Annotated in this window: 59 protein-coding genes and 1 tRNA gene (1 of these 60 only partly in view); 40 read left to right on the top strand and 20 right to left on the bottom strand. The window is 68.5% G+C overall.

Annotation, left to right across the window (positions count from 1 at the left end; all coding sequences use genetic code 11):
* The 4 genes in view from A5757_RS06850 to A5757_RS06835 are tightly spaced (at most 42 nt apart) and all read left to right on the top strand, a layout consistent with a single transcriptional unit that may run on beyond the window.
* Positions 1-505, top strand: the 3' portion of a protein-coding gene (locus A5757_RS06850) for a hypothetical protein (RefSeq protein ID WP_066830602.1). It extends 89 nt beyond the left edge of the window; the window shows 505 of its 594 coding nt (coding positions 90-594); its start codon lies beyond the left edge, outside the window; its stop codon occupies positions 503-505.
* Between the two features lie 16 nt (positions 506-521).
* Positions 522-2,138 (top strand): amidohydrolase, encoded by a 1,617-nt coding sequence (locus tag A5757_RS06845; RefSeq protein ID WP_066830601.1) that lies wholly within the window; start codon positions 522-524, stop codon positions 2,136-2,138.
* Positions 2,139-2,180: 42 nt separating this feature from the next.
* Positions 2,181-3,773 (top strand): long-chain-fatty-acid--CoA ligase, encoded by a 1,593-nt coding sequence (locus tag A5757_RS06840; protein ID WP_066830598.1) that lies wholly within the window; start codon positions 2,181-2,183, stop codon positions 3,771-3,773.
* Entirely contained in the window at positions 3,757-4,731 is a 975-nt protein-coding gene (locus tag A5757_RS06835; protein WP_082929353.1) for an o-succinylbenzoate synthase, read from the top strand. Before A5757_RS06840 ends, A5757_RS06835 begins: the two co-directional genes overlap by 17 nt.
* Before the next feature lie 31 nt (positions 4,732-4,762).
* On the opposite strand, the gene A5757_RS06830 is transcribed toward A5757_RS06835, so the two are convergent.
* The gene (locus A5757_RS06830; RefSeq protein WP_066830592.1) at positions 4,763-4,996 is read right to left on the bottom strand and encodes a hypothetical protein; all 234 of its coding nucleotides are present in this window, start codon (positions 4,994-4,996) and stop codon (positions 4,763-4,765) included.
* 141 nt (positions 4,997-5,137) lie between these two features.
* Here A5757_RS06830 and A5757_RS06825 point away from each other — a divergent pair, with 141 nt between their 5' ends.
* From A5757_RS06825 to A5757_RS06790, 8 genes are all read left to right on the top strand, one after another.
* On the top strand, positions 5,138-6,106 hold the full coding sequence (locus A5757_RS06825; RefSeq protein ID WP_066830589.1) for a GlxA family transcriptional regulator: 969 nt from the start codon (positions 5,138-5,140) through the stop codon (positions 6,104-6,106).
* A 15-nt stretch (positions 6,107-6,121) separates the two neighbouring features.
* A complete protein-coding gene (locus A5757_RS06820; RefSeq protein ID WP_066830586.1) occupies positions 6,122-6,871 on the top strand; it encodes a DJ-1/PfpI family protein in 750 nt (249 codons plus the stop codon).
* A gap of 10 nt (positions 6,872-6,881) precedes the next feature.
* Positions 6,882-7,379, top strand: coding sequence for a nitroreductase/quinone reductase family protein (locus A5757_RS06815; RefSeq protein ID WP_066830584.1), 498 nt, complete (start codon positions 6,882-6,884; stop codon positions 7,377-7,379).
* A 70-nt stretch (positions 7,380-7,449) separates the two neighbouring features.
* Positions 7,450-8,232 (top strand): alpha/beta fold hydrolase, encoded by a 783-nt coding sequence (locus A5757_RS06810; protein ID WP_066830582.1) that lies wholly within the window; start codon positions 7,450-7,452, stop codon positions 8,230-8,232.
* 2 nt (positions 8,233-8,234) lie between these two features.
* On the top strand, positions 8,235-9,884 hold the full coding sequence (gene menD / locus A5757_RS06805) for a 2-succinyl-5-enolpyruvyl-6-hydroxy-3-cyclohexene-1-carboxylic-acid synthase (protein WP_066830579.1): 1,650 nt from the start codon (positions 8,235-8,237) through the stop codon (positions 9,882-9,884).
* A complete protein-coding gene (locus A5757_RS06800; RefSeq protein ID WP_066830576.1) occupies positions 9,881-10,402 on the top strand; it encodes a DUF3592 domain-containing protein in 522 nt (173 codons plus the stop codon). The genes menD and A5757_RS06800 overlap by 4 nt, the downstream gene beginning before the upstream one ends.
* A gap of 54 nt (positions 10,403-10,456) precedes the next feature.
* Positions 10,457-10,990, top strand: coding sequence for a hypothetical protein (locus A5757_RS06795; protein ID WP_066830573.1), 534 nt, complete (start codon positions 10,457-10,459; stop codon positions 10,988-10,990).
* Between the two features lie 12 nt (positions 10,991-11,002).
* On the top strand, positions 11,003-12,169 hold the full coding sequence (locus A5757_RS06790; protein ID WP_066830570.1) for a zinc-dependent alcohol dehydrogenase: 1,167 nt from the start codon (positions 11,003-11,005) through the stop codon (positions 12,167-12,169).
* A 7-nt stretch (positions 12,170-12,176) separates the two neighbouring features.
* On the opposite strand, the gene A5757_RS06785 is transcribed toward A5757_RS06790, so the two are convergent.
* The gene (locus A5757_RS06785; RefSeq protein ID WP_066830567.1) at positions 12,177-12,839 is read right to left on the bottom strand and encodes a thioredoxin domain-containing protein; all 663 of its coding nucleotides are present in this window, start codon (positions 12,837-12,839) and stop codon (positions 12,177-12,179) included.
* Between the two features lie 85 nt (positions 12,840-12,924).
* On the opposite strand from A5757_RS06785, the gene A5757_RS06780 reads away from it, so the two are divergent.
* Positions 12,925-14,073: a glycosyltransferase family 1 protein gene (locus A5757_RS06780; RefSeq protein ID WP_066830564.1), complete on the top strand. Its 1,149-nt coding sequence runs from the start codon at positions 12,925-12,927 to the stop codon at positions 14,071-14,073.
* Positions 14,074-14,107: 34 nt separating this feature from the next.
* Here the strand turns inward: A5757_RS06780 and A5757_RS06775 are convergent, their stop codons facing one another.
* Positions 14,108-14,932: an SDR family oxidoreductase gene (locus tag A5757_RS06775; RefSeq protein ID WP_066830854.1), complete on the bottom strand. Its 825-nt coding sequence runs from the start codon at positions 14,930-14,932 to the stop codon at positions 14,108-14,110.
* 70 nt (positions 14,933-15,002) lie between these two features.
* On the opposite strand from A5757_RS06775, the gene A5757_RS06770 reads away from it, so the two are divergent.
* On the top strand, positions 15,003-15,689 hold the full coding sequence (locus tag A5757_RS06770; RefSeq protein WP_066830562.1) for a demethylmenaquinone methyltransferase: 687 nt from the start codon (positions 15,003-15,005) through the stop codon (positions 15,687-15,689).
* On the opposite strand, the gene A5757_RS06765 is transcribed toward A5757_RS06770, so the two are convergent.
* A complete protein-coding gene (locus A5757_RS06765) occupies positions 15,679-16,122 on the bottom strand; it encodes a hypothetical protein (protein ID WP_066830559.1) in 444 nt (147 codons plus the stop codon). The two genes, A5757_RS06770 and A5757_RS06765, sit on opposite strands and share 11 nt — an antisense overlap.
* Before the next feature lie 20 nt (positions 16,123-16,142).
* Here A5757_RS06765 and A5757_RS06760 point away from each other — a divergent pair, with 20 nt between their 5' ends.
* Positions 16,143-16,361: a hypothetical protein gene (locus tag A5757_RS06760; protein ID WP_066830555.1), complete on the top strand. Its 219-nt coding sequence runs from the start codon at positions 16,143-16,145 to the stop codon at positions 16,359-16,361.
* Here A5757_RS06760 and menJ read toward each other — a convergent pair.
* Positions 16,354-17,568 (bottom strand): menaquinone reductase, encoded by a 1,215-nt coding sequence (gene menJ, locus A5757_RS06755; protein ID WP_066830552.1) that lies wholly within the window; start codon positions 17,566-17,568, stop codon positions 16,354-16,356. The two genes, A5757_RS06760 and menJ, sit on opposite strands and share 8 nt — an antisense overlap.
* Positions 17,569-17,631: 63 nt before the next feature.
* Here menJ and grcC1 point away from each other — a divergent pair, with 63 nt between their 5' ends.
* The 4 genes from grcC1 (at position 17,632) to A5757_RS06735 (ending at position 21,483) form a co-directional block, all read left to right on the top strand.
* Positions 17,632-18,639, top strand: coding sequence for a nonaprenyl/(2E,6E)-farnesyl/geranylgeranyl diphosphat synthase (gene grcC1 / locus A5757_RS06750; protein ID WP_197497282.1), 1,008 nt, complete (start codon positions 17,632-17,634; stop codon positions 18,637-18,639).
* Positions 18,640-18,718: 79 nt separating this feature from the next.
* Positions 18,719-19,594, top strand: coding sequence for a zinc metalloprotease HtpX (gene htpX / locus A5757_RS06745; protein WP_066830546.1), 876 nt, complete (start codon positions 18,719-18,721; stop codon positions 19,592-19,594).
* 69 nt (positions 19,595-19,663) lie between these two features.
* Positions 19,664-20,182: a hypothetical protein gene (locus tag A5757_RS06740; RefSeq protein ID WP_066830543.1), complete on the top strand. Its 519-nt coding sequence runs from the start codon at positions 19,664-19,666 to the stop codon at positions 20,180-20,182.
* A 53-nt stretch (positions 20,183-20,235) separates the two neighbouring features.
* A complete protein-coding gene (locus A5757_RS06735; protein ID WP_066830541.1) occupies positions 20,236-21,483 on the top strand; it encodes an EAL domain-containing protein in 1,248 nt (415 codons plus the stop codon).
* Here A5757_RS06735 and A5757_RS06730 read toward each other — a convergent pair.
* Together A5757_RS06730 and A5757_RS06725 are read right to left on the bottom strand one after the other, a co-directional pair.
* Entirely contained in the window at positions 21,480-22,505 is a 1,026-nt protein-coding gene (locus A5757_RS06730) for an NAD(P)H-dependent glycerol-3-phosphate dehydrogenase (protein WP_066830539.1), read from the bottom strand. The genes A5757_RS06735 and A5757_RS06730 overlap by 4 nt on opposite strands.
* A gap of 90 nt (positions 22,506-22,595) precedes the next feature.
* Positions 22,596-23,087, bottom strand: coding sequence for a YajQ family cyclic di-GMP-binding protein (locus A5757_RS06725; RefSeq protein WP_066830536.1), 492 nt, complete (start codon positions 23,085-23,087; stop codon positions 22,596-22,598).
* A gap of 115 nt (positions 23,088-23,202) precedes the next feature.
* On the opposite strand from A5757_RS06725, the gene A5757_RS06720 reads away from it, so the two are divergent.
* Positions 23,203-23,285 (top strand) — tRNA-Tyr (locus tag A5757_RS06720).
* A 37-nt stretch (positions 23,286-23,322) separates the two neighbouring features.
* Here the strand turns inward: A5757_RS06720 and A5757_RS06715 are convergent.
* On the bottom strand, positions 23,323-24,309 hold the full coding sequence (locus A5757_RS06715) for a LacI family DNA-binding transcriptional regulator (RefSeq protein WP_066830533.1): 987 nt from the start codon (positions 24,307-24,309) through the stop codon (positions 23,323-23,325).
* Between the two features lie 243 nt (positions 24,310-24,552).
* Between A5757_RS06715 and hisD the strand changes: the two genes are divergently transcribed.
* The gene (hisD, locus tag A5757_RS06710) at positions 24,553-25,899 is read left to right on the top strand and encodes a histidinol dehydrogenase (RefSeq protein WP_066830530.1); all 1,347 of its coding nucleotides are present in this window, start codon (positions 24,553-24,555) and stop codon (positions 25,897-25,899) included.
* A gap of 47 nt (positions 25,900-25,946) precedes the next feature.
* Positions 25,947-27,317, top strand: a complete 1,371-nt coding sequence (locus tag A5757_RS06705; protein ID WP_066830524.1) for an MFS transporter — start codon at positions 25,947-25,949, stop codon at positions 27,315-27,317.
* A gap of 522 nt (positions 27,318-27,839) precedes the next feature.
* Here A5757_RS06705 and A5757_RS06700 read toward each other — a convergent pair.
* From A5757_RS06700 to A5757_RS06690, 3 genes are all read right to left on the bottom strand, one after another.
* Positions 27,840-28,145, bottom strand: coding sequence for a hypothetical protein (locus tag A5757_RS06700; RefSeq protein ID WP_066830515.1), 306 nt, complete (start codon positions 28,143-28,145; stop codon positions 27,840-27,842).
* A gap of 73 nt (positions 28,146-28,218) precedes the next feature.
* Complete coding sequence (locus A5757_RS06695) at positions 28,219-30,957, bottom strand: LuxR family transcriptional regulator (RefSeq protein WP_066830511.1); 2,739 nt, start codon at positions 30,955-30,957, stop codon at positions 28,219-28,221.
* A gap of 145 nt (positions 30,958-31,102) precedes the next feature.
* A complete protein-coding gene (locus tag A5757_RS06690; protein WP_066830508.1) occupies positions 31,103-31,633 on the bottom strand; it encodes a MarR family winged helix-turn-helix transcriptional regulator in 531 nt (176 codons plus the stop codon).
* A gap of 322 nt (positions 31,634-31,955) precedes the next feature.
* On the opposite strand from A5757_RS06690, the gene A5757_RS06685 reads away from it, so the two are divergent.
* Genes A5757_RS06685 through A5757_RS06675 form a run of 3 tightly spaced genes read left to right on the top strand, consistent with a single transcriptional unit; the run spans position 31,956 to position 35,937 of the window.
* A complete protein-coding gene (locus A5757_RS06685) occupies positions 31,956-33,773 on the top strand; it encodes a bifunctional serine/threonine-protein kinase/transporter substrate-binding domain-containing protein (protein WP_066830505.1) in 1,818 nt (605 codons plus the stop codon).
* A gap of 12 nt (positions 33,774-33,785) precedes the next feature.
* A complete protein-coding gene (locus A5757_RS06680; RefSeq protein ID WP_066830502.1) occupies positions 33,786-34,994 on the top strand; it encodes a KasA/KasB family beta-ketoacyl-ACP synthase in 1,209 nt (402 codons plus the stop codon).
* Positions 34,995-35,022: 28 nt separating this feature from the next.
* A complete protein-coding gene (locus A5757_RS06675; RefSeq protein ID WP_066830499.1) occupies positions 35,023-35,937 on the top strand; it encodes an NAD(P)-dependent oxidoreductase in 915 nt (304 codons plus the stop codon).
* Here A5757_RS06675 and A5757_RS06670 read toward each other — a convergent pair.
* The 5 genes from A5757_RS06670 to A5757_RS23875 all read right to left on the bottom strand — a co-directional run bounded on the left by A5757_RS06670 (position 35,930) and on the right by A5757_RS23875 (position 39,826).
* Positions 35,930-36,829 carry a cyclopropane mycolic acid synthase family methyltransferase gene (locus A5757_RS06670; protein ID WP_066830497.1) on the bottom strand — a complete coding sequence of 300 codons (900 nt, stop codon included), beginning with the start codon at positions 36,827-36,829 and terminating at the stop codon, positions 35,930-35,932. The genes A5757_RS06675 and A5757_RS06670 overlap by 8 nt on opposite strands.
* A gap of 59 nt (positions 36,830-36,888) precedes the next feature.
* Complete coding sequence (locus tag A5757_RS06665; RefSeq protein ID WP_066830494.1) at positions 36,889-37,821, bottom strand: cyclopropane mycolic acid synthase family methyltransferase; 933 nt, start codon at positions 37,819-37,821, stop codon at positions 36,889-36,891.
* Between the two features lie 111 nt (positions 37,822-37,932).
* Entirely contained in the window at positions 37,933-38,400 is a 468-nt protein-coding gene (locus A5757_RS06660) for a hypothetical protein (protein WP_066830852.1), read from the bottom strand.
* Positions 38,401-38,410: 10 nt separating this feature from the next.
* Positions 38,411-39,643, bottom strand: a complete 1,233-nt coding sequence (locus A5757_RS06655; RefSeq protein WP_066830491.1) for an oxygenase MpaB family protein — start codon at positions 39,641-39,643, stop codon at positions 38,411-38,413.
* A gap of 48 nt (positions 39,644-39,691) precedes the next feature.
* Entirely contained in the window at positions 39,692-39,826 is a 135-nt protein-coding gene (locus A5757_RS23875; protein ID WP_255360351.1) for a hypothetical protein, read from the bottom strand.
* Positions 39,827-40,056: 230 nt separating this feature from the next.
* Here A5757_RS23875 and A5757_RS06650 point away from each other — a divergent pair, with 230 nt between their 5' ends.
* Complete coding sequence (locus tag A5757_RS06650; RefSeq protein WP_066830488.1) at positions 40,057-40,254, top strand: hypothetical protein; 198 nt, start codon at positions 40,057-40,059, stop codon at positions 40,252-40,254.
* On the opposite strand, the gene A5757_RS06645 is transcribed toward A5757_RS06650, so the two are convergent.
* Positions 40,255-40,764, bottom strand: a complete 510-nt coding sequence (locus A5757_RS06645) for a DUF5994 family protein (RefSeq protein WP_066830485.1) — start codon at positions 40,762-40,764, stop codon at positions 40,255-40,257.
* A 361-nt stretch (positions 40,765-41,125) separates the two neighbouring features.
* On the opposite strand from A5757_RS06645, the gene A5757_RS06640 reads away from it, so the two are divergent.
* Positions 41,126-41,530, top strand: a complete 405-nt coding sequence (locus tag A5757_RS06640) for a DUF5994 family protein (RefSeq protein WP_369815917.1) — start codon at positions 41,126-41,128, stop codon at positions 41,528-41,530.
* A gap of 14 nt (positions 41,531-41,544) precedes the next feature.
* Positions 41,545-42,948, top strand: coding sequence for a wax ester/triacylglycerol synthase domain-containing protein (locus tag A5757_RS06635; RefSeq protein ID WP_066830479.1), 1,404 nt, complete (start codon positions 41,545-41,547; stop codon positions 42,946-42,948).
* A gap of 10 nt (positions 42,949-42,958) precedes the next feature.
* On the opposite strand, the gene A5757_RS06630 is transcribed toward A5757_RS06635, so the two are convergent.
* Together A5757_RS06630 and A5757_RS06625 are read right to left on the bottom strand one after the other, a co-directional pair.
* The gene (locus A5757_RS06630; RefSeq protein WP_066830476.1) at positions 42,959-43,225 is read right to left on the bottom strand and encodes a hypothetical protein; all 267 of its coding nucleotides are present in this window, start codon (positions 43,223-43,225) and stop codon (positions 42,959-42,961) included.
* Positions 43,222-43,467: a hypothetical protein gene (locus tag A5757_RS06625; protein ID WP_066830473.1), complete on the bottom strand. Its 246-nt coding sequence runs from the start codon at positions 43,465-43,467 to the stop codon at positions 43,222-43,224. Before A5757_RS06625 ends, A5757_RS06630 begins: the two co-directional genes overlap by 4 nt.
* 105 nt (positions 43,468-43,572) lie before the next feature.
* Here A5757_RS06625 and A5757_RS23400 point away from each other — a divergent pair, with 105 nt between their 5' ends.
* From A5757_RS23400 to A5757_RS06590, 8 genes are all read left to right on the top strand, one after another.
* Positions 43,573-43,731 carry a DUF6307 family protein gene (locus tag A5757_RS23400; RefSeq protein ID WP_197497281.1) on the top strand — a complete coding sequence of 53 codons (159 nt, stop codon included), beginning with the start codon at positions 43,573-43,575 and terminating at the stop codon, positions 43,729-43,731.
* A 253-nt stretch (positions 43,732-43,984) separates the two neighbouring features.
* A complete protein-coding gene (locus A5757_RS06620; protein WP_369815916.1) occupies positions 43,985-45,085 on the top strand; it encodes a glycosyltransferase in 1,101 nt (366 codons plus the stop codon).
* On the top strand, positions 45,082-46,095 hold the full coding sequence (locus A5757_RS06615) for a glycosyltransferase (protein ID WP_066830469.1): 1,014 nt from the start codon (positions 45,082-45,084) through the stop codon (positions 46,093-46,095). The genes A5757_RS06620 and A5757_RS06615 overlap by 4 nt, the downstream gene beginning before the upstream one ends.
* Positions 46,095-47,573, top strand: a complete 1,479-nt coding sequence (locus tag A5757_RS06610) for a glycoside hydrolase family 130 protein (protein ID WP_066830466.1) — start codon at positions 46,095-46,097, stop codon at positions 47,571-47,573. Before A5757_RS06615 ends, A5757_RS06610 begins: the two co-directional genes overlap by 1 nt.
* Before the next feature lie 61 nt (positions 47,574-47,634).
* A complete protein-coding gene (locus A5757_RS06605) occupies positions 47,635-47,865 on the top strand; it encodes a hypothetical protein (RefSeq protein ID WP_066830463.1) in 231 nt (76 codons plus the stop codon).
* Between the two features lie 24 nt (positions 47,866-47,889).
* Positions 47,890-48,669, top strand: coding sequence for a maleylpyruvate isomerase family mycothiol-dependent enzyme (locus tag A5757_RS06600; RefSeq protein WP_066830460.1), 780 nt, complete (start codon positions 47,890-47,892; stop codon positions 48,667-48,669).
* Complete coding sequence (locus tag A5757_RS06595; RefSeq protein ID WP_066830457.1) at positions 48,666-49,364, top strand: DsbA family protein; 699 nt, start codon at positions 48,666-48,668, stop codon at positions 49,362-49,364. The genes A5757_RS06600 and A5757_RS06595 overlap by 4 nt, the downstream gene beginning before the upstream one ends.
* On the top strand, positions 49,361-50,761 hold the full coding sequence (locus A5757_RS06590; RefSeq protein ID WP_066830454.1) for a serine hydrolase: 1,401 nt from the start codon (positions 49,361-49,363) through the stop codon (positions 50,759-50,761). Before A5757_RS06595 ends, A5757_RS06590 begins: the two co-directional genes overlap by 4 nt.
* A gap of 7 nt (positions 50,762-50,768) precedes the next feature.
* Here A5757_RS06590 and A5757_RS06585 read toward each other — a convergent pair whose 3' ends face one another.
* Positions 50,769-51,551 (bottom strand): DUF1906 domain-containing protein, encoded by a 783-nt coding sequence (locus A5757_RS06585; RefSeq protein WP_066830451.1) that lies wholly within the window; start codon positions 51,549-51,551, stop codon positions 50,769-50,771.
* A 66-nt stretch (positions 51,552-51,617) separates the two neighbouring features.
* On the opposite strand from A5757_RS06585, the gene A5757_RS06580 reads away from it, so the two are divergent.
* The 4 genes from A5757_RS06580 to A5757_RS06565 all read left to right on the top strand — a co-directional run.
* Positions 51,618-52,496, top strand: a complete 879-nt coding sequence (locus A5757_RS06580; protein WP_066830447.1) for a formylglycine-generating enzyme family protein — start codon at positions 51,618-51,620, stop codon at positions 52,494-52,496.
* A 223-nt stretch (positions 52,497-52,719) separates the two neighbouring features.
* Positions 52,720-53,421: a GntR family transcriptional regulator gene (locus A5757_RS06575; RefSeq protein ID WP_156618225.1), complete on the top strand. Its 702-nt coding sequence runs from the start codon at positions 52,720-52,722 to the stop codon at positions 53,419-53,421.
* A 68-nt stretch (positions 53,422-53,489) separates the two neighbouring features.
* Positions 53,490-54,845 carry an arylsulfatase gene (locus A5757_RS06570; RefSeq protein ID WP_066830439.1) on the top strand — a complete coding sequence of 452 codons (1,356 nt, stop codon included), beginning with the start codon at positions 53,490-53,492 and terminating at the stop codon, positions 54,843-54,845.
* Between the two features lie 12 nt (positions 54,846-54,857).
* Positions 54,858-56,073, top strand: a 1,216-nt coding sequence (locus A5757_RS06565) for an ATP-binding protein (protein ID WP_231983907.1), incomplete at its 3' end; no start/stop codon positions are given.

The raw sequence follows: 56,073 nt of genomic DNA, 5'->3' as shown, positions 1-56,073 counted from the left end.
CGGCACCCCGTCGCTGCCGGTGTTCGTCCCGTACCCGTCGAACTGGCAGCCCAACTACACGGTCTTCCCCTACAACCTGTGGCAGAACCGGGTGACGCCCGAACAGCTCACCGCGCAGCGGGAATCGTGTCAGTGGATCAACGCCCAGTACGACACGCTGATGAGCCAGGCTCTGGGATTCCAGCGGTTCCTCGGCGACCGGCGTGACGACTGGTCCGCCCCCGGGGTACGGGAGGCGGCCGGTATGGTCGCCGCCAACCTCGACCAGTCCGCGGCGTTCCTCGCACCCCGCGCGGACATCCTCTACATCGTGAACTATCCAGACCAGAGCGAGTATTCGCCGCTGTTCCACGGGGATTCGATCTACCGGCTGTGGTATCAGCTCACCCAGATCAGCGACAAGATCAAGCGGGAACTCCCGGCCGGGCAGATCAACGCGAACATCGCGACCGCGCACGTGTACGGCGGAGTGATCCGCGCGTCCGGCGTGTGCAACGGGGCCTGACCGGCATACTCAGGCCATGCAACCGAACACGGCTGACCTCGTCCTGCTCGGCACGGTGCTCACGGTCGACGCCGCGGCACCGGACGCGCGGGCGGTGGCCGTGCGCGACGGTCGCATCGTCGCCGTCGGCGACCGCGCCGACGTCGAGGCGTGGATCGGCGACAGCACCGAGGTGGTCGACGTCGGGGACGGCTGTGTCATGCCGGGATTCGTCGAGGCACACGGCCATCCACTCATGGAGGCGGTGGTGCTCGCCGACCGGATCGTCGACATCCGGCCGGTCATCATGGCGAACGCCGACGACGTGCTGGCCGCCATCCGCGGCGAGGTGGCTGAACGCGGTGCCGACGGCGCCTACCTCAACGGCTGGGACCCCCTGCTGCAGGTTGGGTTGCCGGAGCCGACGCTGGCGTGGCTGGACGCCCAGGCACCCGACACTTCCCTGATCATCATCCACAACTCGGGCCACAAGGCCTACTTCAACTCCGCGGCGGCCCGCGCGCTCGGCCTCGACCGCAACACACCGGATCCCAAGGGAGCCAGGTACGGTCGCGACGCCGACGGTAACCTCGACGGCACCGCCGAGGAAACCGGCGCCGTGTTCGCCCTGATCGGCGGCGCCGTCGACCCCGCCGGGTTTCCGGGGATGCTGCTCGCCGAATGCGCGCGGCTCAACCGAGCCGGTCTCACCACGTGTTCGGAGATGGCGTTCGATCCGATGTTCCGTCCGGTGCTGGACGCGATGCGCTCCGAGGTGACCGTGCGGTTGCGCACCTACGAGATGTCCACCGCGCAGATGTCGACCACCGAGGTGCTCGACAACGGCGACGACATGGTGCGCCAGGTCGGTATCAAGATCTGGGTCGACGGGTCGCCGTGGGTCGGCAACATCGACCTGACGTTCCCGTATCTGGACACGCCCGCCACCCGGACGATCGGGGTGACACCCGGATCGTGCGGACACGCCAACTACACCCGCGAACAACTCGAAGAGATCGTCGGCGCGTACTTCCCCCTGGGCTGGCAAATGGCCTGTCATGTGCACGGCGACAAGGGCGTCGACACGATCCTCGACGTCTACGAGCAGATCCTCGCGAAGCACCCGCGTGACGATCACCGGCTCCGCCTCGAACACGTCGGCGCCATCACCCCGGCCCAGCTGCAGCGCGCGCACGACCTCGGCATCACCTGCAGCATCTTCGTCGACCACATCCACTACTGGGGCGACGTGATCGTCGACGGACTGTTCGGCCCGGAGCGGGGAAGCCGCTGGATGCCGTGCGGTTCGGCCGTTGCCACCGGAATGCGGATTTCGCTGCACAACGATCCGCCGGTCACGCCGGAGGAACCGCTGCGCAACATCAGCGTGGCGGTGACCCGCACCGCGCCCAGCGGGCGGGTGCTGGCGCCGGAGGAACGACTGACCGTCGATCAGGCCATCCGCGCCCAGACCATCGACGCCGCATGGCAATTGCACTCTGACGATGTCATCGGTTCACTCGAGGTCGGCAAGTACGCCGACATGGTGGTGCTGTCGGCGGATCCGCGCACGGTGGCGCCCGAGGACATCGCCGGCCTCGACGTCCGAGCGACATACCTTGCGGGACGGCGAGTCCATGAGAATGGGCGTTAACAACCGGGCCCGAAAACGGTGGCGTCGTGGCAGGCTCAGCGTATGACCGAGCTGCCCGACCCCGAGTTTCTCGACGACCGCCTCGCGCACTGGGCGCGGACCACACCCGACGGTGAGGCGATCGTCTACCTGAACCGATCGTGGACGTGGAGCCAGTGGGAGGACCGCGTCCGTCGGCTCGCCGGAGCGCTGACCGCCTTCGGGGTGCAGCGCGGTGACGTGGTGGCGTTCCTGGACAAGAACCACCCCGCCTGCGTCGAACTCACGCTGGCCGCCGCCTCACTCGGTGCCGCGAACGCCGTCATCAACTTTCGGCTCGCCGGCGACGAACTCGACTACGTGCTCAACGACAGCGGCGCCACCGTCCTCATCGTCGGTCGCGGACTGCGGGAATCGATCGACCGGATCCGCGACCGCCTCGAGCACGTCGAGCACATCATCGAGGTGACCCCCGACGGAGGGGACGGCGACGAATACGAGGCGCTGCTGGCCGGGGCGACCCCGACCGGGCGCCGCGACGACGTCCGCGGCGACGACGTGTGCATCCTGATGTACTCCTCGGGCACGACGGGACGGCCCAAGGGCGTCGAGCTCACCCAGGCCAACCTCATCGCGCACACCGTCAACGCCCACGACGGCTGGGCGTTCGACGACGGTGACAAGAACATGGTGTCCATGCCGCTGTTCCACGTCGGCGGATCGTCTTACGTACAGTTCGGGATTCACGATGGGGTGCCCAGCGTCATGACCCGCGAGGTCGACGGCGCCGCGCTGGCCGATGCGATCCTCAAGGGCGCCAACCGGACGTTCCTGGTGCCCGCGGTGCTCGCCAAGGTGCTGGAGGCCGGCGAGGACGCGGTGAAGCTGTTCGGCGCACTGAAGACGTTCTGCTACGGCGCCTCCCCGATGCCACTGCCGTTACTGCGCCAGGCCCTCGAGGCGTGGCCGGACACCGATTTCATCCAGGTGTACGGGCTGACCGAGGTGTGCGGCGTGATCAGCCACCTGATGCCCGAGGCGCACCGCGACGCCGAGCACCCCGAACGGCTCGTCAGCGCGGGGCAGCTCATCCCGAAGGCGGAGTTGCGCATCGTCAACGCCGACACCCTCGAGGACGTCCCGGAGGGGGAGCAGGGCGAACTGTGGTTCCGCACACCGCAGTTGATGAAGGGCTATCACAACCGGGAGGAGGCGACGGCCGAGTCGATCACCGCCGACGGCTGGTTCCGCACCGGCGACGTCGGCCGCCTCGACGCCGACGGCTTCCTGTTCGTCGAGGACCGGCTCAAGGACATGATCATCTCCGGCGGCGAGAACGTGTACTCCATCGAGGTCGAACGGGTGCTCGCCGAGCACGAGGCGGTGACCGAGGTGGCCGTGATCGGGGTGCCCGACGAGAAATGGGGCGAGGCGGTGAAAGCCATTGTGGCGGTGGACGTGGCGGTGGACGGCGCGGTGGGCGGCCCGGTTTCCGAGGAGGAGCTGATCGACTGGTGCCGCGAGCGCCTGGCCCGTTACAAATGCCCGCGCTCGATCGACATCATCGACGAACTGCCGCGCAACCCCACCGGCAAGATCCTGAAGAAGGAACTGCGCAAACCGTTCTGGGAGGGTCGCGATCGCGCCACCGTCTGAAACCCCTGCGCTCGAGGACGTCCTCGACCGCCTGCATGTCGTCTCGCTCCCCATGCGGGTGCGGTTCCGCGGCATCACGGTCCGGGAGGTCGCGCTGATCGACGGCCCCACCGGTTGGGGTGAGTTCGGTGCGTTCCCCGAATACGAACCGCCCGAGGCGTCGGCGTGGTTGGCATCAGCGCTGGAAGCGTCTTACGGGGCGACGCCCGCGCTGCGACGGGACCGTATCCCCGTCAACGCAACGGTTCCGGCGGTCGAGGCCGCCCGGGTTCCGGAGGTGCTCAGCCGTTTTCCCGGCGCCCGCACCGCGAAGGTCAAGGTGGCCGAACCGGGGCAGACCCTCGCCGACGACGTCGCCCGGGTCAACGCGGTGCGCGCTGCGGTGTCCACCGTCCGCGTCGACGCGAACGGCGGCTGGACGGTCGACGAGGCGGTCGCGGCCGCCTCCGCGCTCACCGCGGACGGACCGCTCGAGTATCTCGAACAGCCGTGCGCCACCATCGCCGAGCTCGCCGCGCTGCGGGAACGCATCGCCGTGCCGATCGCTGCCGACGAGAGCATCCGCAAGGCCGAGGATCCGCTGCAGGTGGTCCGCGCCCGGGCCGCAGACGTGGCCGTGGTGAAGGTCGCGCCGCTCGGCGGGATCGCCCGGCTGCTGGACATCACCGCCCAGATCGACATCCCCGTCGTCGTCTCGAGTGCGCTGGATTCAGCCGTGGGCATCTCCCGCGGTCTGCTCGCCGCGGCGGCGCTGCCGCGACTCGAGCATGCGTGCGGTCTGGGCACCGGCGGATTCTTCGTCGAGGACGTCGCCGACGCCGCGCTCCCGGTCGACGGGCACCTCCCGGCGGTGGCCGTGGTGCCCGACCCGGCGCGGCTGGCCGATCTGGCGGCACCCCCCGACCGCAGACAGTGGTGGATCGATCGCATCGCGGCCTGCCTGCCGTTGATGCGTTGACACCGACACATGGCCTTTGTGGTGACCCCGGTCAGTACATGCAGACGTCGGCGAACAACAGCGCAGGCCAGCCGGCGACCAGAACACCAAACGACAGCAGTTGATCGCGGGTGCCGTACAGGGTCTGCATGTGCTGGAGGAGTTCCGCGCGCAGCCCGACCACCACGCCGCCGGCCACGAAGTAGGGGATCGACGCCCAGATCGCCGCTTCCAGAAGCGATCCGATCGCGATCTCATAGCCGAGGACCCGGCGCAACCACCGCATCAAACGCCCCCCGTTCGTCGGCTCGAGGCTCAACCTAGCAACGACGCCCGGCCTGCCGCAGGCTTGTCGGCGGCCACGATGTCCTGATCGGTGGGGTGCATGGCGTAGACGCCATCGTGGCGGTGGCCGAGACTGAACGCCATGATGCGCGCCGTGCTGATCGTCGGATTTCCCGGCGTGCAGGCACTCGATCTCGTCGGCCCGTTCGAGGTGTTCACCGGGGCGACGCGCGTGCTGTCGGCGCAGAGCCACACCGGCCGTGGCTACGCGGTGACGATCGCATCGGCGGACGGTGAACCCGTCGACACCGGAACCGGATTGACGCTCGTCGCCGCGCCGCTGCCCGATGCGGTCGAGGAGATCGACACGCTCGTGCTGCCGGGCGGATTCGGCACCCCGGCAGCGGTTGCCGACGATCGGCTGATCGGCTGGCTGCGGACCGCGGCGCCGCAGGCCCGCCGGGTCGTGACCGTGTGCACCGGCGCATTCCTGGCCGCCGAGGCCGGTCTGCTCGACGGGTGCCGGGCCACCACCCACTGGGCGTACGCCACACGATTGGCCGAACGCTATCCGGCCGTCACGGTCGACCCGGACCCGATCTTCCTGCGCAGTTCGCCGCGGCTCTGGACGGCCGCGGGCGTCACGGCGGGAATCGACCTCGCGCTGGCGCTCGTCGAAGAGGATCACGGCACCGACGTCGCGCAGACCGTTGCCCGCTGGCTCGTGATGTATCTGCGCAGGCCGGGCGGTCAGACCCAGTTCGCGGCCCCGGTCTGGACGCCACGCGCCCGCCGCGCGCCGATCCGCGACGTGCAGGAGGCCGTCGAAGCCGAACCCGGCGGCGCGCACAGCATCGCCGACATGGCCGAACGGGCCGCGATGAGCCCGCGCCACTTCGCCCGGGTCTTCACCGAAGAGGTCGGCGAGCCGCCCGCCGGGTACGTCGAGCGGGTCCGCATCGAAGCCGCCCGCCGTCAACTCGAGCAATCCGACGACACCGTCGGCGCCATCGCCGCCCGGTGCGGCTTCGGTACCCCGGAGACGCTGCGGCGCAGCTTTATTCGCCGTCTTGGCGTTTCACCCGATCAGTACCGCAGAACATTCGCCTGAGTCGAGAGGACATCCATGCCACAGCTCGCGATCGTGCTGTATCCCGGTTTCACCGCGCTGGACTTCATCGGGCCGTACGAGGTGCTGCGCAACCTGCCCGACGCCGACGTGCGCTTCGTCTGGCACGAGCCCGGTCCGGTCACCGCCGATTCCGGGGTGCTGGTCGTCGGCGCCACCCACTCGTTCGCCGAGACCCCGGCACCGGACATCCTGCTGGTGCCCGGCGGCATGACCACGACCGAACATGCCCGCGACGAGGCGCTGCTGGCGTGGATCCGGTCGGCACACGCCACCACCACCTGGACGACGTCGGTCTGCAGCGGATCGCTGATCCTCGCGGCGGCCGGGGTGCTGGACGGTCTGCGCGCCACGTCGCACTGGTTGATGGTGCCGATGCTCAAGACGTTCGGCGTGACCCCGGTCGGCGACGAGCGGGTGGTGCGCGAGGGCAAGATCGTCACCGCCGCCGGAGTGTCCGCGGGTATCGACCTGGCGATGTGGCTGACCGGCGAGATCGCCGGGGAGGCGCACGCGAAAACGACCCAGCTGATCATCGAATACGATCCGCAGCCGCCGTTCGACTCCGGTCACCCGCACAAGGCGTCGGCCGCCACCAAGGCCACCGCAATGGCCGTCCTGGCCAAGGACACCGTGTTCACGCACCGCCAACTCGGGGCGTCGACGCGGCTGCTCTGGGATACGGCACTCAAGGCGGCCTGCCGGCCGGCGAAGCGCGCCCGGAAGCGCACCAGCACGCCCGCCTAATATTCGCCCTATGGGCGTACCCGAGGTGGACCCGACGGCCGGATCGAAGATGCTGAAGGTCGGGGCGAGACTGCTGCGGCCGCGGCCGGTCCGCTATCTCGTTCGTCACATCGTGCCGAAGATCGACCCGCCGCTGCTCCGACTGACCAACGGCCGGGTGTCCTCGGCGATGGTCACCCCAGAGCTGCTGCTCACCTCGACCGGTGCGCGGTCGGGCAAACAGCGGGTCACACCGTTGACCTACTTCACCGACAACGGCCGCGTCATCGTCGTCGCCTCCAACTACGGCGGCCGCCGCCACCCCGCCTGGTATCACAACGTCAAGCGGAACCCGCAGGTCACGATCGCCGCGGGCGGATACGAGGGCACGTTCGTCGGCGAAGAGATCACCGGCGCCGAACGCGACCGGCTGTGGCGGATCGCCAAGGACTGGATCCCCAGCTACAGCGACTACGAACAGCTCACCCAGGGCCGCACCATCCCGATCCTGGCGTTCACCGAGGTGTGATTGCGGTGTCGTTGGTGCCGCTGGGCGGGACCAACGACACCCGAACCGCCCTCCAGTAGCGTCGGGAACCGTGAATCTGGCTTTCGACGATCGCGGCAGCGGCATCCCCGTGCTGTTCATCGCCGGCCGCGGGGGCGCCGGCCGCACCTGGCATCTGCACCAGGTCCCGGAGTTCCAGCGCAACGGCTACCGGTGCATCACCTTCGACAACCGGGGCGTCGGCGCCACCGAGAACGCCTCGGATTTCGGCCTCGAGCAGATGCTCGCCGACACCGCCGCGCTGATCGAGCGGATCGACGCCGGACCGATGCGGATCGTCGGGGTGTCGATGGGCTCCTACATCGCTCAAGAGCTGATGCTGGCCCGCCCGGAACTGGTCCGCGCCGCGGTTCTGATGGCCACCCGCGGCCGCCACGACCGTGCCCGCACGTTCTTCGGGGAGGCCGAGCGTGAGATGGTCGCCTCCGGTATCGAGCTGCCCGCCCGCTACGACGCGAAAATCCGTGTGCTGGAGAACTTCTCACCGAAGACCATCAACGACGACCGGGCCATCGGCGATTGGCTCGAGATGTTCACCATGTGGCCGACCAAGCACACACCAGGTCTGCTGGCCCAGGGGAAGGTCGGCCCCAAGGAGAACCGGCTGCCCGCCTACGGAAACATCCGCACCCCGGCGCTGGTGATGGGCTTCGCCGACGACGTGCTGCTGCCCGCGCATCTGGGTAAAGAGGTCGCCGACGCGCTGCCCAACGGCCGCTATGTCGAGATTGCCGACGCCGGGCACCTCGGGTTCATCGAGCGGCCGCAGGAGGTCAACGCCGCGGCCCTGAAATTCTTCGCCGATATCCTGTAGCGATGAACCCCTCCACGGCACAGGCGCGTGTCGTCGTCGACGAACTCGTTCGCGGTGGCGTGCGCGACGTGGTGCTGTGTCCCGGTTCGCGCAACGCGCCACTGGCCTTCGCCCTGGCTGACGCCGACCGTGCCGGCCGGCTGCGGCTGCACGTCCGCATCGACGAACGCACCGCCGGTTTCCTGGCCATAGGGCTTGCGGTGGCCGAGCGCGCGCCGGTGTGCGTGGCGATGACCTCGGGCACCGCCGTGGCAAACCTGGGGCCCGCGGTGGTGGAGGCCAACTACGCGCGGGTGCCGTTGATCGTGTTGAGCGCCAACCGGCCCTACGAGATGCTCGGCACGGGCGCCAACCAGACCTTCGAACAGCTGGGGTACTTCGGCAACCAGGTGCGCGCCAACATCAGCCTCGGGCTGGCTCCCGAAATGACCGGAGCTGCCGCCGATCTTGTCACCCTCAACGCGCAGTGGCGGTCGGCGACGTGCCGAGTTCTGGTGGCCGCCAACGGACTTCGCAGCGCCAACGCCGGGCCGGTCCAGTTCGACATCCCGCTGCGGGAACCGCTGGTGCCGCCGGTCGACGAAGGCCCGGCCGACGGCAGCGTGCCGCCCGGCCGCCCCGACGGTAAGCCGTGGACCTACACCCCGCCGGTCGCGTTCGACCAGCCGCTCGACATCGACCTGACCCCCGACACCGTCGTGATCGCCGGCCACGGCGCCGGTGTCCGGCCCGAGCTCGCGGACCTGCCCACCGTCGCCGAACCGACCGCACCGCCCGCGGCCAACCCCCTGCACCCGCTGGCACTGCCGCTGCTGCGGCCCCGCCAGGTGATCATGCTGGGCCGCCCGACACTGCACCGGACGGTGTCGGCGCTGCTGGCCGACCCGTCGGTCCCGGTCTACGCGCTGACCACCGGGCCCCGCTGGCCCGACGTGAGCGGCAACTCGCAGGCCACCGGGACCCGCGCCGTCACCAGCGGCGCTCCCGACCCGGCCTGGCTGGCGCGCTGCGCGACGGCCAACCAGCATGCGTTCGAGGCGGTGCGCGGGCAGCTCGCGGCCCATCCGCTGACCACCGGACTGCACGTCGCCGCGGCGGTCGCCGACGCGATGCGCCCCGGCGACCAACTTGTCCTCGGCGCGAGCAATCCCGTCCGGGACATCGCGCTGGTCGGCTTCAGCCCCCGCGGCGTCCAGGTGCGGTCCAACCGCGGGGTCGCCGGCATCGACGGCACGGTGTCCACGGCGATCGGCGCCGCGCTGGCCCACGACCGCACCGGCGGCCGGACCGTCGCGCTGCTCGGCGATCTGACGTTCGTGCACGACAGCTCCGGCCTGCTGATCGGTCCCACCGAACCGCTCCCGCGCAATCTGACGATCGTGGTGTCCAACGACAACGGCGGCGGCATCTTCGAACTCCTCGAGCAGGGGGATCCGCGATTCCGCGATGTGGCCTCCCGGGTGTTCGGCACCCCGCACGACGTCGACGTCGGCGCGCTGTGCCGCGCCTATCACGTCGAGAGCCGGCAGATCGAGGCCGGCCAGCTCGCCGAGGCTCTCGACGAGGACAGCGAGGGACTGCGGGTGCTGGAGGTGAAGGCCGACCGTTCATCGCTGCGCGCGCTGCACGCGTCGATCAGGGCGGCTCTGTGACGCGAGGCGGCCGGAGGGCCCGCGCGACAGCGGTGCTGCGCGGGCTCGTCCCCCATCTGTCCTGGGAGGCCGACGAGACGAAGGTCCAGCGGATCATCCGCCGCGTCCGAATCGGGGTGGTGATCGTCGCGCTGCTGGTGACGCTGCAGTCGGCGCTGATGGTGGTCGGCGCCTGGCGCAACGACCGGCAGATCGAACGCCACATGGGCGTCGCCGAAGCCACGGTGCTCAGCGCCGGACCGCGTCGCTCCACCATCGAGTTCGTCACTCCCGACCGCATCACCTACCGGCCCGAGCTGGGGGTGCTGTACCCGTCGGAACTCGAGACGGGGATGCGCATCTACGTCGAATACGACCGCAACAACCCCGATCTGGTGCGCGTCCGGAACCGCGACGCGTCGCTGGCGATCATCCCCGCCGGGTCGATCGCGGTGGTCGGCTGGCTGATCGCCGGGTCTGCGCTGGGCGGTCTGGGGTACCTCCAGCGGCGGCTGGCCCGGAAACCCGAACCGGTCTGACGTTTCGCCGCCCTCCCGCCGGGTACCGCCCCGCGCAACGGAGGGAGCCCAGACATGTCGATTCTGGACGAGGCCAAGAACCGGGCCGTCAGCCTGGCCACCGGCGTGGCGAACGCGGTCGGCGGCAAGGACTCAGCGGAGGCGGCCAACGGCCAATGGTTGACGGTCCAGTGCACCGTCGTCGAGGCCGAGGAGCTCTGGCGCGATCCGGACCGGATGTCGGTGGTGCTCGGCGAGCTCGGTGAGGTGACGCTCAGCGGACCGGAGGCCTACCGGTGGACGCTGCACGCGGGGCCGGTGTCCACCACGTGGGATTCCCGGCTGCACAGCGAGGACGGCGGGCTGCGCTTCGTGGGATCCGGCTCCGGGTCCGACACCGACGCCAACGCCAACGAGATTCTTGTCAGCTACCGCCCCGCGCCGAACGGTCTGGGCACCGAAATGGGGCTCCGCACGAAAACGCCTGCGCCCGATCTGCTTTCCGGTGCGCTGGCCTTCAAGGTGCTCTACCGCTGCCGGGCGCTGCTCCAGACGGGCGAGGTGCCCACCATCCGCAACAACCCGAGCGCGCGGCCGTCCGCGCGGTAAGGAAACCCACTCATGCGCGCACTGTGTTGGAACGGCGTCAACGACCTGTCCGTGGAGACCGTCGACGACCCCGAGATCCTCAACCCGCACGACGTCATCCTGCAGGTGAAGCTGACCACCACGTGTGGATCCGATCTGCACTTCATCGACGGTTACCTGCCCGGTATGCGGGAGGGCGACGTCTTCGGCCACGAGTTCATGGGCGAGGTCATCGATATCGGACGGGAGGTGCGCGACATCAAGGTCGGTGACCGCGTCGTCGTCCCGTCGTTCATCGGCTGCGACCGGTGCTGGTACTGCGAACACGATCTCTACTCGTGCTGCGACACGACCAACCCCAACGCAGAACTGCAGCAGCCGCTGCTGGGCTTCCCCTCGGGCGGCATCTACGGCTACACCCATCCGTTCGGCGGCTACGCCGGCTCACACGCCCAGTTCATCCGGGTCCCGTTCGGTGACACGAACTGCTTCAAGATCCCCGGCGGCGTCACCGACGAACAGGCGCTGTTCCTGTCCGATGCGGTGCCGACCGGATTCATGGGCGCCGATTTCTGCGACGTCAGCGGCGGCGACACCGTCGCGGTCTGGGGCGCCGGCGGCGTGGGCCTGATGGCGGCCAAGAGTGCGCTGCTACTGGGTGCCGACCGGGCCATCGTCATCGACCGCATCCCGGAGCGGCTGGCGCTGGCGCGCGACTTCGGCCTGGAGACCATCGACTACGGCGCCGCGGACAGCGTGCACGAGACGCTGCGCGAGATGACCGGGGGCCGCGGACCCGACGCCTGCATCGACGCCGTCGGCATGGAGGGCCACAGCACCGGTCTGCAACAGGCCTACGACCGGGCCAAGCAACTGCTGCGATTGGAGACCGACCGGGCCAGCGCACTGCGCGAGGCGATCCTGGCGTGCCGCAAAGGCGGTGTGGTGTCGGTGCTCGGCGTCTACGGCCTGACCGACAAGTTCCCCATGGGCGTCGTCACGAACAAGGCGCTCACCATCAAATCGGCTCAGCAGCACGGACAGCGGTATCTGCCGCGGTTGTTCGACTACGTCGAACAGGGTGACCTCGACCCGGCCAGACTCATCACCCACGATCTGCCGCTCGAGGACGGGGTCCGCGCCTACGACATATTCAAGAACAAGCAGGACAACTGCATCCGGGTGGCGCTACGCCCTTGACCCGCCCCTAGACCGTCGAGATCAGCTTCGCCAGCCAGTCGTCGTCGTAGATGTCGAGCACCTCGTCGTTGTTCAGGTCGTACACCTTGGGGGTGCCGATCGTGAGGTAGTCGAGGCTGCTGAGGTACTCGATGTTGAGGTCGTTCATCTTCCGCGGGTCCACCGCGCGCTTCCCCGCGGCGATGGCCTCGATGCCCGCGGCCGGAATCCCGCTCTCGCGCGCCATCTCGGCCAGCTCGGCGTCGGTGGGACCGCTGCCGCCGGGCTGCTGGTGGGCCCACAGCTCCTCGACGAACCCCTGGAACGACACCCCGCGCGGCTGCGCCTCCGCGGCGACGAACATCGCGTTGCTCACCCGCGCCGAGTGGTCCCCGAACCGGTCGAGGAACGTCACCGGACGGTAGGTGACCCCCAGCTGTCCGAGGCTGACGTAGCCGGCGATCTCGCGGCCGAAGTCGGCCTGCAGATCGGCGCAGTGCGGACACTGGGGTTCGGTGAAGACCTCGATCTGCGCCGGCGCGTTCGGATCGCCGATGAGGATGCCGTAACCGTCCTGGGTGATCGAGGTGCCGGGCTGGTTCGGATCCGGCCGCGCGGTGCCCGTGACCTGACGGGTACAGCCGCCGATCAGCAGGACGACCGCGGCGAGCAACACGATCCAGATCCGCACACGGGAAACGGTACCGCCCCTGCTCTTCGTGTCGCGTATTCCGGCGGGCAACCTGCTCGTCAGGTAGCGCTGTCACGCTCGCGGCGTGCGTGTGGCGATCGTCGCAGAATCCTTCCTCCCCAATGTCAACGGCGTCACCAACTCGGTGCTCCGGGTGATCGAGCATCTGCGCTCGACCGGTCACGAGGTCCTGGTCATCGCCCCGGACAGTCCGCGCGGTGAACCGCGCGCCGAACGCGTGCACCATGGGGTGCGGGTGCATCGCGTGCCGTCGCGGATGTTCCCGAAGGTCACCTCGCTGCCGCTGGGCGTGCCGCTGCCGCGGCTGGTGACCGTGCTGCGCGGATTCGATCCCGACGTCGTGCATCTGGCCTCGCCGGCGCTGCTCGGCTGGGGCGGCGTTCACGCGGCCCGCCGCCTCGGGGTGCCGACGGTGGCGGTGTTCCAGACCGATGTGGCCGGCTTCGCCCAGAGCTATGGTGTCGGCGCGCTGTCCCGCGCGTCCTGGATGTGGACGCGACGGCTGCACAGCAAGGCCGACCGCACGTTGGCGCCGTCGACGTCGGCGATCGAAGATCTCCAGGCGCATGGCGTTCCGCGGGTGCACAAGTGGGCGCGCGGGGTGGACATCACCGGTTTCGCCCCGTCGGCGCGCGACGACGGGCTGCGCCGGCAGTGGTCGCCCGACGGCAGACCGGTCGTCGGCTTCGTCGGCCGGCTCGCACCCGAGAAACACGTCGAACGGTTGGCCGCGCTGAGTGCGCGCGACGATCTGCAGGTGGTCGTCGTGGGCGACGGCGTCGACCGGGCGAAGCTCGAATCCCGCATGCCGACAGCGGTTTTCACCGGTGCGCTGTTCGGCGCCGACCTGGCGGCCGCCTACGCGAGCATGGACGTCTTCGTCCACCCCGGCGAACACGAGACGTTCTGTCAGGCCGTGCAGGAGGCGATGGCCTCGGGCCTGCCGGTGATCGCGCCGAACGCCGGCGGGCCGCGCGATCTGGTGGCGCCGTACCGCACCGGCCTGCTGCTCGACGTCGACGAATTCGAGGCGAGACTGTCCGCGGCCGTCGACCACCTGATCGCCGAACGGCCCCGCTACGCGCTCGCCGCGCGCCGCAGCGTGCTGGGCCGCACGTGGCCGGCGATCTGCGACGAACTCCTCGACCACTACTACGCAGTCCTCGGCCTTCCCCGCGAAACAGCATTCCCGGTCGTGAAGCCGGCACCGTGACAGCCCTGGCTTCACTCTCGCGGGACAGAGGTCGCTAGCCCTGCGCCTCCACAGCGACCGGTTGCCACTGCTCCCACGTCTTCAGCCGGTTCTCGTAGTCCGCCCTGGCCAACTGCAGCGGCAGTTCACCGAAGAACACCCGCAGCGGCGGATCCTGCGCGTCGACGATCTTGAGGACCGCTGCCCCGGACGCCTTGGGATCGCCCGACTTTGCCGTGCGCTGGCTGCGCGCCCGCTCCGCCTCGGCGTGTGCTTCCTCGTAGTCGGGCAGCGGGGTCGCGCGTTTGGCGGACGAGCCGCCCCAGTCGGTGTCGAAGCCGCCGGGCTCGATGAGGGTGACGTGGATGCCGAACGACGCCACCTCCTGCGCCAGCGCCTGCGAGAACCCCTCCAGCGCCCACTTCGACGCGTTGTAGATGCCGACGTTCTGGAACGCGGTGATGCCGCCGATCGACGACACCTGCAGAATGTGACCGCTGCGCTGCGCCCGCAGATACGGCAGCGCCGCCTGGGTGATCCACAGCGCGCCGAACACGTTCGTCTCGATCTGGGCGCGGGCTTCCTGTTCGGTGAGCTCCTCGATGAAGCCGAACTGCCCGTAACCGGCGTTGTTGACCACGATGTCGAGCCGGCCGAAATGGTCGTGCGCCCGGGCGACCGCGGCGAAGTCGGCTTCGCGGTCGTCCACGTTCAATTCGATGGGTAGCAGCGCGTCGCCGTACCTCGATTTCAGGTCATCGAGGGTCGAGGCGTCGCGGGCTGTGGCCGCGACGCGGTCGCCGCGCTCGAGGGCCGCGATCGTCCATTCGCGTCCGAAGCCGCGAGACGTTCCGGTGATGAACCACGTTTTTTCACTCATGTCTGGATGCAATACCCACACCCGCGCTCTGATTCCCGTCGACAAGGGATTCACAGGTAGCGTCGGCGCCATGAGTCGCGCGACGCTGGACAAGGATCCGCACGAGGTCGCATCGATGTTCGATGCGGTAGCGCGGCGGTACGACCTGACCAACACCGTGCTCTCTCTGGGCCAGGACCGCTTCTGGCGCCGCCAGACGCGAGCCGCGCTCGGCATCGGGCCGGGGGACAGGGTGCTCGACCTGGCGGCCGGAACCGCGGTGTCGACGGCCGAACTCGCCGCGTCGGGCGCCTGGTGCGTGGCCGCGGACTTCTCGGTCGGCATGCTCGCCGCAGGCCGCCGCCGGGACCTGCCGAAGGTCGCCGGTGACGCCACGAAACTGCCGTTCGCCGACGAGTCGTTCGACGCGGTGACGATCAGCTTCGGGTTGCGCAACGTGGTCGACCACGCTGCCGGCCTCCGCGAGATGGCCCGGGTGACGCGTCCGGGCGGCCGACTTGTGGTGTGCGAGTTCGCGACTCCCACCAACGGCGCCTTCGCGACGCTGTACAAGGAGTACCTGATGCAGGCGCTGCCCCGGATGGCGCGGGCGGTGGCGTCGAATCCTGACGCGTACGTCTACCTCGCCGAATCCATTCGGGCCTGGCCCGACCAGCCCGAACTGGCCCGGCAGATCGCCGCCGCGGGCTGGTCGCAGGTGCGGTGGCGCAACCTGACGGGCGGCATCGTCGCGCTGCACTCTGCCGTCAAGCCTTAGCGGCCTCCCACAGCCGCAGGCTCTGCGCGCCGACCTCCGGGTCGTGGGTCTGCTGGAAGTTGCGCCCACCGCGCCGATAAGTCGCCAACACCGCCGGCGGCACCTGTGGTTCCAGCAGCGGTTCGCCCAGCCAGCGGCACGGCCGCACGTGGACGAGGTCGACTTCGGTTGCGGCCGTTGAGGTGTCGCGACGGTAGCTCCCGTCCAGGCGGCCCAGCCAGAACAGGCCGTCGGGGTCGCGGGTCCAGACGAACGACCCGTCGGGCGCCGCGGCGAACCGCCCGATGCGGCCGTCGAGCTTCTCCGGGGCCACCCCGCGTTCGCCGAAGCCGCACACCGAACGCGCCCGCGCCCGCGCGATGGTCGCCGCGACATCGACGTCGTCGTCCCGCGATCGCATCGGAGCGCGGTAGACCGCCACCATGTCACTCATGGTCAGAGATAATCCTGCAGGTGGAGACGTTCTGGCGGTATGTGCGCATTCAGGCGATGATGCTCGTCTTCGGCTGCGTCGGCCCGATCTTTCTCATCCTGTTCTTCGCCACCCACCCCGATCCGACGATGAAGTGGGCGTATTGGTTCGGCCTGTTCATCACCGCTGCCGATGTCCTCATCGCGCTGGCGCTCACCGATGCGGGTTCGAAGGACGAGAGCAGGGAGGAGATCAACTGAACGGCGGCCGGCTGTCCAGCCCCCGCGACGCCAGGCCGCCGGCCCGCCAGATCCGGGCGATCCAGTCGGCGTCCTCGTCGGTCACCAGGTTGCCCATCACCCGCACCGCGATCCGCATCAGCGCCGTGGAGCGCATCGCCAGCGGCCCGGTCAGCGGCAGGAACCGGGGCAGGGTCAGCAGCAGTGCCAGTCGGCGGGCGACGGAGAATCCGTGCGCATAGTGCTCCTGCAGCACGGCGGGCCAGGCGGTGGTCAGATCCGCGGTGCCGATCAGCTCGGCGGCCAGACGCCCGCTTTCCAGCCCGTAGTCGATCCCTTCGCCATTGAGCGGGTTCACGCAGGCGGCCGCGTCGCCGATCAACATCCAGTTCGGTCCTGCGACACCGGAAACGGCGCCCCCCATCGGCAGCAGCGCCGACAGCGGCGCCCGCGGTTCCCCGGCGAAGCCCCACTCCTCGCGCCGCAGGCTCGTGTAATACGACAGCAGCGGCCGGAGTGCGGCGTCGGCCGGGCGCTTGTCGGTGGCCAGCGCCCCGACGCCGATGTTCACCTCGCCGTTGCCCAGCGGGAAGATCCAGCCGTATCCGGGCAGCACCTGCTGGTCGGGGGAACGCAGCTCCAGATGCGAGGTGATCCACGGTTCGTCGCTGCGCGGCGTGGCGATGTAGGCGCGCACCGCCACGCCGTAGACCGTCTGCTGGTGCCACTCGCGGCCCAGCGCCCGGCCCAGCGTCGAGCGGGCGCCGTCGGCGACGATCAGCGTGCCGACCCGCACGGAACCCCCCGAGTCCAGCTGCACCTCGGTGACCCGCCCGGACGCGCCGTGCTGCACCCCCACCGCCTTCGCGCCGAGCAGCATCTTCGCGCCGTCGTCGGCGGCCACCGCGCGGATCCGGTCGTCCAGTTCCGTGCGGGGCACCGCACTTCCGGTCGACGGGAACGACGGCCCCGGCCACTCGACCTCCACGTCCGAACCGAACCCCGACATCCGCAGCCCGCGGTGGCGGATGCGGGTGTCCAGCCACGGTCCGAGCCCGAGGCGTTCCAGCTCGGCCACCGCCCGCGGCGTCAACCCGTCACCGCAGGCCTTGTCACGGGGAAACTGCGCCGAATCGATCACCAGGACGTCACGCCCGGCGCGGGCAGCCCACGCAGCGGCCGCCGAACCCGCAGGTCCGGCGCCGATGACAACCACATCCGCGCCCATCCGACCCTGGGTCGCCTCGCTCCTGCCCGCCGCTGCGTTCATGGTTCCCAGTATGTTGGCAGGGTGAGGACACCAGCGACCGTGGTGGCAGGCGTCGACTTCGGCGATCCGGCCTTCGCGGCCGAGGTTCGCGACGGAGTGGCCCGAATCGAAGAGCTGATGTCCGAGGAACTCGGCCGGGCCGACGAGCTCATGGCCGAGGCCGTTCAGCACCTCTTCCAGGCCGGAGGCAAGCGGTTCCGCCCGTTGTTCACCGTGCTCTCCGCCCGGTTGGGCCCGGACCCCGACGCCTGGCAGGTGACGGTCGCGGGCGCGGTCATCGAGCTGGTGCACCTGGCCACGCTCTACCACGACGACGTCATGGATGAGGCGCAGATGCGCCGCGGTGCGGCCAGCGCCAACGCCCGCTGGAGCAACAACATCGCGATCCTGGCCGGGGATTATCTCTTCGCGACCGCCTCGCGGCTGGTGTCGCGGCTCGGACCGGACGCGGTGCGGATCATCGCCGACACCTTCGCCCAGCTGGTCACCGGCCAGATGCGGGAGACCCGCGGATTGGTCGAGGGCGCCGACGAGGTCGAGCACTACCTCAAAGTCGTCTACGAGAAGACGGCCTGCCTGATCGCCGCGTCGGGCCGCTTCGGGGCGACGTTCTCCGGCGCGGGGGAGGACCAGATCGAACGGCTGGCGCGGCTCGGCGGCATCGTCGGAACCGCCTTCCAGATCTCCGACGACATCATCGACATCGACAGCGACCCCGACGAATCGGGCAAGTTGCCCGGGACGGATCTGCGTGAGGGTGTTCACACGCTGCCGGTGCTTTACGCTCTGCGCGAGACCGGGCCGGACGCCGATCGGCTCCGCGAACTGCTCGCCCAACCCGTTGACAACGACGACGACCTGGCCGAGGCGCTCGGTCTGTTACGCCGTTCACCAGGCATGGAGCAGGCCAAGGCGACCGTGACGCGCTACGCGCAGCAGGCCCGCGACGAGCTCGCGCAGCTGCCGGATGGGCCGGGACGACACGCGCTGGCGTCGTTGGTGGACTACACCATCACCCGGCACGGCTGAGGCGCGCGGAACCCGAACCGCCGTGTGCAGCGTTCAGTCAGCGAGGATCAGTTCTCACGACTCTTAGGAGACAGATTCGATGACATGGAATCCGCACGCCAACAGGTTCAAGACGTTCCTGTTGCTGGTGGGCATGTCGGCGTTGATCGTCTTCGTCGGCTCGTTGTTCGGTCGGTCGATCATGGCGCTGGCGGTGCTGTTCGCCATCGGCATGAACGCCTACGTGTACTTCAACAGCGACAAGATGGCGCTGCGTGCGATGCACGCCCAACCGGTCAGCGAATTGCAGGCGCCGGTGATGTACCGCATCGTCCGCGAGCTCGCCAACGCCGCACACCAGCCGATGCCGCGGCTCTACATCTCGGACACCGCAAACCCGAACGCCTTCGCGACCGGCCGCAATCCGCGGAATTCGGCAGTCTGCTGCACGACGGGGATCCTGCAGATCCTCAACGAGCGGGAGCTGCGCGCCGTGCTGGGCCACGAGCTTTCCCACGTTTACAACCGAGACATCCTCATCTCGTGTGTGGCCGGCGCGATGGCGTCGGTGATCACGGCGCTGGCCAACATCGCGTTGTTCGCCGGGATGTTCGGCGGCAACCGCGAAGGTACGAATCCGTTTATGCTGCTGCTCGTTTCGCTGCTGGGGCCGATCGCGGCCACGGTGGTGCGGCTGGCGGTGTCGCGGTCGCGGGAGTACCAGGCCGACCAGTCCGGCGCCGAGCTGACCGGCGACCCGCTCGCGCTGGCCTCGGCGTTGCGCAAGATCGCCGGTGGGGTGGAGGCGGCGCCGCTGCCCCCGCAGCCGCAGCTGGCCGATCAGGCCCACCTCATGATCGCCAGCCCGTTCCGCTCCGGCGAGAAGATCGGCAAGATGTTCTCGACGCATCCGCCGATCGAGGACCGCATCCGCCGCCTCGAGCAGATGGCCGGGCGTGGGCCGGGCCGCTACTGAGCCGGCGCTTTTGACCAGTGCCGGACGTCAGCTGTGGTGCGCCCCGGCACCTCGCGTTAGGGTGACTGCGTGCTGAGCAGAATTCTGATCGGCGTGGTGGGAGCCGTGGGGGCGGCCGTTGTTGGTGTGCCGGGGGTCGCGGCTGCACAACCTGCACCGCCACCGCCACCGCCGCCACCGCTTCCGAATGTCAACGCGTTCGCCCCGGTGAACCCCCAGGACTTCGCCGTCATGGACGGCACCTGGTACGCGTTCAGCGCCCCCGACGGCCTGACCTGCGTGATCCAGCGCAGCGGCATGTACGGCTGCAACGGGCCCATTCCCGCCGCACCGGCTGGTGCGAATCTGATCAGCGGCTCGATCGGCGGTCTGCCCGGCTTCAGCACCACGGGCGGACCTGTGTTCGCGATGGCCGGCGAAACCAAACCGCTGCCGCCCAACACCCGGCTGAGCTACCGCACGCTGAGCTGTGGCACGGACGGGGTGGCCACAACGTGCACGGACGCGCAGACGGGTGCCGGATTCGTCGTCAGCCCGGCAGGAAGCTATACGGTCGGCGTCACCAATCCGCTCGTCAATCGCGGTTAGGCTGTCTCGCATCAGCCAGCGCGGCTCGGTGGCCGCCATCGAGCGCAGTGAGTATGACGATCAGAACTGATTCCGAGGACACCCTGGACGCCGCGGTCGACGGCGTCGGGATCGTGCCCGCCTACCAGCCCATCGTGTCGTTGGACGACGGCCGGGTCGTCGGCTTCGAGGCGCTGGCCCGCTGGCCGCACCTCGACCATCCCAGTCCCGATGCGGTGTTCGCGCGTGCGGTGGCCACGGGCCGGCTCGACCGCCTGGACCGCGCCTGCATCGACGCTGCGATCCGCGGCGCGCTGGACAGCGAACTGCCGGCCGGCAGCCTGCTTCTGGTGAACTGTGAGCCGGGCACCCCGTACACCGGCCGGGCCGATGACGAGGTGATGGACCGCGGCCACTCCGCGCTGAACCTGATGTTCGAGTTCACCGAACGCGATCTGCTCGCCCACCCGCGGACCGTATTGCGCAAGGCGGCGGCGTTGCGAGCCGACGGGTTCGCCGTTGCGCTCGACGACATCGGCGTGCACCCGGATTCGCTGGCGCTGCTGGATGTGGTGTGTCCGGACGTCATCAAACTCGACATCGACCTGGTGCAGTTCCCTCCGCGCGTCCATCAGGCCCGCACGCTGTCGGCAGTGCTGGCCCACCACGAACGCACCGGCGCGGTGATCCTCGCCGAGGGCATCGAGACCGAGGAGCACCTCGAACAGGCGCTGGGCCTGGGCGCCTCGCTGGGGCAGGGCTACCGCTACGGTCGCGCGGGGTCGCTCATCGATCAGCGGCCCACCCCGTGGGTGGTGCCCGATCGTGGCCGCGGCCAGGCGCCGGCCGCCGGATCGCCGTTCGATCTGATCGCGGGCCGGGTGCCCGTCCGCACGGCGCGCAAAGAGACCTTGCACGCGTTCACCCGGCACATCGAGAGTCAGGCCATGCTGGTGGCCGATCCGCCGATGGTGTTCGCGGCGCTGCAGCACGCGGAGCACTACACCACCCGCACCCGCAACCAGTACCGCAAACTGGCGCGCACCTGCCCGCTGGTGGCGATCTTCGCCGAGGGGCTGCCCGAAGAGCCGGATCCGAAAGTCCGTGCAGTCTCGCTGAATTCGGCGGACCCGCTGTGCGCGGAGTGGACGGTGGTGGTGCTCGGACCGCACCACTGTGTGGCGCTGCTGGCGCGGGAACTCGAACCGGAGCCGGGGGAATCCGAACCGGCGGACGGGGACCGCCGGTTCGAGTTCGCGATCACCTACGACCGCACGCTGGTGACCGAGGCCGCGCGCAACATGCTCGACCGCTTGCTCTAGAACCCCTGGCCGTGCACCTCGTGGCCGGGCTTCTCGGCGACCAGACCGCGGTAGGCCTGCTCGACGGTGGACCCCTGGTTGATCACGCCGTCCACTTCGCGCGCGATCGGCATGTTGATGCCGTATTCGTCGGCGAACTCCATGACCACCTTGGAGGCCTTGACGCCCTCGGCGACCTGATTCATCGCCGCGATGATCTCGTCGATCGACTTGCCCGAACCCAGTTGTTCGCCGACGTGGCGGTTGCGGCTGCGCTGGCTGGTGCAGGTGACGATGAGGTCACCCATACCGGCGAGCCCGGCGAAGGTGTCGCGGTGCCCGCCCATGGCCTCGCCGAGTTTCGACATCTCGCGGACCGCGCGGGCGATCACCATGGCGCGGGTGTTCTCGCCGATGCCCAGGGAGTAGCCCATACCGACGGCGATGGCGTACACGTTCTTCAGCGCGCCGGCCATCTCGACGCCCACCACGTCGTCGGTGGTGTAGGTGCGGAACCGCTTGGTGCGGAACAACTCTGCGAGCTGGGCGGCCAGATGCGGATCGGGCATGGCCAGCACCGCGGCGGCGGCGTAGCCGTCGGCGACCTCGCGGGCGATGTTGGGGCCGGCGAGGATTCCCGCCGGATGGCCGGGCAGCACTTCGCTGACGATCTGGCTCATCCGCTTGTTGGTGCCCTGTTCGAGGCCCTTGACGAGCGAGACGACGGGCACCCAAGGGCGCAACTCGCCGGCGAGTTCCTCGAGGACGCCGCGGAAGCCGTGGGACGGCACCCCCATGACGACGACGTCGGCGCAGTTGGCGGCCTCGGTGAAGTCGGTGGTGGCGCGCAGTGTCTCGCTCAGCACGCAGTCGTCGCCGAGATAGCGCGAGTTGCGGTGGTTGGCGTTGATGTCCTTGGCGGTGTCCTCCGAACGCACCCACTGGATGGTGGGGGCGCGGCGGGAGCAGATCGAGGCCACGGTGGTGCCCCAGGATCCGCCACCGAGAACAACGACATTGGGTTCACGTTGCGCAGGTGCCATGGCGCTCAGCGTAGGGCGACTGATGCGCGGGAGAGGTCGATTCGGTGGCCTCTACCCGAGAGTCGCCCGCCGGTACCGACGCAGTCCTCGTCAGCGGTAGTTGACGAACTGCAGCGCTACCTCGAGGTCGGCCTGCTTGAGCAGCGCGATGACGGTCTGCAGGTCGTCGCGCTTCTTGCTGCTGACGCGGATCTCGTCGCCCTGGATCTGCGCCTTGACGCCCTTCGGGCCCTCGTCCCGGATGATCTTCGTGATCTTCTTGGCCTGCTCGCTGGTGATGCCCTCTTTGATGGTGCCGTTGACCTTGTAGGTCTTCCCGCTGGGCTGGGGGTCGGCGGCGTCGAACGCCTTCATGGAGATGTCGCGGCGCACGAGCTTCTCCTTGAACACGTCGACGGCGGCCTTCACCCGCTCCTCGGTGGAGCTGACGATCTCGATGGCCTCCTCGCCCTTCCAGGCGATGGTGGTGTCGGTGCCGCGGAAGTCGAAGCGCGTGCTCAGCTCTTTGGCGGCTTGGTTGAGCGCGTTGTCGACCTCCTGGCGATCGACCTTGCTGACGACGTCGAAGCTGGAATCCGCCATGGACTCGCTCCCTTCCTGCTGGTTCGGCTGCCGCCCTGAGGCGTTTTCGTCTTCGGCCCATCCTCGTTGTACCCTGCTAGTCGCACCAAATCCGCAAGGACGGTGCGATCGAAGAGGCAGGTTGCCCGAGCGGCCAATGGGAGCGGACTGTAAATCCGTCGGCTTACGCCTACACAGGTTCGAATCCTGTACCTGCCACACTGATCAGGCCCCCTTTCGAGGGGGCCTGACGTGTCTAGGGACCCGTCGAACCCCGCACCACCAGATGACAGCGGAACGTCAGCGTCCGATAGGGCGCGGTCGGTTGCCGGATGCGATCGAGCAGCGCCTGGGCCCCCGCCTCGGCCATGGCCCGGCTGGGCTGATGAACCGTGGTGAGGTCGAAGGCCGGCCAGGCCGACATCGCGATGTCGTCGAAGCCGACGATCCACAGGTCCTCGGGTACCGCCACCCCGGCGGCCCGCGCGGCGTCGAGTGCGCCGAACGCGATCAGGTCGTTGCTGCAGAAGATGGCGTCGGGACGCTGTGCACCCTCGAGTAGCCGGATCACGGCGTTGTAGCCGAAATCGTGACTGAACGACCCGACCAACGTGCGGTCGGGCTCCAACTGCACCCCCGCCGACCCGAGTCGCTCGGCGAATCCGCGGAACCGGTCTCGCGCCGTACTCGCCGCGGAAGGTCCGCCGATGAAAGCGATCTCACGGCGACCGTGGGTCAGGAAATACTCGGCAACGGCGTGACCGCCCGCGACGTTGTCGCTGGACACCTGGTCGCATCCGAGGGTTTCGACCGTGCGGTTGATGAGCACCACCGGCTTGTGTTTGTCCAGCGCCGCGCGCAGCGGCGCCGACGCCTCGGTGACGGTCGTGAAGATGACCCCGTCGACGGAGCCGGCGTTGATGGCCTCGAGCGCGGCGTCGTTACCGGGTCCGTCGGAGTTCCACAGCGTGACCTTCTGCCCCGCCGCGTCGAGATGGAACGTCAGCGCGTCGAGGATCTCGGGATAGAACGGATTCTTCAGATCCGCGACGACGACCCCGACGGTGTTGACCCGGCCGGTCTTCATCGCGCGTGCCCCGAGATTCGGTACGTATCCGACGGTGGCGGCGGCCTCGAGGATTTTCTTGCGCGTGGCCGCGCTCACGCTGCCGCCGCTCAGGGCCCGAGACACGGTGGCCTGTGAGACGCCGGCGAGGCGAGCGACGTCGTGGCTGGTCGGCATTCGTGGTCATCCTCCGGTGTTGCTTCGTCGAGGCTATCCGCCACATCTGATTTGGATACGAAAACACACTGTTGCGCCTACAAACTACCAGTTCAATACAGCCTTTTGGCGGGTCAACTCATGCTACTTGCGATCATGGATGCATACGAATACACTCGGTCGGGCAGGTGACGCGCAGCACAAGCGCCACGCCGAGTGATCCAGGCCGGAGATCCGGTCGAACAAGCCGATTCAAGGAGATTCATGACGACCGCCACTGCGCCACGAAACGTGATCCCCACCAAAGACCTCAAGACCCCGTTGCGGGAAAGCGTCGAGCGGGGGAGCACGGCCGAGGTCCGGTCCACCGTCGAAAGCGTGATCGACGACATCCGCACCCGCGGCGACGCCGCCGTGCGCGAATACTCGGAGAAGTTCGACAAGTACTCGGCGGACAGCTATCTGCTCACCCCCGAGCAGCTCGAGGAGATCATCGCCCGGGTGCCGCGTCAGGTCATCGAGGACATCGAATTCGTCCAGCAGCAGGTCCGCGTGATGGCGCAGAAGCAGTTGGAATCGCTGTCCGACTTCGAGATCGAGACGCTCCCGGGCGTCTTCCTGGGTCAGAAGAACGTCCCGGTCCAGGCGGCGGGCGCATACATCCCGGGCGGCAAGTACCCGCTGTTGGCCAGCGCGCACATGACGATCGTGACTGCGAAGGTCGCCGGCGTGCAGCGCGTCGCCGCCTGCACACCCCTGATCCGGGGTGAGGTGCCCGACGCCACGATCGCCGCGATGCATCTGGCCGGGGCCGACGAGATCTACCTGCTGGGCGGCATCCAAGCCGTCGCCGCAATGGCTGTCGGCACCGAGACCATCGCCCCGGTCAACATGCTCGCCGGCCCCGGCAACGCGTTCGTCGCCGAGGCCAAGCGCCAGCTGTTCGGCGAGGTCGGCATCGACCTGTTCGCCGGTCCGACCGAGGTGCTCATCGTCGCCGATGAGCACGCCGATCCGTTCATCGTGGCGGTCGACCTGCTGTCGCAGGCCGAGCACGGCCCGGATTCACCCGCAGTGCTGATCACCACCAGTGAGGACCTCGGGCGCGAGGTCATCGAACACATCGAGAAGATTCTGGTCGACATGCCCACTCGCGACTTCGCCGAGCCGGCATGGCGGGACTGGGGCGAGGTCCGTGTCGTCGAGACGCTGGACGACGCCTACGCACTGGCCGACCAGTACGCCTCCGAGCACGTCCAGATCCTCACTGAGAACCCCCGTGAGGCACTGGACAAGATGCACGACTACGGTGCCCTCTTCCTCGGTGAAGGTACCTGTGTCTCCTACGGCGACAAGGTGATCGGCACCAACCACGTCCTTCCGACGCGCGGTGCCGCCCGCTATACCGGCGGCCTGTGGGTCGGCAAGTACCTGCGCACCGTCACCTACCAGGAGGTCACGAACACCGAGTCGAGCGCCTTCTTCGGCGAGCTGTGCGGGCGCGCCGCCCGTGTGGAGCTCTTCGAGGGCCATGCTCGCTCCGGTGACGTGCGGGCGGCGAAATACCGGGGCGAGAAGCTCGCCTGGTCCGACCACGACTTCGCCGGATAGCGCGGCCGGGTCCGCACCAAAACCTCAGCATCATCGATCGGAGAATCATGGCCACCGCCACCCTGACGCCGGAGCAGCTCCGCCGGCGATCCGTGCAGTCCGGCACCATCGGCGCGATCGTCGAGTGGTACGAATACACGGTTTACGGCACTGCCGCAGCGCTCGTCTTCGGCAACCTGTTCTTCCCCAATCTGCCCGGCGCGGTTGGTCAGATCGTCTCGCTGGCGACCTTCGGCGTCGGCTTCCTCGCCCGGCCCGTCGGTGCCTTCGTCTCGGGGCACCTCGGCGACCGGATCGGCCGTAAAGCCACCCTGATCATGACCTTCACGATCATGACGGTGGCCACCGCGGCGATCGGCTTCCTGCCCACCTACGCCCAGATCGGTGTCGCCGCACCGCTGCTGCTCTGCGTACTGCGACTCGCTCAGGGCTTCGCGGTCGGCGGCGAGTGGGGCGGCGCGGCGATCATCGCCGTGGAGAACGCGCCGCGCGAGAAACGCGGCCTGTTCGGCTCGTGGCCACAGATCGGTGTGTCGGCAGGTCTGCTGCTCGGCACCGCGGTCGTCTCGCTGTCGTCCTGGATCTCCGGGGACGCCTTCGACGAGTGGGGCTGGCGCATCCCGTTCCTGCTCGCGATCGTCTTGGCATTCGTGGGTCTCTACATCCGCCTGCGGGCGGCCGAGAGCCCGGCCTTCCTGGAGGAGAAGGCAAAGATGGAGGCGGAGATCGAGAAGCGCAAGGCGCCCGCGGTCGTGCTGTTCCGTGACCACAAGCGCTCGCTGCTGATCGCCATCTTCGGCCGCTTCGCCGAAGCTGGGAACTATTACCTGTTCACGACTTTCGTGCTCTCCTACGTCACCACCAATCTCGGGGCACCGCGGTCCTATGGGCTGATCGCATCGATGATCGGTGCGACGGCGAACATCATCATGATCCCGGTGTTCGGCCGCCTCTCCGATCGCATCGGACGGGTCAAGACGTTCCTGATCGGTGGCGCGCTCATCGTCGTGACGACGTGGCCGATCTTCGCGCTGGTGCACACCGGAGAGCTGTGGGGCATCGTCGTCGGCGTCACCGTCTTCCTGGCGCTGGGACACGCGATGGTCTACGCCCCGCTGCCCGCGCTGTACTGCGAGCTGTTCCCGACCGCGGTGCGGTACTCCGGGATCTCCATCGGCTACCAGATGGCGTCCATCCTGCTGGCCAGCTTCACCCCGGCGCTCGCCGCGGCCATGGTGATGTGGGCCGACGGATCACTGTGGATGGTCACCGGATTCGCGATCCTCACGACCATCATCGCCATGGTCGCCATCTCGTTCGCCAAGGATCGCAGGCATCTCGAGCTCGACGAGATCGACGCGCAATTGACAGACGATCAGGCCGACCGAGTCGCGCCGGCGGTGCCGTTCCGCGGATAGCGGCTCGGGATTCCTCGCAGTCCGATCGCAATGTCGGTCTCACAGCTGCGTCATGCAGATATATCCATGACAACGCTGTGAGACCGACATTGCGAATTCGGCTATAGCGACAGCGCGTACACCACGGCCGAAATCGTCACCAGAATGAGCAGTCCCACCGCGACGAATCCCACGGCCGGATGAGCCTCTTCCCGCCGAATTCGGAAGTCTCGGCGCACATGCCTGAGGCGACGCCGAACCTGTTTCCACAGCTGATCGACCTCGGTCAAGGCGTACCCCCTACAGCGAATTATTCGTATACCGACTTACGCTGCTTGCATTCGAACAATGCGCACTTTACGGCAATTTCGCGCATTCGCATGGCGCCGAATTTCGATTCTCGACGAAGCGGCCCGCGAGGGTGATACTTGTCTACCTGCCGCCCCGTCGGCAGGTAGACAAGCTGCGCCAGCCGCATCCCCCGGGCGGCTGAGCGCTCGTACAGCATCCGCCGGAACAACGACGCAGGAATCGGGGATTCCCCTATGGTGACTCACTCGCGTGCAGGATGCGCGTGCCGACCTTCCCGCTGAGGCGTTCCGGGGTCAGACCGGCGCGCTCACATGTCCTCTCGACCGTCTCGGGATCGCAGCCGTCGAACACGCCGTAGAGCACCTCGTCGCCGGGCACGGCCACCGTCAGCATCAGATGGACGTCGGCGCCCTCAGCGCGCATGGCCGCCGACGCCGTCACAAGTCGGGCGACGTAGATGTCGATCAGCTCGTCGGTCAGGTCGGGTAGATACCACTCCGCCAGACAACAGGACGACGGTGCGTCGGCGGTGAGCATGGTTTCACGCTAAAGACATTTGCACGGCGACGAATTGGGGTTTGCCCTACTCCTATATGCCGTCGCGCGGCGGTCAGCCGAAGTGTCGCCCCAGCGAAGCCCGGCCGCGCACCCCGAGTTTGCGGTACACCCGTCCCAGATTCGCCTCGACGGTCTTGACGCTGATGAACAGGGCGGCCGCGATGTCGCGGTTGCTCATTCCCCCCGCAGCCAGTTCTGCCACCCTGTGTTCGGACGGGGTCAGGCCCTGGTCGCGGCTGGGGCGCACGTTCACCCGGACGAGTTCGGTACGCACCCGCTGCGCCCACAGGCGGGCCCCGATCTCCTCGAAGGTCGACAGCGCCCCGCCCAACGTGGCGGCAGCCGCCTCCTTCCGTCGCTGCCGACGCTGGAGTTGTCCGAGAACCAGTGCGGTGCGCGCCTTTTCGAATGGCATTGTCAGCCGCTCGTGATGAGCCATGGCCTCCGATGCCGCAGCGGCCGCCGCATCCACGTCACCGGTGGCAGCCAGCACGAGGGCGCGACAGCGTGCGCCGACGGCGAGCATCCACGTCCGGTCCAGCCGGCGGCCGTCGGCCTCGAGTCGGGCGACGAGCGGTTCGGCGTCCGCGACCCGGCCGATCGCCACGAACGCCTCCACCGCATCGGGCACGAACCAGGCGGTCATGATCTCCGTGCCGGGCGTCCTCGCGTACACCTGCAGAACGGGTTCCAGCGCCGCGGCGGCCTCGGCGTGGTGGCCCAGCGACACCTCAAGAAACGCAAGTACCGCCTGGGCCCACCACTTCATCCGCGGGGTTGAATCACACCGTTCAGCCAGTTCGAGCGCCAGCGCGACATCGGCGCGGGCCGCCTCTACGTCTCCGGTGTACGCGCTGACGGTGGCGCGGACGCCGACGGCGATGACGCGCAGGTGGTCGCCGCCGAGCTGTTCGGCCCGTTGTACGGCGTCGTCGGCGAGCCGGGTCGCTTTGTCGAGGTGGCCGCACCACAGTTCGGCGATCGCGGTGTGATTGGCGATGACGAGCAGGTCGCGGTCGGCACCGCGGTCGAGGCAGTAGCGCGCGATCCCTCTCATGATGTCGCGGGCCTCGTCGAGGCGGCCGGTCCACGACATGAGCAACGCCGCGGCCCACCGGGCCCGTAGTCCCAGCGGCACTTCGGCGTCGGCGTCCTCGAGGTCGAGCGCCCGATCCAGATCCTCCGCATCCACCCCGAACCCGTGCAGGAACCTCGTCATCACCCGCACGGTGAGCGCCTGGCCGATCAGCTGGGGCTGCCCGCTCCGCTCGGCCAGCACCATCGCCTGCTCCGCGCTGGCCAGCGAATCCCCGTCGTCGCCCGAGGTGCCCTGCGCCAGCGACAGCATCAGCAGGCAGAACACCTGGAGGTCGACATCGCTCTCGCTGTCGGCCAGCGCCTCGGCGAGCCGTTCCTTCGCCTCTTCGAACCCGTGGTCGTCGAGGGCGACGGCGGCGAGTTGAATCAGCGCAAAGGCCCGCAGCGGGCCGCTGGGCATCCGGGGGACGGTGACGGTCAGTAGCGCGTCGGCGCGTTCGCTGTCCCCGGCGGTGAAGTGGTGTGCCGCAGCCTGCAGGCGCCGCAGGTCGGTGTCGCCGCCGAGGCGCATCGCGAACTCGAGCAGTTCGGCCGCGGCGGCGGGCGCCCCGCGGGTGCGGGCGGCCTCGGCGGCGGCGTCCAGCGCGGCGAGGGTGTCGTCGTCCTGTCTGGTCGCCGCCAGTGCCAGGTGGCGCGCCTTGAGTTCGGGATGGGCGATGACGTCGGCGAGCCGTCGGTGCATATGGCGTCGCCGCGCCGGCCCGGCCTCGGAGTACACGCCGCGCGCCAGCAGCGGGGGGGTGAATCGGATGCGGTAACCGTCGATCTCGACGATGCCCTCGCTCTCGGCGACCTCCATGAGCTCGATGACCCGGTCCGAGGCCCGGTCGGTGACGCTCGCGATCAGATCGACGGTCGGCGCAGCCACGCACGACGCCGCGAGCAGCACGTCGCGCACGGTGTCGTCGAGGCCTTCGATGTGGCGGCGGACGACGTCAGCGAGGGTGGCGGGCAGCGTGGGTTCTCCGGCCTCGGTGTGCTCGCTGATGGCGCGGGCCAGTTCGAGGGCATAGAGCGGGTTGCCGCCGGAGGTCTCGGCGATGCGAATCAGCGTGGGGCGCGGAAACGAGCGGCCGAGCCGTTCGGAGAGCATGGCGTGCAGTCCGCCCAGGGTCAGCGGTGGAACCCGGTGCCGCCGCGGATGCTCGCCGCGGGGCAGCTGCAACCAGGCGGTGCTGTACGACCTGGTCTCCGCTCGCTCGGTCAGCAGAATTCCGACGCGACCGGTCAGCCGCCGGGCGGCGAACCCGATCACCTCGCGGCTCTCGGCATCGAGCCACTGGGCGTCGTCGATCGCCACGACGACCGGGGTATCCGCGCAGAGCCGCTCGATGGTGTTGAGCACCGCCGCCGCGGCCACTCGATGGTCGGTGTCGGGTCCGGCGACCTCGGTGCGTAACAGGATGCGATCCAGTGCGAGGCGCTGCACGGCGGGCAGGGCCGCCGCGGCGTCGACGTCGTCGAGGAGGTCGGCGACCACTGCGTATGCCAGTGAGGTCTCGGCCTGGCCGGCGCGCGCCGACAGCACGCGGTAGCCACGGGAGCGGGCGTCGTCGAGCGCGGCCAACCACAGGCGGGTCTTCCCGATGCCGTTTTCGCCCTCGATGATCAGTCCGGCGGACCCCAGCGCCGTCTCGGCGAGGAATGCCGCGACGGCTGACTCCTCGGTCGACGGGTTGGGCTCGGGTTCCACCGTCGAATGATCGCAAATGGGCAAAGGTCTTGTCGCTTCGACACCAGAACATTGCGCGCTACTTTACGTGGTCACACCCTATGTCAAGCGAATCTCGCGTTCGCACGGCCATAAGTGCGCAAATAAGCGTGATCGTTAATTAGTGTCAGCCGACGTTCGGCGCCAGGCCGGCGTTGATGCGCCTGCAGTTCTCGGCCATCGCGGCGACCTGCGGTCGGGACAGCGGGGCCAGATAGCAGTCCCGTACCCCCTGGGCGTAGGTGGCCATCGCCTTCTCGAGGAGCCTGCGGCCCTCGGGGGTGATCTCGGCGAGGACGAAGCGGCCGTCGCGGTCGCTGGTGGCCCGGTGGGCAAGGCCCCTGGCCTCGAGACGGTCGACCCGGCGGCTGATCCGGCTGGGCGTGGACACCAGAGCCTGCGCGAGCTCGCCCATCCGCACGGCGCCGTTTTCGGAGCGGTCGAGCGCGTGCAACAGCCGGACGTCTTCGAGAGTGAGGCGGTAGCCCTCATTCAGCTCGTGGTTGAGCCGGGCCTGCAGCCGGAGTGCGGCATCGATGTAGTTCTGCCACGACTTCAGCTCGGCGATGTCGAGTCCCGGCATGCTGCTGGGCGTGCGCCCGGTGGGCGTGACCTGGACCCGGCCGCCGCTGGATCCGACACGATTGTGCCTGGTCATGGCTCTGTAGTCGCTACCTCTCTCAGTATCGCCGTCGACGCCGACCTCGATGTCTGCGAGCTGTTGTGGCACCTTTCATTCCCCCCTGTGACATTCACGGCCGGCGCATGGCCGACCGTTCCCCCTGAACATTATTTGTCGTCAGTGTCAATCTTGCGACGCAAATGAGGAATCGGGGGTTCCCCTACGGTTTCGGTTCTTGCATCTGTAACGAGACCCGGAACCGCGAACGGGCTGCATCTGTCGAGTGGCGCGTGCTCTCGGCAAACCTGTTGTAGTTTCACCTCGACACACCGACTGGCCGCTGCCGAGGAGTACAACGGTGGACGCGACACCATTCGGGCACTACCAGCTGCAGAAGCTGATCGGCCGGGGCGGGATGGGCGAGGTCTACCAGGCCTACGACACCCACACCGACCGCGTCGTCGCGGTCAAGGTCCTGCCCGCCCACATGGCCCAGGATGAGACGTTCCAGCGAAGATTCCGGCGCGAGTCGCAGGCCGCCGCGGGCGTCCAGGACCCGCACGTGGTGCCGATTCACGGATACGGGGAGATCGACGGCAGGCTCTATCTCGACATGCGGCTGATCGAGGGCCGCAATCTGGGCTCGATCCTGCAGCAGACCGACCGACCGTTGCTGCCGGCGTTCGCGGTCAAGGTGATCGAACAGGTCGCCACCGCGCTGGACGCCGCGCACGCCGCAGGGCTCATCCATCGCGACGTGAAGCCGTCGAACATCCTCATCACCGACCGCGATTTCGTCTATCTCATCGACTTCGGCCTCGCTCGCACCGCGGGCGATCCCGCGATGACGACGGCCGGCAGCACGCTGGGCACGCTGGCCTATATGGCGCCCGAGCGGTTCAACGGCGGCACGATCGATCCCCGCTCGGACATCTACGCCCTGACCTGCGTGCTCTACGAGTGTCTGACCGGTGTGCGGCCGTATCCGGCGGACTCGCTCGAACAGCAGCTGGCCGGCCACATGGTGAAACCGATTCCGCGCCCGTCGGCCAAGGATCCGAAACTCGCCGCCTTCGACGAGGTCATTGCCAAGGGCATGGCCAAGAAACCCGAAAAGCGCTATCAGACAGCGGCGGAACTGGCGACGGCCGCACGCCGGGCGCTGGCGGCGCCGGTGCGGCTGTCGGTGCGCTCGGGCCGGCACTCCGCGCGGCGGCCGAAAGTGTCTGCCCGCCGCAGGATTTCGCGGCGGGTTTTCACGGTGGCCGGCGCCGGCGTGGTGCTCGCGGTGGTCGCGGCGTCGGTGGCGTGGCAGCTCAACAGCGGGCCGGAGCGCGCCCCCGCACCGCGGCAGGTGGTGGTCGCAGAGGACCCCGCGACGGCGACCCCGGTGACGGCGGTGGGCGCGGTGGCCTCGATCGCCGCGACGGTGCCCCCGGAGATCCGGGAGACCGGACGGCTGTTGATCGGTGTCAACGTGCCGTACGCGCCCAACGAGTTTCGCGACGCGTACGGAGAGATCGTCGGCTTCGACGTCGACCTGATGAATGCGGTGGCGCGCACGCTGGGGTTGACCGCGGAGTTCCGCGAGACGGCGTTCGAGAGCGTGCTGCCCTCGGTGCGCGACGGTGACTTCACGATGGGCATGTCGTCGATCACCGACACCCGTGAACGCGAGGAACTCGTCGACTTCGTGACCTACTTCGAGGCCGGCACCCTGTGGGCGCAGCGGGTGGGCTCGTCGATCGACCCGGCTGACGCCTGCGGTCTGCGGGTCGGCGTGGCCTACAGCGTCATCCAGGACACCGTCGAGCTGCCGGCCAAGAGCGAGGCGTGCGTCGCGGCCGGACGCCCGCCGCTGCAGAAGGTGGTGTTCACCGAACAGGACCAGGTCACCGCGGCGCTGGCGGCAGGGGAAATCGACGCGATGTCGGCCGATTCGCCGGTCACCGGATTCGCGATCAAGACCTCGGGCGGAGTCCTCGAACCGGCGGGCGAGGTCTTCGACTCGGCGCCGTACGGGTGGCCGGTGGCCAAGGGTTCCGGTCTGGCCGAATCGCTGCGCCAGGCGCTCGAGCATCTGATGGCGACGGGGGAGTACCGCACGATCGCCACGATGTGGGGAGTCGAGAAAGGCATGATCGAAAAACCCGTCATCAACGGAGCGGTGGGCTGAGCAGGAGCTGAAGTGAGAGACGACGTCGTGGTCACCGCCGTCGCGTCCACCACCGCACTCGCGCCGGACGCGGAGGACACCTGGCGTCAACTGCTGGCCTGCCGCAGCGGAATCCGCGCGTTGGACAAGTGGTTCGTCGACGAACTCGACTCACCGGTCCGCATCGGTGGTGCGCTCACCGAGAATTTCGACGCACATCTCAGTCGTGTTGAGCTGCGCCGTCTTTCGTACATGCAGAAGATGGCGTTGGTGCTCAATCGGCGGTTGTGGGCGACGGCCGGGGCGCCGGAGGTGGATTCGCGGCGGCTGCTGGTGTCGATCGGGTTGGCGCTCGGGTCCACCGAGGACATCGCGCTGCAGTACGACGACTGGAAGACCAAAGGGCTGCGGGCGGTGTCGCCGCTGGCGGTCCAGATGTACATGCCCAATGCGCCCGCCGCGGCGGTCGGGCTGGACCGCACGGCCAAGGCCGGCGTCATCTCCCCGGTGATGGCCGACGCGTCCGGTGCCGCGGCGATCGCGCACGGCTGGCAGCACCTGATGCTCGGGGAGGCCGACGTGGCGATCTGCGGCGGCGTGGAGACCGTGATCGAGGCGGTGCCGGTGGGGGCGTTCACCCAGGCGGACATGCTCTCGACGACCGCCTGCCGTCCGTTCGACGCGCGCCGAGACGGCATGGTGTTCGGTGAGGGCGGCGCGCTGATGCTGCTCGAGACCGCCGAGCACGCCAAGGCCCGGGGCGCCGCGATCCTGGGGCGGCTCCTGGGTGTGGCGACGACGGCAGACGCCTACGACCCGCTGTACCCCGACCCGGACGGTGAAGCGGCGGGCGATGCTGTGGCGCACGCGATCGAGGTGGCCGGCCTGACCCGCGCGGACATCGACCTCGTCAACGCGCACGCCACCGGGACCCGGTTCGGAGATCTCGCCGAAGCGCGGGCCATCCGCCGCGCACTGGGCGACCACACCCCGACGGTGTATGCGCCCAAGGCCGCGCTGGGACATTCGCTCGGTGCGGCGGGGGCGGTCGAGGCCGTGGTGACGGTGCAGGCGCTGCGCGACGGTGTGGTGCCGCCGACGCTGAACGTGACGGAGGTCGACCCCGAGATCGACCTGGACGTGGTCACCGACGTGCCCAGGCCCGGCCGCTACCGCTACGCGGTGAGCAACTCCTTCGGCGTCGGCGGGCACAACGTCGCGCTCGTGTTCGGTGCTGCTTGACTCGTCGCCGAGCGGGAACAGTGGTCCTATGACCGATGAACAACCCAGTCCTGTCGTGGTCGTCACCGGAGCGAACGGCTTCGTCGGGGCACGCACCTGTGCCGAGTTGGTGAAGCAGGGGGCGACGGTTCGGGCCGTCGTGCGCCGCGCAGGCGCCGCCCCTGCGATCGACGGCGTCGAGGAACACGTCGGGGACTTCGCCGATCCAGAATTCGCCGCCGGCGTGGTCGCGGGGGCGACCGGCGTCGTGACGACGGTGCACCCGATGGGCAGCGACCGCGCCACCCAGCACCGGGTGGGTGTGGAGGGCACGCCGGTGATCGCCCGGGTGGCTCGCGATGCGGGCGTCGCGCGGTTCGTGCACATGTCCACCGCGGGGGTGTACGACCGGACGGCCGGCGTGGGGGACGTCGACGAGTCGGCCGCCCTGGTCGACGACGACGGCGGCGACTATCCGGTGACCAAACGCGACACCGACGCGGCCCTCGCCGAGGTCGACGGCCTCACCCGCATCCTGGTGCGACCGCCGGCGATCCTCGGCCCGGGCGAGACATCTATCTGGAACACGTTGCGGCCCAACGACATCGTGGAGAACGAATCGGCCCGGCGCACCGTCGCGGCCAAGACCTTCGCCTGGATCCACGTCGACGACCTCGCGGTGCTGCTCGCCGACCTCGCCACCGGCCGGATCCCGACCGCGGACGATCCGGAGCAGGGTCCGGTGGACGGCGGCTGCACACCGGTCAACGCCGCGGGCGGTCCGGCCACCCAGCGTGACTACTTCGGCACGGTGACCGGAGCGGTGGGCGTCCAACCGATCTACGAGGACGAACCGGCGTGGACCGGGCAGATCGTCGCCGACCGGGCGCACCGCTGGGGGTGGAGGCCCAACGTCACCCTCGAGCAGGCGCTCGAGGAGCTACGCCGCGGCCTGGCTACTTGACGAGCGTGAACTGCGCGACGTAGCTGACGTTGCGGTTGAAGAAGTCCGAGCAGCCCAGCAGGTACTTCATGTACCGCTCGTAGACCTCCTCGGACGTCACCGCGACGGCTTCGTCGTGGTGCGCCTGCAGCGCCTCGGCCCAGGTGGCCAGGGTGCGGACGTAGTCCGGGGTGAGGTCGTCCTGCTTCTCGACCGAGAACCCGGCGTTGGTGGAGAACTCGATGACGTCCTCGTCGCACGGCACCGAACCGCCGGGGAAGATCTCCTTGGCGATGAACCGCATGAACCGCAGATCGGTCATCGTGATCGGCACGCCGAGCTCGGGCCACCGCTTGAGCGGGTGCCCCATGATCGTCTGCAGCACCATCCGGCCGTCGCCGGGCATGATGCGGTAGCAGAGGTCGAAGAACGCCTTGTAGCGCTCCTTCGGGAACGCCTCGAACGCCTCGATGCTGACGATGCGGTCGACCGGTTCGTCGAACTCCTCCCAGCCGCGCAGCAGGACGCGGCGGGAGCGGGAGGTGTCGACGGCGTCGAGGACCTGTTGACCGAGGGCCTGCTGATTCTTGCTCAGCGTCAGCCCGATGACGTTGACGTCGAAACGCTCGATCGCGCGCTTGAGCATGGCGCCCCAGCCGCAACCGACGTCGAGCAGCGTCATCCCCGGGGTGAGACCCAGCTTGTCCAGCGCCAGGTCGATCTTGGCCAGCTGCGCCTCTTCGAGCGACATGTCGTCACGCTTGTAATAGGCGGCACTGTAGGTGCGGGTGGGGTCCTGCCACAGCCCGAAAAACTCGTTGGAGATGTCGTAGTGAGCCTGAACGTCCTCGTACGCCACCTTCATCGTCGCGGTGTTCGTACCAGCCGAGTCCCCCGACCCGATCTCACTCATCTGCGTCTTCCTCCTGCTGTCTGTGATCTTGGTTTTATAACGCAGATTGCCTAGTTTGGCTAACTGGGTGACTTCTCCAAGGTGAACTGCGCGACGTCGGTGTAGCCCTGGCGGAACAGGTCGGCGCAGCCATCGAGGTACTTGAGGAACCGCTCGTAGATCTCCTCGTTGGTGATTGCGATGGCCTCGTCCTTCTTGGCCTCCAGATTGCGTGCCCACGTGTCCAGCGTCTTCACGTAGTGCGGCTGCAGATGCTGCTCGCGGGTCACGGTGTAACCGGCCTTGACGGCGTGCTCCTTGACCATCGAGGCCAGCGGCAGACGGCCACCGGGGTAGATCTCGTCCATGATGAACTTGATGAAGCGGACCCGCGACATGGTCAGCGGCAGCTTCTTCGCCTTGATCTCCTCATCCTCCGGGATGATGATCGTGTGCAGCATCTGCACACCGTCGTCGGGCATCCAGTCGAAGGTCTTCTTGAAGTAGTCGTCGTACTTGTTGAAGCCGAAGTGCTCGAAGGCGCCGATCGAGACGATGCGGTCGACCTCGCCGGAGAAGTCCTCCCACGGCTGCAGCCGGACCTCCATCTTGCGATTGGTGTCGGCGTTGGCGAAGTGGAATTCCTCGATGTGCTTCTTCTGGTTCTCCGACAGCGTCAGGCCGATCACGTTGACGTCGTACTTCTCCACCGCACGCATGATCGTCTTGCCCCAGCCGCAGCCGATGTCGAGCAGCGTCATCCCGGGTTCGAGGCCGAGCTTGCCCAGTGACAGGTCGATCTTGGCGAGCTGCGCCTGCTCGAGGGTGTAGTCGTCCTTCTCGAAGTACGCGCAGCTGTAGACCTGGTTCGGGTCCTGCCACAGACGGAAGAACTCATTGGAGATGTCGTAGTGGAACTGAACTTCCTTCTTATCCGAACCGCGCGTGTCGGCGGCAGACTTCGAGAGCCACTTGGACTCGGCTTTCGGGGCTGCGCTGGATGTATCTGCCACTGTCCGTCCTGAACGTCTCGGGGTCGGGTCACGTGCCGGCAAGGCCGGCTCGGGCCCGAGACTACGCCCTCGTCAGGTGCCGTTGGGGGATGACCTCCACCGACACACGGGTCAGGCCGGGGTGAAGCGGATGGCCGCGACCTTGAGGCGGGTGGCCGCTTCGGTGAACTCCGACAGCGACGGTACGGTGTCGCCCTCGAATTTCATCCCCATCATCAGCTGCGCCTTCTTGGGGCCGTAGTCCTGGGCGATGCGGTGGGCGATGTCGGCGACGGCCGCGGTGTCGGTGATGAGCTCGCCGCGCATCCGGGTGGTCCTGCCACCGGTCGTGACCTGGGCGTCCGCGCCGTCGCGGAAGTTGTACTTCCACTGGGCCTCGAGGATGGCGTAGAGGTCGCCGTCGAGGTGGTGCGCGCTGACCGGGATCGAGAACTTCCGGCCGGATTTGCGGCCGGTGAACTCCAAGACCATGAACTGTTTGAGGGCTGCGCCGAGCGGCGTCTTCAGCGCGGTACGCAGCGCAGGATTGACGATCTTGAACAGGAGTTCCGGCGGCTCGCCGGCTTCGATGCTGGGCATGGCTTTCACGCTAGCGGCGCAGCGGTGCGGCGGCTTCGAACTTCGCAGCCTTTCCGGCGGATTGCCATTCGAGCCAGCGCTCCCACCTCGTGTGGTTGGTGTGCTGCCAGGCGCGGTCGATGCCGGGGCTGAGGCGGCGGGCGATCTCGACGCCCGCGATGAACGGGGCGCGCGCGACGAGTAACGCGATGCCGGGCAGCGCCGAGGGCAGGCGGTAACGGCGGCGGTTCCACGGCAGCATGTAGAGACCGAGATAGCCGGCCTGGACCCGGTAGTGGTAGGCCGCCCGGATCCGTTGGACGCCCCGGTGGGCCGGCGCGGGTGCGAAGGCGGGCACGAAGGACTCGACGAGTTCGGCGCCGCTGTCCGCGCTGTCGTAGCTGCGGGCGGCGTCGGCCATCAGCAGGATGCGCCAGGCGTCGGCGATGGTCTCGGGGAAGTACCCGTCGCACCGGACGCCGACGAGGTGACCGCAGTAGCGGTTGAAGTGCAGCACCGCGCGCATCTCGTGCGGCGAGGTGAGGTGGCCGAGGGCGAACAGGCCGAAGGCGGGCGCGACGCTGCCGCCGAGGAGAGTGAGCAGCATCGCGGACTGGCTGATGGGCAGGCCCCAGCGTCCGGCGTCCCATTCGGGGTGGTTCTTGACGCGGTCGCGGACCGAGACGTGCATGATCCGCACATGCAGAGAGATGTTGCGCGCCGGTGAATTCGGTGTGAGGACTGCCCCCGGCCGGCATACCTCGACCCACCATCGGGAGGTCTCGAGGTAGCGGTGCAGGGCGCGGTCGCCGGCGTATCCACCGCTCAGCGAGAGCGGGACCGCGAGCCAGCCCTCGGTGTAGGTGTCGTTGGTGCCGGCGTTGCCGAGCGCGCCCAGCGCGTACGCCCAGCGCCGCCAGACCGCGGCGCCCTGTTCGACGAGGTCGGGGTCGACCCAGTCCGGGAGCTGTTCGAACTCCTCGAAGAGCGCGCGCATGGATTCCGGCGCGTCGGGCACCGCGTCGACGCCGTCGCGCTGCGCGGTCTCCACCAGATCGCGAGCTTTCCGGGCACCCAGGTCGCCGTGGTAGGTCTCGGCGACGAAGCGTTCGGCGGTGGGATCGCCCTCGTTGAGGCCGCCGATGAACAACCGGGCGACGTGGTCGCTGGGGAAGGGGTCGAATCCGAGCGTGCGCAGGGCGTTGCGCAGGCGCGTCCTGCGGCCGCGGGGTGGCGGATAGCGGAACGCGGTGGGGGCCGGCATGGGTCTGTCTTAGCGCACCGGCGTCCTACGCGGGCGGATTCGTGGCGGTCAGCGCTTTTTGGCGTTGAGGACGCCCTCGGCCTGCGAGGCGCTGTCGGCCTTGGCGTGCTTGGCCGCGCGCTTCTCCTTCAAGGACTTTCCGGACTTCTTGGACATGGATTGTCGCGGGGACTTGTCAGACATCGTCGGACCCTTCGGTAAAAGGGGCCTGGGTGGTCCCGATGGCTTCGACCCTACCCGGTCGTGGTTGAGTTCTTACGCTTTCGAAGCGGGGAACCGCATTGCGCCGCAGAGGCGTAACGTCGAGGGGGTCTCGGTCATCGGGACTTCTGCTCATGGTCGGCCGACTCGAATCTTCTGTGCATGAGGCAGTTTCACCGCACAACATCGCCGCACAACCGAGAGGTTCGACCATGACGGTCACCGTCACACTCGCCGGAGGCGACACCGTCGCCTACATGCGCTTCGGCGACACCTACGTCAAACGCGACGACGGTTCCCTGGACGTGAAACGCACCGGCGCAACGACATTGACCTATGCGGCAGAGGAGTGGTCCGACGTGGCAGGGGACCAGGCCAAGAGCGGCAGGCGCGGGTTCTTCCGGCGCTGATCAGTCCAGCAGGACCGCGGGCACGTGCGGCGCGGCGCCACTCTTGGCGGCCGCGCGTTGTGCGCATTCGGTGCGGGCGGTGTGCACGATCTCCGCTGCGGCGCGGCAGGCGGTGCTGTCCTGGTGGCGATACTGGATGGGCAGATCGGCGGCCTGACGCAGGATCATCACGGCGAGGGCACGACTGGTGCCCGACGGCACGACCAGCAGATTCGCGCTGGCCTTCTTGCCGGTTACGGCGATGACGCGCTTCTGCCGGGCCTTCTGGCCGGGCAGAATGCCGCGGGCGGGCAGCGAGTTGAGGTTGGGGGCGCCCTCGAGCGAGGACCAGTTGATGTTGATATCGACGACCTCACCCAGCCGGTCCGCGAGTGCGTCGACCAGATAGGGCAGCTCGCGGGCCATGGCGGGGCTGTACGGCCACCACGCGCCGTCGAGGCCACCGGTCAACGGGTCGGCGAGGGTGAGCCGGATGGGGTGGTCGGACACCTGGCGGTCGAAGGCGCTCATACTCGCGCGGCCTTGACGATAAATCGTTGCCTCGCAACTGGTTTCGAGAACACATCCACGTGAATCACCCTCGCTTCGATTGGTTGCGGCGCGCGACGGCTGCGGGCGTCGAAAGGCGAGCCGGATGGCGGCGCACTACCTCGACGCTACACCCTGATGTGGCGCAATGGCGTGGATGGATGCCCGCGGGGGCGTAGACTGTACCCATCGGCGGTACCTCGTGCACATCCGTTTGAGACTGTGTCGTCGTCGATTCGCATCACTGGGCTTTCGCAGCTCGGACGGGATTTCCCCCATGGCAGTACTCGAACAGTCAGACACTTCTCGCGCCCGCTACGACGGGCCGGAAGAGACACCTCGGTTGTGGCTGAAGCGCAAGGCGCCGGTTACCGGATATGTCGACGGCGCATGGTGGCCGCACAGCGCTGACCTGGCCCGTGAGCTGTCCGATCTGCTGGCGGTACTGTCCGTGCGGCTCGGTTCCGTGGAGCGGGTCAGCTACCGGCTCGGGGATTGGTCTGACACGCCGCGCAAGATCCTCGTCAACGGACACACGGTCAAGTTGGACGGCTATCGGCGGCAACCGGCGAACACTATTGGCATCTCCGACGGCCGAGGTCAATCCATCGTTCTACTGGTGATCGCACCGCAGACCGACGCGGAGCAGGCGCATATGGTGGCGATGGCCGCAGCGGCCACCGACGACGCCTCGAATGTGGAGTCGCTGCTGGCCACCGCAGCCGGTGGGGCCACCGCGAACCGCTAGGAGCAGCGTCGTACATGCCTACGCGACTGTCCGCGCCACTCGCGCTTGCGCTGCACACGCAGACGGCGAACACTCCGGCCCACTCGGTGTCCCTGGTGATCCTCGAGGCATCGGCTCAGCTGAACCATGAGCGGCTCGGGAGCTGGGCCGCCTCCGCGCTGACGCGCGCGGCCCGCTTCCGCAGCCGATTGGCCGGCAAACCCTTCGGAGCCGGGCAACCCGTGTGGGCAGACATCATCGACTTCGACCCCGCCGGCCGGATGCGCCAGGTGACTGTTCCGGCGTCGGGCGGGGAGCGGGAGCTCACCGCGCTACTGACCGACTTGACGAACGCGAAAATGAGCGCGGGATCACTGTGGTGCGCCTGGACGATCGACGGCCTCGCGGGCGGCCGCTGGGCCCTTGCGGTGGCATTGTCGCCCGTTCTGGCTGATGGTGGCGCTGGAATAACGGCCATGTGGAAGCGCGTCCTCACCGGCGACCCGCGCACCCGGCGCGCGGGGGCGCGGGAGGAGGCCACCGAACCACCGCCGTCGCCGGGCGGGCTGGCGGCCGACACGCTGGCCGAGCTGGTCGAGAACCAGGTCGCCGGCGTGTTCATGGCGACCGACGTCCTCATCCGCACACTCCGGGACCGGATTTCAGGCCGTGAGCAGACCGAGGACGGTAGCCGCGCGGCGCCGAAAGCGCCTCGGACGCAACGACGGTCGACGGCATTCGTGTCGATTCCCACCGCTGACCTGCGCGCGGTGAGTCTGGCCTTCGGCGGTGATGAAGCGAACGTGCTGTCCGCCGCATGTGCGCTGTCCCTGCAGGCGTGGACACAGCGACACGGCGGGGGCGGCGCTGAGCCGCTCGCGATCGCCGTGCCGGCCGGGCTTGTGCGTCTGTCGGTGCGTCGCGATGACCCGGTGCGCGTTCTGACCACGATGCACACCATGACCGAGCGGCTTGCGATGGCGCCCGCCGACGATGATCAAACGGTTTCTCCTGCAGTGGATCTGGCCGCCGCCGTGGCGCTCGTGCCCCCACGGCTGGCGCGGATGGCCGCCGTGATCTACACCCGGCTCGGACTCGCGCGGTGGAGCACGCCGAACTGCCACGCCAACATGTCGTTCTTCCCCGAGTGGCCGGCGAGCATGTTTTGCGCCGACAGTGCCGTCGTCGGCATGTACACCGTCGCACCGCTGACCGCGGGGTGCGGCGTCAACATCTCGGTGACACCGCGGGCCGAGGCGATGGACCTCTGCGTGAGCGCATGCCCGGACGACTCTCCCGACATCGACGAGATCGCCCGCGGCATCGCCGATGCGGTGCGCATACTCGTCGAGGCGGCGGGTACGTCACCGCGCGGTGAGGGCCAATCGGTGGTCACGGAGATGGCCGCCCACAGCAGCAGGTCATTCCTGCGGACCTGACGACGGCGGCTCAGTGGCGCTCGGTGGCGTCGAAATCTGCGTCACCGAAGTGCTTTTCGCTTCTCCGGCGGGTGCGGAACGCCTCGATCCCCACCTCGACGCGCGCAGCCTGCATCGCGTCCTCCTGGGTGTCCTGCACGGCCTGGTCGAGGATGCTGCCGCCGGCCAACTGACGACGGTCCGCGCGGAACCGGTAGGTCACCGCCAACGACAGTGCGGCGGCGATCAGAGCGACTGCGGCGACGACGGCGATCAACACCACGGTGTTGGTGGTCATCGGTCGCCACCTGTCGTGATGTCGGCGGTGTCGTCTACGCGGACCTGATGCTGGAGGCGAGAGTCGCGGGAGAGGTCGTCGAACTCTTCCCGGTGCCGGCGGCGTAGCGAGGCCCGCCGGATGTCGAGGCGTCGATTGTCTGTGCCGCGGGTGCCCGCCGCGACGATCCCGGCGATGACCGCTGCAACTCTGGAAAGCATTCTGACGCCTCTGATGGTGGTGAACCTCCAGTACACGCCCATTTTTGTTGTGTGTCAATAAATTCGCCACTGCGAAAAGCGGGGTAGACTGTGGCCGTCGGGCTGCTCGGTAACGGGCGAACAGGCCCGACTGAAAAGGAAGATTCCATGGCATCCCCGACGGCGATCCGATCGCCCTACGACATCCGGATCGACCTGGTGCGGGACTCGATCACGGCCAATTCAGAGCTGGACGCCGAGGCCGCAAGCCTGCTGGCCGTGCACGTGCTGCGTGTACTGAACTCGATTCCCGAAAAGATCCGGTAAGCGCTCGACGCTGTGACCGCTCATCCGTAGGCGGGTCCATGACCCGCCCACGGGTGTAGCCTTGAAGAGGTTGGAACCCAGCCAGTCCGGAGTAGGTCAGCCGTCAACCGCTGACCTCGCCGAGCAACCGCTCACACTGGATACGCCGGTGACAACCCCTTCAGTCGGGACCACCCCCTTGAACACTCTTTCCGTTTATCATTCCGTTGATTCCGCTGTCGGACAACGTTATTTGCCTAATCCCACGGTGGGCGTGCTCAGCACGTACGCGCCGACATTTTGCGGCATCGCGTCCTTCAGTGCCGCGCTGGCCGGCGGCCTGCGCGGTCTGGGTACCGATGTGGGCATCGTCCGGGTCGCCGACGACGTCGCCTCGACAGGCGACGGGATCGTCGGAGAGGTCGTCAGCGGATCCGCGCCTTCCCTGGCGGCATGCGCGGAGATGCTCAATCGGCACGACGTGGCGATCATCCAGCACGAGTACGGCATCTACGGCGGACGGGACGGAGACGAAGTCCTCGACATCATGGGCGGTCTACGGGTGCCTTCCGTCGTGGTCGCCCACACGGTCCTCAAGAACCCGACCGCGCGGCAGCGCGCGGTGATGGAAGAGGTTGCCGCGAAGTCCGATCAGATCGTCGTGATGTCCGAATCCGCGCACCGGGTGCTGCGGTCGAGCTTTCACGTCGACGACGCCAAGATCAGTGTGATCCCGCACGGCGCGACCATGCCCTGCGGTGAGTCACCGAAGCGATCCGGCCGGCCGATTGTGCTGACCTGGGGTCTGATCGGACCGGGGAAGGGCATCGAGCGGGTGATCGACGCGATGCCCGCACTGGTCGACATCCCCGGCCGGCCGAAGTACGTGGTCGCCGGGCGCACCCATCCGAAGGTGCTTGCCGCCGAGGGGGAGTCCTACCGCGAAGCGCTCCTCGACCGCGCGCGCCGCAACGGCGTCGCGGATTCGGTCGATCTCGAGGACGGCTATCGGAGCACGGCGTCCCGTACGGCACTGATCCGCTCTGCTGCGGTGATCGCGCTGCCGTACGACTCGACCGATCAGGCGACATCCGGTGTGCTGGTCGACGCGGTCGCCGGCGGTCGTCCGATCGTCGCCACCGCATTCCCGCACGCCGTCGAACTCCTCAGCACCGGTGCGGGGATCGTGGTGGACCACGACGACCCCGCGGCGATGGCTTCGGCGTTGCGCCGCGTGCTCACCCAGCCGCGGTTGGCCGGTGACATGGCCGGCGCAGCCCGGCAGCTCGCCCCGACGATGGCATGGCCCGTGGTGGCCGAGGACTACCTCCGGCTGGCCAAGCGCGTCATCTCGGCGCGACCGGCCCTCGTATGAGGGCCGGTCCGCCGCTGTTCGGGCATCTGCTGGCCATGACCGACCACCGGGGAACCTTCGAACACGCGTGCTTCACCGAACCTCGGCCGGAGCACGGATACTGCACCGACGACATGGCGCGCGTCCTTGTCGTCGCCACCCGCGAACCCGGTTCCGACCCGACGCTCAAGGGGCTGGCAGGCCTGGCGCTCCGGTTCCTCAACCAGGCGCAGGCACTGACCGGCGCCTGCCGGAACCGTATGGACGCCAACGGTAATTGGCTCGACGAGCCCGCGCTCGAAGACAGCTGGGGACGCTGCGTCTGGGGGCTCGGCACCGCGGCGGCGCACAGTCCGGTCTCCCCGGTCCGGCAGATGGCCGTCATCCAGTTCGAGCGTGCCGCGCAGGTTCGGGCCGCCTCGCCGCGGGCCATGGCCTTCGCGGTGTTGGGCGCGGCGGAACTGCTCGCGACCGACCCGGGCCATTCCGTGGCCCACCAACTCATCGCCGAGTACGCCGACGGGCTCGGCGCGCCCAGCGGTGACACCGACTGGCCCTGGCCTGAGGCCCGGCTGGCGTACGCCAACGCCGTTCTGCCCGAGGCGATGATCGCGGCGGGGACGGCGATGGAGGCCGGGCCGCTGTGCCGGCGCGGCCTCGATCTACTCGAGTGGCTGCTCGACCACGAGACCCGTGACGGGCACCTGTCGCCCACTCCGGTGGGGGGCCGAGGACCGTCGGACCCGCGACCCGGCTTCGACCAGCAGCCCATCGAGGTCTCCAGCCTGGCCGACGCCTGTGCCCGCGCCGCCGCCGTCGACCCGAGGCCGCTGTGGACCGACGGGGTCCGTGCCGCGGCCGCATGGTTCGACGGCGACAACGACACCGGTCTGCCCATGTGGGATTCGGAGACCGGCGGGGGATACGACGGACTGCTCGCCGATTGCGTCAACCTCAACCAGGGCGCGGAGTCCACACTCGCCGCGATCTCGACGATGCAGCACGCGCGGCGTATCGCCGCGGCGGCGTAATGACCTCGGTACGCCGCAGTTTGGCCACCCGCAGCCCCGTTCGCCTGTCGGCCGATCCGTCACGGGTCATCACCAAGTTGTTCGTGCCCGGCCAGGATGGGTTCGAGCGGCACAACTCCCGGGCCGGAGCGGTGCTGACGCGGACGCTGGTGCTCGGCGAGGAGGAGGTGCAGGACTCGTTGACCGATGTCTTCACCCGCTTCGATGGACGCCACCGTGACCTGACGGGCACGTTCACGCGACACGCGCGTGAGCTGGCTGACCGCCTTGATCCGGCGGCCATCCGCTCCGAATCGCGAATGCTGTTGCTCGGGGCCATGTTCACGAGTGAATATGCGATCGAGGGAGCGGCGCTGTGCAACCCGAGCATGGTGGCGCATCCCGATCAGAGCGGTCTGCCGGCCGGGGCGGCGCGGTTCGTCATGAGTGTGCGCGGTATCGGAGAGGGACACTGCTCGTCGATCGGTTTCCGCACCGGAATCGTCGGTGCGGCCGGAGATGTCGTGATCGACGACGCGGCGCCGTTCGCCACCGTCGGGACGACGTCGTCGACGCTGCTGGACGCCGAGGTGTTCCGCAGCGAGCTCGCCCGGCTCAACGACAACGGTGAGGCGGCGGACTACGTCCTGGGTGCGGTCGGAGCCAGATTCACCAGAGCCGACCTCGGCGAGCAGCTCGACCGGCTCCAGACGAACCTGACCACGCGTGAGCACGCGCAGAGCACGATCGCGCGCATCCGGGAAATCGCCGATCGGACCTATGGCATCGAGTTCAGCTCGCAGACAGACCTTTCCGAGCGGGTGCTGTGGCCGGCGATGAGCGCGGAGGCGGTAGGCATGGAGGACGCCCGGTTCGTCCGCTTCGTCGAGGACGACGGCTCGGTGAGGTACTGCGCGACGTACACGGCCTACAGCGGATCGGTGATCAGCCAGCAGCTGCTGGCGACGACCGACTTCCGCTCCTTCACGTCGACGCCGATGGTCGGGCGTGCTGCGGCCAACAAGGGCCTCGGACTGTTCCCTCGCCGGATCGGTGGACGCTATGCGGCGATGTCGCGGTCGGACCGGGAGTCGAATTCCGTGGCGTTCTCCGATCACCTGTCGGTGTGGCAGACCTCGGAGCCGTGTCAGCGGCCGACCCGGAGCTGGGAGACCCTGCAGCTGGGCAACTGCGGGCCGCCCATCGAGACCGAGGCGGGGTGGCTGGTGCTCACCCACGGCGTGGGGCCGATGCGCACCTACCGGATCGGTGCAATCCTGCTCGACCGCGACGATCCGACCAGGGTGCTCGGGCAGCTGCGGACGCCGCTCCTCGAACCCGCACCGGACGAGCAGAACGGCTACGTGCCCAACGTCGTCTACTCGTGCGGCGCGCTGGTGCACGCCGGGACGCTGGTGGTCCCGTACGGCATCGGTGACGCGGCGATCGGCGTCGCGACGGTTCCGATGGACGACCTGCTCACGGCGCTGGACGGGTAGCTTCGGCGACGCGGAAAAAGCGGAATCGACGGTGCCGAACCTGCTGCAGAATCGAACCACTATGGATGTGGGTTCGGGCGGTGGCGACGCCGGTGCGGTCGAGGGGTCTGCACGGTACTGCCGGGCGGACGGTTTCCGCGGCGGCGCCTACCGCCGCGGACGGCGATGTCGGGACGGCCCGTTCCACGGTAGATGCCCGGCGGAGGCCGGCGACGTCCTGGCCGGGGGTGACCCGGACCCGCTGTCCACCGAGCACGACGAGGACGGCGATGACTGTTCCCGGCACGGCTGAGCGCCGGTCAGGGATGATGCGGTCGTGAAGACCCGAAGCCTCGATGAGATCCGCGGCGCGCTGGAGCACTGCTACTCCGCATTCGAGACGTTGTGCGCCGACCTGACCGACGACGAGTGGCAGGCGCAGTCGCTGTGCCCGGACTGGACGATGCGCGGCGTCGTCGACCACGTGACGAGCATCGAGGCCGCGATGGTCGGCTGGTTGCCCGACGACGACACGACGCCGCCGTCGTTCGAGAAGGCCGGGGAGTTCCTCGCCGACGACGCCCCGTACCTCGACAAGCTCCGCGGCGTCTACGACCGCAGGCGCCGTGATCTGGCGGCACTCACCGACGCCGACATCGCCCGCCCGTCCTGGATGCCCGTCGGCCCCGGCACCTACGGGCGTTTCCTGGCGATCCGGGTGTTCGACTTCTGGGTGCACGAGCGCGACATCACGATTCCGCTCGGCCGCGCGACCGACGACGGCGGTGTCGCCGCGGAACTGGCGCTGGCCGAGGTGGAGAACTCGATCGGCTACATCGTCGGCAAGAAGGTCGGTCTGCCCGACGGCAAGAGCCTGACGTTCGACCTCACCGGGCCGCTCGCCCGGCAGCTGCACGTCGCCGTCGACGGCCGCGCCAAGAGGGTGGAGCATCTCGACGATCCGGACGTCACCGTCACCACCGATTCGACGACGTTCGTCATGCTCGCGTGCGGGCGCATCGACCCGCAGGCCCAGATCGACTCGGGCGCGATCAGCTGGACCGGCGATGACGAACTCGGCGACCGCGCCGCCCGCAACCTGAGGTTCACGATGTGACCGGGCATCCGACGTCCGTCGACTTCCACTTCGACGTCATGTGCCCGTTCGCCTATCAGACGTCGCGGTGGATTCGCGAGGTGCGCGACCGGACCGGCCTCGAGGTGAACTGGCGGTTCTTCAGCCTGGAGGAGATCAATCGCCAGGAGGGCAAGAAACATCCGTGGGAGCGGGAGTGGTCCTACGGCTGGTCGATGATGCGTATCGGCGCGCTGCTGCGGCGCCGGTCGATGGACGACGTCGATGCCTGGTACGAGCGTGCGGCGCGAGCCCTGCACGTCGACGGGCACAAACCGCACGAGAAGGCCGTCGCCCGGCACCTTTTGGAGGAGCTCGGCTTCGATCCCGCGCTGGTCGACGAGGCGATCGCCGATCCGACGACGAGTGACGAGGTGATGGCCGACCACCAGCGCGTGGTCGACGCCGGCGGCTACGGGGTGCCGACGCTGTTCTTCCCCGACGGGCAGTGCCTGTTCGGGCCGGTGCTCATCGACCCGCCGACCGGTGAAGCGGCGGTGCGGCTGTGGGACGCCGTCGTCGCGTGGACGGAGTTCCCGCACCTCTACGAGCTGCAGCGCCCCAAGACCCCGGCCGACGGGAAAGCGATCACCGGGACGCTGCGACCGTATCTGGAGGCGAGGGACTGGGTGTCGATCAACCGGGGACAGGTCGTCGACTTCGACAAGCTGCGATGAAGGTTCCGGCCCTCGCTGTCGCCGTCGTGCTCGCCGCGTCGGGTTGCGGTTCCGCGGCCGCACCCGCCGTGCACCCCGACATGTCGGTGACGCAACCGGCCGCTCCGCCGCCGGTGGCGCGACCCCTGCCGTTGCCGCGGATTGCTCCCGGACCTGAGTTCGCCCCGATCTCCGAGCTGGTGAACACGGCCATCTCCGCGAACCGACTGCCCGGTGCGGTGGTGATGGTCGGGCACGGCGGCGAGGTCGTGTTCCGGCAGGCCTACGGGGACCGAAAGGTCGCCGGTGCACCGGGGCTGGACGGGGCGCCGGAGCCCGCGGAGCCGATGACCGAGGACACCATCTTCGACCTGGCTTCGTTGACGAAACCGCTCGCCACGGCGACGGCCGTGCTGCAGCTCTATGAACAGGGCCGGATCGCGTTCGACGATCCAGTGCAGAAGTACCTGCCCGAGTTCAACGCCGCGAACGACCCGGAGCGCGCCAAGGTCACGGTGCGCATGCTGCTGACCCACTTCTCCGGCGAACACCCCGACGTCGAGCTGCGCGATCCGTGGGGGCTGGCCAAACCCGACCGGGCGGAGGGCTTCCGCCGCGCGATCACCAACCCGCTGTTCTCTCGGCCGGGGGAGGTGTTCCGCTACTCCGACATCAACTTCGCCGTGCTGGGTGCGATCCTCGAGAAGATCACCGGCCAGCGCGAGGACGCCTATGTGCAGCAGCACATCTTCGGCCCGCTCGGCATGACCGAGACCGGATATCTGCCCGACGCCGACCTGCTGTCGCGGATCGCACCGACCGAACACGACGTGGAAGGCAAGGCCGATCCGCGCACGAACCCGAACTTCGATCAGCTGATCCGCGGTGCGGTGCACGATACGACGACGCGCCGCATGGGCGGGGTGGCCGGGCATGCCGGGGTGTTCTCCACCGCGCAGGATGTCGGTGTGTTCGTGCAGGCGCTCCTCGACCGACTTGCCAACCGCCCGAGCAGCTTTCCGCTTCGCCGCGAGACGCTGGTGCTGATGACCACACCGCAGCAGCCCGGACACACCGACGGGCAGGTGGCGGCGGCGAATGCGGCGACCCTCGCGGCGCCACCGAACCGGAAGGACCCGCTGCTGGCGCCGCGCTATCCCGCGATCGCCGGACAGAATCTGCGCGGATTCGGCTGGGACATCGACACGTCGTACTCGATGCCGCGCGGCCGGGTCTTCCCCGTCGGCAGCTTCGGGCACACCGGCTTCACCGGAACGTCGGTGTGGATCGACCCGGCGTCGGACAGCTACGTGATCCTGCTCGCCAACGCCATCCATCCGCGGGGGAACTGGCCGATCAACGAACTGCGCGGCGATGTCGCGACGGTGGCGGCACGCGCCCTGGGCCTCGCCGGATGATCGTGCTTCAGCGGTCGAGACCCCACTGCCCGAAGTCGGGGGCCAGGACGTCGTCGACGTCGACGTGGGTGTTGCCGATGGCGACCCCGGGTTCGGAACCGCTGACCACCACGGACTGATAGAGCACCGCTCGGGCGTCGCGCTCCCCGTAGGACCAGGCCCGGGTCTGCCAGGCCCACCAGTGCCCGGCCGACGTGGAGGGTCCGATGACGCCGTCCTCGATGGCCCAGTCGCACACCCGGGCATGTCCGTAGACACCGGTGCGGCGGACGCCGAGGACGGAGTTGATGCCCCGAAGCCACTGCACCGCAATGCTGTTCCAGGTGTCGAGGTCGATGTCCTCGTCGATGCTGAAGAAGATCGGCGCCGACGCGGGCCCACCGGCGGCGGTGTGCAGGCGCAGCGCGGTCCGGGCGTCGGCCACACCGCCGTCGAATCCACGGGTGTAGTCCGACGGGCTCTTCGGCCAGCCGGGCTTGCCGTACTGGTAGCAGCTGACGACGTGCAGACCCTGCGCCCGCAGGCCGTCCGTATACGCACGGGTGACCGGTTTGAAGTCGAAGTCGGCGCCGGGACGCAACTCGGACACGTAGACCAGCGCCCCGTCGAACCCGGCCGCTTTGATCTGCTCGGGTGTGGGTTGGCGGTGGGTGAAGTCGACCAGCCGCAGGTTCTGCGCCGACGCTCGCGGGCCGGCGACGGCCGCCGCCGCGCCGAGCGCAAGTGAAATCGGCGCGGCCAGAGCGTATTTGAGGACGTCGCGGCGGGTCGATGCCGGGGACTCGTACACGGCGCGATCGTAACAACGATCGGCGGCGCTGTTGAGGGGTTGGCCGACCGGATCTAGCCTGGCGGGATGCTGACCGAACTGGTTGACCTCCCCGGTGGCGCGTTCCGCATGGGATCGATCGACTTCTATCCGGAGGAGGCGCCGGTGCACACCGTGTCGGTGCCGCCGTTCGCGATCGAACGCCACCCGGTGACCAATGCGCAGTTCGCCGAGTTCGTCTCGGCCACCGGCTATCTCACCGTCGCCGAGCGCGCGCTGGACCCCGCCGATTTCCCGGGTGTCCCGCGCGAGGAGCTGGTTCCCGGCGCGCTGGTGTTCCAGCCCACGGGCGGACCCGTCGATCTGCGGGACTGGCGGGCGTGGTGGACCTGGGTACCGGGCGCATCGTGGCGACACCCGTTCGGGCCGGAATCCACGGTCGAGGATCGGCCTGACCACCCCGTCGTGCAGGTGGCCTATCCCGACGCGGCCGCCTACGCCGCCTGGGCGGGGCGGCGACTCCCGTCGGAAGCGCAATGGGAGTACGCGGCGCGCGCCGGGTCGACGTCGGTGTACGCCTGGGGCGACGAGGTGCGCCCGGAGGGGCGGTTGATGGCCAACACCTGGCAGGGCCGCTTCCCCTACCGCAACGACGGCGCGCTCGGCTGGGCCGGCTCATCACCCGTCGGGAGCTTCCCGGCCAACGGATTCGGGCTCGTCGACATGATCGGCAACGTGTGGGAGTGGACGACGACCCGCTACACCCGCCATCACCGGCTCGACGAGCCCGCCGACACCGGCTGCTGTCCGCCGCCGACGACCCCGGACCCGTCGGTGCACCAGGCGCTCAAGGGTGGCTCGCACCTGTGCGCGCCGGAGTACTGCCACCGCTACCGGCCGTCGGCGCGGTCGTCGCAGTCCCAGGACAGCGCGACGACCCACATCGGATTCCGCTGCGTGGCCTGAGCGGGTGGCGGAACGGCGGGGCTTTCGCCGACCAGGAGCCGCTGGCCTCGCACTTCGCATCGTGGGCAGGTGGCGTAACAATCGGTAATCCGCCACCGCGCGTTCCGGGTGGCACAGTGATTCCATGCCCCGCCGCCCGAACATCCCGCCGAAGGACTTCCCCCGTCCCTCGGTGCGCGAGTACGCCGGCACCCGGGCCGACGCCGCGCGGTGGGTCCGCGACGTGCTGCGCAGCCAGATCCTCGAAGGCGCCTTCGGCGGTCTTGCCGCCGCCCGCCCGGCGCTGCCGCCGGAGACCCAACTCGCCGCCGAGCTGGGCGTCAGCCGCAACGCGATCCGCGAAGCGCTGGAGCTGCTGCGCGGCGAGGGTCTGATCACCCGCGTCCAGGGTTCGGGCACCTTCGTCACGGGAGCGAAACTCCGCCAGCACCTGGACAGGTTGGAAGGACTGGCCGAATCGCTTGCCGGACATCAACTCCCGGTGGACAACGAGGTGCTCTCGATCCGCGAGTCCACGGCGACGCCGTTCGTCGCCGCCAAGCTGCAGCTGCCCGAGAACGCCCCGATCCTGTTCATCGAGCGGCTGCGGTCGGTGGGTGGTCTGCCGCTGTCGCTGGATACGACATCGCTGCGCGTGGGCGCCGTTCCCGTCGACGCCGAACTCGGCCAGCAGGATGTGTTCGACCTGATCGAACGGGAACTCGGCGTGCGACTGGGCTGGGCGGAGATCACCGTCGAATCCGTGGCCGCCGACGCGCGGACCGCAGAACTGCTGAAGATCCGTCCGGGGGCACCGCTGCTGCTGCTCCACCGTCTCACCCACCTCGAGGACGGCACCCCGTTCGACCTCGAGACCGTTCGATACCGCGGCGACCGGTGCTCACTGGTGACCACCGCCGCACGGGGTGGCACTCCCGCTCCTTAGCGCGAGCGCCTCCCACTCACCACGCCCACACGGGATCAACCGAAATCCGATCGAGAGGTGTATTCGTCATGCCCGAACAACCCAACATCGTGTACTTCCACGTCGACAACCTCGGCATGGGCGAACTCGGCTGCTACGGCGGCGGCATCCTGCGTGGCGCCGACACTGCCCGCGCAGACGCCTTCGCCGCCGAATCGCTCAAGCTGTCCCACTTCGTCGTCGAACCCCAGTGCACGCCGACCCGTTCGGCACTGATGACCGGCCGTTACCCGATCCGCTCGGGCAACCACACGATCGCCCTGGGCGGCAACGGCGGCGGCATCGTCGCCTGGGAACGCACCATGGGTGACATCCTTTCCGAGGCAGGCTATGCCACAGCATGTTTCGGCAAGTGGCACATCGGTGCGGAGGATGGCCGCTGGCCCACCGACCACGGCTTCGACGAGTGGTACGGACCGGCGCGCACCTACGACGAGTGCCTCTGGCCGGACGACCCGTGGTACGACGGCGAGCGCGACGGCTATTCGTACATGTACGAGGGCACCAAGACCGACGGCGTCCACACCACCGATCAGCAGCTGACCGTGAAGCTCAAGGGGGAGATGGACGGCGAATACGACCGTCGCGCCAAGGCTTTCATGAAGCGCAGCGTCGAGGCCGATAAGCCGTTCTACCTGTACCACAATCACTCGCTGATGCACTTCCCGATGGAGGTGCGCGAGGAGTTCAAGGGTAAGAGCACCAACGGCGCCTGGGGTGACTCGCTGCTGATGCTCGACCACGACTTCGGCAGCATCCTGGACTACCTGACCGAACTCGGGATCGAGGACAACACCATCGTGGTGTTCGCCGGTGACAACGGCGCCGAGGACCATCTGGCCGGTCGCGGCACCGCGGGCTTCTTCGACGGCTCCTACTTCAGTTCGGCGGAGGGCGGCATCCGCACCCCGTGCCTGATCCGCTGGCCCGGGAAGGTGGCGCCGCGCGAGAGCAACGACATGGTGCACGTCACCGACATGTTCCCGACGCTGCTGCGCTGGGCCGGCTGCGACGTGCCGGACGACCGCATCATCGACGGCATCGACCAGCGCGACTTCTTCGCGGGAGCCGCGGAGGAATCCAACCGCGACGGCTGCATGGTCTGGCTCAATGAGGAGTTGCACGCCGTGAAATGGTCTCAATTCAAGATCAACTTCAAGCGCCAGCAGCACTTCCACGATCCGGAGATCCCGCTCGGCTTCGCCCGCATCACCAACCTGCTCGAGGACCCGAAGGAGCGTGAGGCGGTCAACCAGACCTGGGTGCGCTGGTGGGTCATGCAGCACGCCTACCGGTTCATCCAGGCGTTCGACGAGAGCGTCAAGACCGAGGAACTCATCCCGGCCGGCGCGCCCGTCGACTTCGTCCCCGCCCGCGCGGAGTAGGGCCGCGAGCACATGACGCCGCCGAACAGCTACGGAGCCGACTCGATCACGATCCTGGAGGGCCTCGACGTCGTCCGTAAACGACCCGGCATGTACATCGGGTCGACGGGCGAACGCGGGTTGCACCACATGGTCTGGGAGGTCGTCGACAACGCGGTCGACGAGGCGATGGCGGGCTACGCCAGCCGGGTCGACGTGACCCTGCTGGCCGACGGCGGCGTCGAGGTCGTCGACGACGGGCGCGGGATCCCGGTGGCGCAGCACGCCACCGGGATCCCCACCATCGACGTCGTCATGACCCAACTGCATGCAGGCGGGAAGTTCGACTCCGACTCCTACAGCGTCTCCGGTGGTCTGCACGGTGTCGGCGTGTCGGTGGTGAACGCGCTGTCGACGCGGATCGAGGTCGAGATCCACCGCGACGGACATGTCTGGTCGCAGACCTACGACCACTCTGTGCCGGGTCAGCTCACCCAAGGCAGCTCGACCTCCGAAACCGGTACCGCCGTGCGCTTCTGGGCCGACCCCGACATCTTCGAAACCACCATCTACCGCCTCGAGACGGTGGCGCGCCGCCTACAGGAGATGGCGTTCCTCAACCGCGGGCTGATCCTCACCCTGGCCGACCTGCGCACCCCCGACCCCGAGCGGCGCACGTACCACTACGCGGACGGCCTGGTCGATTTCGTCGCCCACCTCAACCGGACGAAAGATCCGATCCACCCGACCATCGTGGGCTTCACCGGCAGCGGCCCCGGCATCGAGGTCGAGGTGGCGATGCAGTGGAACGCCGGTTACACCGAATCGGTGCACACGTTCGCCAACACGATCAACACCCACGAGGGCGGAACGCACGAGGAGGGGTTCCGGGCGGCGCTGACGTCGGTGGTCAACAGGTACGCGCGGGACAAGAAACTCCTGCGGGACAAGGACGCCAACCTCACCGGTGACGACATCCGCGAGGGTCTGGCGGCCGTCGTCGCGGTGAAAGTGGCCGAACCACAGTTCGAAGGGCAGACCAAGACCCGGTTGGGCAACGCCGAGGTGCGCTCCTTCGTGCAGAGGGCATGCCACGAGAAGCTCGCGCACTGGTTCGAGGCCAACCCCGCCGAGGCCAAGATCGTCATCGCCAAGGTCTCGGCCTCGGCACGGGCCCGGCTCGCCGCGCGGAAGGCGCGGGAGTTGGTGCGCCGCAAGAGCGCCACCGACATCGGTGGGCTGCCCGGTA

The organism is Mycobacterium sp. 852013-51886_SCH5428379, assembly GCF_001665575.1.
Classification (GTDB): domain Bacteria; phylum Actinomycetota; class Actinomycetes; order Mycobacteriales; family Mycobacteriaceae; genus Mycobacterium.
This window is presented reverse-complemented; position numbering and strand designations above follow the sequence as displayed.

Excerpts from the sequence above, each read along its gene's own strand:
- A5757_RS06845 (WP_066830601.1), top strand. The coding sequence starts at position 522 with ATGCAACCGAACACGGCTGACCTCGTCCTGCTCGGCACGGTGCTCACG.
- A5757_RS06840 (WP_066830598.1), top strand. The coding sequence starts at position 2,181 with ATGACCGAGCTGCCCGACCCCGAGTTTCTCGACGACCGCCTCGCGCAC.
- A5757_RS06830 (WP_066830592.1), bottom strand. The coding sequence starts at position 4,996 with ATGCGGTGGTTGCGCCGGGTCCTCGGCTATGAGATCGCGATCGGATCG.
- A5757_RS06825 (WP_066830589.1), top strand. The coding sequence starts at position 5,138 with ATGATGCGCGCCGTGCTGATCGTCGGATTTCCCGGCGTGCAGGCACTC.
- A5757_RS06820 (WP_066830586.1), top strand. The coding sequence starts at position 6,122 with ATGCCACAGCTCGCGATCGTGCTGTATCCCGGTTTCACCGCGCTGGAC.
- A5757_RS06815 (WP_066830584.1), top strand. The coding sequence starts at position 6,882 with ATGGGCGTACCCGAGGTGGACCCGACGGCCGGATCGAAGATGCTGAAG.
- menD (WP_066830579.1), top strand. The coding sequence starts at position 8,235 with ATGAACCCCTCCACGGCACAGGCGCGTGTCGTCGTCGACGAACTCGTT.
- A5757_RS06795 (WP_066830573.1), top strand. The coding sequence starts at position 10,457 with ATGTCGATTCTGGACGAGGCCAAGAACCGGGCCGTCAGCCTGGCCACC.
- A5757_RS06790 (WP_066830570.1), top strand. The coding sequence starts at position 11,003 with ATGCGCGCACTGTGTTGGAACGGCGTCAACGACCTGTCCGTGGAGACC.
- A5757_RS06775 (WP_066830854.1), bottom strand. The coding sequence starts at position 14,932 with ATGAGTGAAAAAACGTGGTTCATCACCGGAACGTCTCGCGGCTTCGGA.
- A5757_RS06770 (WP_066830562.1), top strand. The coding sequence starts at position 15,003 with ATGAGTCGCGCGACGCTGGACAAGGATCCGCACGAGGTCGCATCGATG.
- A5757_RS06765 (WP_066830559.1), bottom strand. The coding sequence starts at position 16,122 with ATGAGTGACATGGTGGCGGTCTACCGCGCTCCGATGCGATCGCGGGAC.
- menJ (WP_066830552.1), bottom strand. The coding sequence starts at position 17,568 with ATGGGCGCGGATGTGGTTGTCATCGGCGCCGGACCTGCGGGTTCGGCG.
- htpX (WP_066830546.1), top strand. The coding sequence starts at position 18,719 with ATGACATGGAATCCGCACGCCAACAGGTTCAAGACGTTCCTGTTGCTG.
- A5757_RS06735 (WP_066830541.1), top strand. The coding sequence starts at position 20,236 with ATGACGATCAGAACTGATTCCGAGGACACCCTGGACGCCGCGGTCGAC.
- A5757_RS06730 (WP_066830539.1), bottom strand. The coding sequence starts at position 22,505 with ATGGCACCTGCGCAACGTGAACCCAATGTCGTTGTTCTCGGTGGCGGA.
- A5757_RS06725 (WP_066830536.1), bottom strand. The coding sequence starts at position 23,087 with ATGGCGGATTCCAGCTTCGACGTCGTCAGCAAGGTCGATCGCCAGGAG.
- A5757_RS06715 (WP_066830533.1), bottom strand. The coding sequence starts at position 24,309 with ATGCCGACCAGCCACGACGTCGCTCGCCTCGCCGGCGTCTCACAGGCC.
- hisD (WP_066830530.1), top strand. The coding sequence starts at position 24,553 with ATGACGACCGCCACTGCGCCACGAAACGTGATCCCCACCAAAGACCTC.
- A5757_RS06705 (WP_066830524.1), top strand. The coding sequence starts at position 25,947 with ATGGCCACCGCCACCCTGACGCCGGAGCAGCTCCGCCGGCGATCCGTG.
- A5757_RS06700 (WP_066830515.1), bottom strand. The coding sequence starts at position 28,145 with ATGCTCACCGCCGACGCACCGTCGTCCTGTTGTCTGGCGGAGTGGTAT.
- A5757_RS06690 (WP_066830508.1), bottom strand. The coding sequence starts at position 31,633 with ATGACCAGGCACAATCGTGTCGGATCCAGCGGCGGCCGGGTCCAGGTC.
- A5757_RS06675 (WP_066830499.1), top strand. The coding sequence starts at position 35,023 with ATGACCGATGAACAACCCAGTCCTGTCGTGGTCGTCACCGGAGCGAAC.
- A5757_RS06670 (WP_066830497.1), bottom strand. The coding sequence starts at position 36,829 with ATGAGTGAGATCGGGTCGGGGGACTCGGCTGGTACGAACACCGCGACG.
- A5757_RS06660 (WP_066830852.1), bottom strand. The coding sequence starts at position 38,400 with ATGCCCAGCATCGAAGCCGGCGAGCCGCCGGAACTCCTGTTCAAGATC.
- A5757_RS06655 (WP_066830491.1), bottom strand. The coding sequence starts at position 39,643 with ATGCCGGCCCCCACCGCGTTCCGCTATCCGCCACCCCGCGGCCGCAGG.
- A5757_RS23875 (WP_255360351.1), bottom strand. The coding sequence starts at position 39,826 with ATGTCTGACAAGTCCCCGCGACAATCCATGTCCAAGAAGTCCGGAAAG.
- A5757_RS06650 (WP_066830488.1), top strand. The coding sequence starts at position 40,057 with ATGACGGTCACCGTCACACTCGCCGGAGGCGACACCGTCGCCTACATG.
- A5757_RS06645 (WP_066830485.1), bottom strand. The coding sequence starts at position 40,764 with ATGAGCGCCTTCGACCGCCAGGTGTCCGACCACCCCATCCGGCTCACC.
- A5757_RS06635 (WP_066830479.1), top strand. The coding sequence starts at position 41,545 with ATGCCTACGCGACTGTCCGCGCCACTCGCGCTTGCGCTGCACACGCAG.
- A5757_RS06630 (WP_066830476.1), bottom strand. The coding sequence starts at position 43,225 with ATGACCACCAACACCGTGGTGTTGATCGCCGTCGTCGCCGCAGTCGCT.
- A5757_RS06625 (WP_066830473.1), bottom strand. The coding sequence starts at position 43,467 with ATGGGCGTGTACTGGAGGTTCACCACCATCAGAGGCGTCAGAATGCTT.
- A5757_RS23400 (WP_197497281.1), top strand. The coding sequence starts at position 43,573 with ATGGCATCCCCGACGGCGATCCGATCGCCCTACGACATCCGGATCGAC.
- A5757_RS06615 (WP_066830469.1), top strand. The coding sequence starts at position 45,082 with ATGAGGGCCGGTCCGCCGCTGTTCGGGCATCTGCTGGCCATGACCGAC.
- A5757_RS06610 (WP_066830466.1), top strand. The coding sequence starts at position 46,095 with ATGACCTCGGTACGCCGCAGTTTGGCCACCCGCAGCCCCGTTCGCCTG.
- A5757_RS06605 (WP_066830463.1), top strand. The coding sequence starts at position 47,635 with ATGGATGTGGGTTCGGGCGGTGGCGACGCCGGTGCGGTCGAGGGGTCT.
- A5757_RS06590 (WP_066830454.1), top strand. The coding sequence starts at position 49,361 with ATGAAGGTTCCGGCCCTCGCTGTCGCCGTCGTGCTCGCCGCGTCGGGT.
- A5757_RS06580 (WP_066830447.1), top strand. The coding sequence starts at position 51,618 with ATGCTGACCGAACTGGTTGACCTCCCCGGTGGCGCGTTCCGCATGGGA.
- A5757_RS06570 (WP_066830439.1), top strand. The coding sequence starts at position 53,490 with ATGCCCGAACAACCCAACATCGTGTACTTCCACGTCGACAACCTCGGC.